Genomic DNA, 57,671 nt, shown 5'->3' with positions numbered 1-57,671 from the left:
GCTCCCCCGCAAACGCAAGTACTGACTGCGTTAAGGTGGGAGCATGAACGAGCAACAGCGAGCCCGGCGGCCCGGCGGGCGCAGTGCCCGTGTCGGCGCGCAGGTACACCAGGCCGTCACCGATCTGATCAGTGAGCGCGGCTACGGCAGGTTCACCGTCGGCGACGTCGCGGACCGCGCGGGCGTGGCCGACAGCAGCATCTACCGCCGGTGGGGCAGCCTCGAGACCCTGCTCACCGACGTGGCGCTCACCCGCCTCAACGCGCGGTCCCCGATGCCCGACACCGGGAGCCTCGCCGGCGACCTGCGTACGTACGCGGCCCAAGTGGCCCGCGAGATCACCGGGCCCGACGGTCCGGCGGTGCTGCACCTGGCGGTCGCGCTGTCGAGCAGCGGCCTGCAGGGCCGGCGGGCGGGGACCGACCTGCGGGCCGAACGCACCCGGCAACTTCAGTCCATGCTCGATCACGCCCGTGACCGCGGCGAGCCCGTACCCGACGCGCTCGACGTGCTGGACCACGTCCTGGCCCCGATGTACATCCGCGTCCTGTTCGGCTTGGTGCCGCTCACCCCCGACTACATCGACGGGCTGGTCGACCGACTGCTGGGGGACACGGAAGCTTAGCCCCGCACCCCCGGGCGACGGTCTGCGGCAGGGGCGGAACAGGCCCCTCCGTGATCATTTGTGGCTAGTTCGGGCCTCACACCACCACCCCGTGCGGCGGCTACATTCACCCCGACCGAACCCACTCGACCAGGGGGGAACAGGCAACGATGCGCTCCACAGGACCCGTCAGCCGCATCGGCAGATCACTCGCGGCGGTGACCGCCACGGCGGCCGCAGGGGCGGTTGCCGCCCTCGGACTCGCCGCCTCACCGGCCGGCGCGGCACCCACCGGCACGACGGCGCCCCGGCCCGGCGACACCTGTACGGCGGCCGACCTCGGCACCCGCCACCCGTACATCAAGACCACCGAAGTGTCGCCGGCGATCACCCACTTCAAGGGCTGGTACGTCACCGAGGGCACCACCGGCGAGCAGACCGTCAGCACCGACACCACGACGGTCATCGCGGTCTCCGTCGGCCTCAACGACACGATCGAGACCAGTTTCGCGGTCGAGGCGCTCAGCAACGTCAAGGCCACCGTCGGTCTGGACGTGAAGCTCGAGTACACCTCCACCAGCAAGGAGTCGAACTCGGTCACCTGGAACCTTACCCAGCCGGGCTACTACGGCTTCTACAAGGGCACCAAGAAGGTCACCGGTACGTACGGAAGCCTCAACTGCAACCGCACCCAGCAGGACGACGGAAGCTGGGCGTTGGAGTGGACCGAGGGGCCCGGCAGCGGCAGCTTCACCACCTTCACCACCCTTGAGGAAGGCGCGGTGCGCTGCCAGGACAGCGTGCCCGCCGACAGCATCATGGCCAAGGCACAAGCCCTTCTCGACTGCGGCTCGGCCGCCGCGAAGACCGACGACCGGGCGGGTGCGGCGGCCCCGACCGCGCAGCAGAAGCCGGGCCGCCTCGGGCAGCGCCCGGCTCCCACGAGCGGCGCCTCCGCCGAACAGCCCAGGTCCACCGGCCACAGCGCGCGGGCCGCTCTCGACTGCTCGGCCGAGGCCTACAAGATCGCCGTGCCCGGCAAGCCCCTGTCCTGGGGCGCACCGCTCCTGGCGGACGACGGTGTCCGGCTGCGGCCCTCCTCGATCTTCAGCGCTCACCTGGACAACTGGCGCCTGTGCAACGTGACGGAGCAGAACGGCGTCCTCGAGGCATCCCTGTGGAACTGGGGCAACGGTGGCTGCGCGACCGTCGCCGAGGAGAACGCGGCCACCGATCGGGCGGTCCTGAGGACGGTCCCCTGCGCGGAGGACGACCTCCAGCGGTTCTACATCTACCGCGACGTCCCCGGCAGTCCGAAGATCGGTGTGCAGAACAAGTACACCGGTTCCATGATGGGCTACGACCGGTACGCGGACGGGGAGTTCATACGTCAGTACTCCAGCGGCAGGCAGGACGGTTCGGGGACGTTCGACCTGATCGGCGTCTGAAGTTCGGGGATGCGGCTGCGGCGGCTCCCGGCTCGGGCGGTCCCGGCCGCCCGAGCCGGGCGGTCACAGCCGAGTGGCCGTGCGGACGAGCCCGGCGAGGGCGGGGGAACTGCTGTGCGCGGGCCAGGCGATGTGGGTGACGACGGGGGCCGCGTCGGTCAGCGGGACGGCGGCGTGCTCGGCCCACAGCCAGGCGCGGGCCGAGTCGGGGTAGACGGCCACGGTGCGTCCGAGGGCGATCAGCTGGGCCAGCTGCGTCTGGTCGTGAATCTCCGGGCCCGGGCCGGGTGGATACGTGCCGTGGCGGGACCAACGGGCGAGCGGGAGATCGGGGATGTCGCTGACGTCCGCCAGTGACAGGGTCCTCCGCGCGGCGAGAGGGTGCCCGGCGGGCAGCACGGCGATCTGCCCCTCGGTCATCAGCTCCTCGCTGTCGAACCCGGCGAGGGAGTTGAACGGCGCGTGCATGAGCGCCACATCGGCGCGGCCGTCGCGCAGCATCCCTTCCTGCTCACACGTGCCGCTCGGCAGCACCTCGATCTCGGCGGCGTCGGGCTCGGCCGCGTAGGCGTCGAGGAGCTTGTGCAGCAGCTCGTGGGACGCACCGGCCTTCACCGCCAGCACCAGGCGGTTGCGGGGGCCGCCAGGACTGTCGGCGCCACCGGCGCGACGGGTGCGGCGAGCGGCCGCGGTGGTCGCGTCGAGGGCCGCACGGCCCTCGTGCAGCAGCATTTCTCCGGCGCCGGTCAGGGCCACGCCGCGGCGGTTGCGTTTCAGCAGACGTACGCCAAGGCGCCGTTCGAGCTGCTGGATCGCCCGGGACAGCGGTGGCTGGGCCATGCCGAGGCGCTCGGCGGCGCGACCGAAGTGCAGTTCCTCCGCGACGGCCACGAAATACCGCAGCTCGCGGATCTCCAAGGCGTCCATGACCACAGCGTACCTCGGTGATACCTACCGGGTATGACAGAGCACCGCATCGGTATTGGATGCGCGGCCGGTCCGCGAGCGAGCATCTTCGGCATGAGCGAAACCGTGAACACACCCTCCGCATCACTGCCCGGTGGCACCTGGACCCTGGGCGACCTGACCGTCACCCGCTTCGGCTACGGCGCCATGCAGCTCGCCGGCCCCGGGGTCATGGGCCCGCCCGCCGACCGCGAGGGCGCGATCGCCGTGCTGCGCGAGGCCGCCGCCCTGGGGATCACCCACATCGACACGGCCGGCGCCTACGGACCGCGTGTCACCAACCGGCTGATCCGCGAAGCGCTGCGCCCCGGTCCCGCGTCGGCACACATCGTGACCAAGGTCGGCGCGGTCCGCGATCAGCAGGGTGGCTGGCCCCCTGCCCGTCGGCCCGAGGATCTGCGTCACGCCGTCCGCGAGAACCTCGAGGACCTCGGACTCGATGCGCTCGACGTGGTCAATCTCCGGCTCGGCGACGCTCGGGGCCCCCGGCCCGGCTCGCTCGCCGAGCCCTTCGAAACCCTCGTCGAACTCCAGGATCAGGGCCTGATCCGGCACCTCGGAGTGAGTAACGCCACCGCGGAACAGGTCGCCGAGGCACAGGCGATCGCGCCGATCGTGTGCGTCCAGAACATGTACAACCTCGCCCACCGCCAGGACGACGAGCTGATCGACGAACTCGCCGCCGAGGGCATCGCCTACGTGCCCTTCTTCCCGCTGGGCGGCTTCACCCCGCTGCAGTCCACGGCCCTGACCGCCGTGGCCACCCGGCTGGGCGCGACGCCGATGTCCGTCGCCCTGGCCTGGCTGCTGCGGCGGTCGCCGAACATCCTGCTCATTCCCGGCACCTCTTCGGTGGCGCATCTGCGCGAGAACGTGGCCGGCGCGGGACTCTCGCTCTCCGCCGGGGAACTCGCCGAGCTGGACAGGATCGGCCACTAGCACGCCTGCACACGCGTCCTCGGGGCCAGGAGCTCGTCCATGGACTCCTCGCGCCACCGCCGGAGGAGCTCGTGGAAGGCGGCGGCGCCATGAGGGTAGGCGGTGGGGCCGTTCGGCCTGCCGCGCCCCTCTGCGTTGTAGTAGCCGGGGGTGCATTCGGCGTGGAACCAGGCGTGGTCGGGGGCGTGTTCGGCGAGGGTGGCGATCCAGGCGTCCTCGGCTTCGCGGGACGGTTCGACGACGGCGCCCTTCGCCTCGGCGGCGGCGACGAGTGCCGCGCCGTGGACGGCATGCTCGTCCAGTACGTGGGTGTGGTTGACGCTGCTCGCGCTCTGCACCCCGCCCAGCTGGATCAGATTGGGGAAGCCGTTGCTGGTGAGTCCGTGCAGGGTGCGTGGCCCCCGCGCGGACCACGCGTCCCGCAGCCGGACGCCGCCGCGGCCCCGCACCGGGAGTCGGCCCGAGTGGACGCCGGAGACCCCGACGGAGAAGCCGGTGGCGAACACCAGGCAGTCGAGGGGGTACTCGGTGTCCCCGACCACGACGCCGCGCTCGTTCATCCGCTCGATGCCGTGGGTGTCCGCCGTGTCGACGAGGGTGACGTTGTCCCGGTTGAACGCCTGGAGGTACAGGTCGGAGAAGGTCGGGCGCTTGCACGCGTACCGGTACCAGGGCTTGAGCCTGTCGGCCGTGGCCGGGTCGGTGACGAGGTCGTCGACGCGGGCGCGGATGTCGTTCATCTTGGCGGCGTCCGCGACCTCGTAGGCGGCCTCGAACGCCGCCAGGTCGTCCGGCCGGCGGAAGCTCGGCAACAACTTCTCCAGGAGACCGGCCGTCGCGGTCCACCGGTCGGCGACGAGGTCTTCCTCCACGGCCTCGCCCGAGACCACACGCAGGAAGTTGTCCCGGCGTTCGCTCGCCCATCCGGCACGGTCGGCGCCGACGTCCCGAGCGGTGGTACGGCGGTTGGCGCGCACGTCCACGGACGACGGAGTCCGCTGGAAGACGTGGAGCTGCCCTGCGTCCTCGGCCAGTTTCGGGATGACCTGGACGCCGGTGGCGCCGGTGCCCACCACGCCCACACGCTTGTCCGCGAGGCCGGTCAGACCGCCGTCCGGGCCGCCGCCGGTGTAGGCGTAGTCCCAGCGCGAGGTGTGGAAGGTGTGCCCCTTGAACCGCTCGATGCCGGGGATGCCCGGCAGCTTCAGCTCCGACAGGACTCCGGTGGCCGTGATGACATAGGTCGCCCGGAACGCGTCGTGCCGGTCGGTCTCGACGATCCAATCGCCGGTCGTGTCGTCCCAGCTGAGCGAGGTGACCGCGGTGGAGAACAGGGCGTCCGCGTAGAGGTCGAACTTCTCCGCGATGCGCATCGCGTGCCGGCGGATCTCCTCGCCCGGGGCGTATTTCCATTCCGGTACGTAGCCGGTCTCGTCGAGCATCGGCAGGTACACGTGCGCCTCGATGTCGCAGTGGATGCCGGGGTAACGGTTCCAGTACCAGGTGCCTCCGAAGTCGCCGCCCTTCTCGACGACGCGGACGCGCGCGACCCCCTGCTGACGCAGCCGCGCCCCCGCGAGGACGCCGCCGAATCCGCCGCCGACGACCGCGACGTCCACCCGGTCGCGCACCGGTTCGCGCACGTCCGACTCCCCCGCCCAGGGGTCGGCGGCGTAGAAGCCGAACTCGGCGTCCGCGCCGAGGTACTGCCGGGTGCCGTCGGGGCGTACGCGTCGCTCCCGCTCGCGCCGGTACCGCTCCCTGAGTCCGGCGAGCGCCTCGGGTGTCAGCTCCTGTGCATGTGCCATGTGGGGGACCGTGTTCCTTCCGCTTCGCCGTCAGGAAGCCACTCGTCCGTGAATCGGACTGGAAACAACGGGACTTGAGCAGCCATGCACTACGGTAACAAGAACCGGACAAGATTGTCCGGTTGGCTGCGGGTTGCTTCCGCGTACTTTCGGACAGGAAGAGTGATGCACATGCGACGGCTCCCCCTCCGGCTCCTCGCCGCACTCGCCACGATCGGCGCGCTGGCCCTTGCGGGATGCAGCACGCAGACCGCCGGTGCGCCGCAGGACCCGGTCGTCCCCGGGGGTGACCGGACCATCCGCGCGACCGAGGTCATGCGCTTGACGGAGCCGCACGAGCAGACCGGGATGACCCTGCTCGAGGGCCCGGTCTTCGACGAGCACGGCGAACTGCTGGTCGTCGACGTCACCGCGCCGGCCGGCGAGCCGAAGCTGCTGCGCGTCAATGTCCGGAAGAAGACCTCGGAGCCCGTCCACACGGACGCTCGCGGCACCTACACCTCGGCCCAGTTCAGCCCGTACGACGGACGGATCTACCTGACCGACTTCTCCCACGGGGAGATCGTGAGCCTGGCCCCGGACGGCAGCGATCCGCGGATCTTCTTCTCCGGCGAGGTCGACGGAGCGCGGATGAACCCCGACGACCTCGCCTTCGACCCGGAGGGAAACCTGTACCTCAGCGACTCACGCGGCATGTCCGAGGGCGAGGCGAAGGGCCGCGTGGTGCGGATCGACCGCGCAGGCAAAGAGGCCACCGTCCTGGCGGACGGCCTGGCGGCACCGAACGGCATCTCCTTCGACGCGGACCACCGCGGGCTGTGGTTCAGCGAGTTGACGCAGAACCGCCTGTCCTACCTCCTCCTGGACGGCAGCGGCGGGGTGGCCTCGCGACACACCGCCATCCGGGTCGACGGCGGGATCGCGCAGACCGACTCGATCGCGGTGGACGCGGACGGCAACCTGTACCAGGGCCTGCACGGCCGTCCCGCGATGGCGGTCTACGACAAGTACGGTGAGCGCCTGGCCACCGTGGAGGTTCCGGCCCGCGCCGCCCGAAGGCTCGAGTCGGCGACCAACGTGGCCATCACGCCCGGCGGAACCAGGGCCTACATGACCGTGAGCGGGCCCGACGGAGGCTACCTCTACAGCTTCGCCGCGCTCGGCCGGGGCATCCGCCAGTCCAACGGCGGCTGACCGCCTCCGCTTCGCTCACTCCGCGAAGGGGCGCACCGGTCCCACCTCGACGCCGAGGAGCCGCCATGCCGCGCGCGCCCGGCGCTCCCGCTGCTCGCGGGCGGGGCCGGTGACGGCTCCGGAGACCATGGCTACGGCGATCATGAGGTCGTCGCCGGCCGCGGCCAGCCGGTGGCCGTCCGGCAGATGGGCCCGCAGGGCACGCTCGACCCGCTCGGACAGGTCGTGCGCGTAGGCGGGGACACCGGAAGAACCGCCCGCCCCTGCGGCGTGCAGAGCGCCGATGAAAGCCGCCGACTCCGTCAGATGCCAGGTCAGGACACCGAGCACGCCTGGCAGGTCCGTGTCCTGCGCCGCGGCTGTCCGCTCCACCTGCCGGACGTTCTCCTCCAGCACCGCGGTCGCCACGGCCTCCCGATCGGGAAAGTGCCGGTACAGAACCCCTTGGCCGACGCCGGCGCGACGCGCGACGGCCGAGAGCGGAGCGTTCAGGCCGTGCTCGGAGTAGATCGCCCGTGCGGCGTCGACCAGGGCCGCCCGGTTACGGGCAGCGGCCTTCCGCCCCTCGTTCGCGGGCCGCCGTTCCTCGGGAACACGGTGTTGCGTCACCCCGAGAGAGTACCGGGACGGACCGGCCGAACGAGGCTCGCCGTATCCGGGACCGCGACGTCCACGGCGACGTCGGCAACCCGCGGGTCCGCGACGGCTGCCACGGTCTTCAGGACTCCGTACGCACCGGAGCACAGGATCGCGGCGCTGCTGACGACGAGCGCCGCGGTCAGCCACGGATCGGTGCGGAAGCGTGCCGGCACTGCGGTGTGGCGCCCTTCCACGCGTGGGCCGCTGCCCAGCCCGGCCGGACCCCGGTCGCCGGAGCCCGGACGGGAGCGGCCCACTCCCCCAAGGCGGTCTGGGTCAACCACGAGCCGCTGGAGTGAGCGGCTACGCGCTCCGCTCGTCCTGGCACCTCACCGGGCCGGGACGGGCTGGGTGAGGTTCACCGGGTTGCCGTCGGGGTCCTGGATGTGAGCGACGCGCTGCCCCCACGGCATGTCGTTGGGCCCCCGACGGACCGTGCCGCCCAGCGCCGCCACCCGGCCGAGCGTCTCGTCGACGTCGTCGACATTGATGCTGAGCAGGATCCGCGGTGCCTCCCGATCCCCCGGGTCCGGCTTGGCCACCAGCCCGAGGTCGGTGTCGCCGATGCGCAGGCCGAGGTAGAAGACCGGACCCTTCTCCGGTACCCGGAAGATCTCCTCGGCGCCGAACAGTTTCGTGTAGAAGTCGACCAGGACGTCGTGGTCGGCGGTAAGGATCACTGGCTGGATGGTGGACATGGCACTCCTGTCGGGAACGGTCGGGTCGCTGGGTGAGACCGTTCGAGGAGGCTGAAATCATCGGCGAAACCGTCTGCCCGGCCCGGACAACGCCCGGACAACGCCGCACCCGCCGCGTACGGGTCGGTGGGCGAGGGAGACGGCGAAGGGCGTGAAGCCGTTCCGGCGGACGATGTGGCCTGCTCGTCGTCCCGAGAGAGGGGCGGTGGGCGGGGTGGTCAGCGTTCCCGGGGCGGTCGGCGACCGTCGGCGCGGTCGTGGTCGGGGTCGGGGCGCGGCGGTGCGGGTGAGCCTGTGGGGCACAACGGGCATGATAGGCAGTGGAGTTGGTGCCGCACGTCGGGGGCAACAGGTACATGCGGAGGGGGCACGGGGGACGCCATGAGCGATGCCGTGGAAGAGGCCGAGGCGCGAGCGGTGGAGCCGGTCGGTGCGAAGCAGCGCGACGCCTTCATCTCGTACAGCCAGAGCAAGAACGCGCCACTCGCGAAACAGCTCCAGCGCGGCCTGGAGCGGCTGGCCGTCTCGCGCTTCCGGCCCATGCGGATGAGCGTGTTCCGCGATGTCACCAGCCTGCCGGCCAATCACGACCTGTGGCAGTCGATCCAGCGCGAACTGGCACGCTCGCGCTATTTCATCCTGCTCGCCTCCCCGGAGGCCGCCGCCTCGCCCTGGGTGGCCAGGGAAGTCGACTACTGGCTGCGCGAGCGCGACACGGAGCACCTGCTCATCGCCGTCGCGAGCGGTGAGATCGTGTGGGACGACAGGGCCGGCGACTTCGACTGGCGGAAGACCACGTCCCTGCCACGCAATCTCGCGGGCCACTTCACGGCCGCACCGCTCTGGGTGGACCTCCGGGAGATCGGGGAACGGTCCCATCACTCCATGCGCTACCCACCGTTCCGCGCCGCAGTCGCCACCCTGGCGTCGCCGTTGCACGGCCGTCCCAAGGAAGAGCTGGAACACGACGACTTCCGGCAGCTCCGGTTCGTCAAACGACTGAGCTGGTCGGGCGTCGCCCTGCTCGTGGCGCTGCTCGTCCTTGCGGTCTACGGCTTCTTCGACGCCAGCAGACAGCGCGAAGCGGCCCTGTCCCAAGCCCGCACCTCCGCCTCGCAGGCGCTCGCCGCCCGCTCCGGGCAACTGCTCGGGACCAGTCCCAACCAGGCCGCGCAGTACGCCCTGTACGCCGAGGAGACCAGGTCCACCCCGGAGTCCCGACGCGCCCTGGCCCAGGCCGTGACCGCCGCGCCGTACGCCAGGCGGAGGCTGCGGGCGGACGCCGACTCCGTGACGGACATGCAGGGTGCGTCCCGCCCGGCCGCCACGGACGTCGTCCTCAGCGGGGACGGCACGACCGCGGCGTACCGCTCGGTGTTCGACGACGACCGGGCCGTACGCCTCTACGACGTGCCCTCTGTCCGGCAGTCGCGCGTGGTGCGCGCCGAGGGCACGCCCAGGGCGCTGAGCCGCGACGGCCGGGTCCTGGCCATGGAGGTCTACCTCAACCGGGTCCAACTGTGGGACACCCGGTCCGGCAGACTCCTGAGCACGATGGCCACCGGGCACACGGAGAACCTCCCCCACGTCGGTCACGGGCTCCATGCCCTGGCACTCTCACCCGACGGACGGTGGGTGGCGGCCTCGCACTACACCCCGGAGGGTGAGGCGTTCGCGGTCGTGTGGCGGGCGTCCGACGGGCGCGAGATCACCCGGGTTCCGGTGAGTGACGCCCGGGTGGGGCTCGGCTTCTCCGCGGACGGGTCCCGGCTGACCCTGGTCGACCAGGACCGTCGCGAGGTCCGGGAGTTCCGGACGGACTCGGCGCGCTGGGAGGCGGCCCGCTCCCTGCCCGGAATGCCGGGCAGCACGGCGGAAGCCTTGCGGTACAGCGAGGTTCTGCTGTTCGACGGGGCGCGCAAGGCCCTGACCCGGACGTCCGAACGTGCCGAGGTGTGGGACCTGGAACAGCGCCGCCGCATCGCCGTCCGGTCCTTGGGACCGTACGAGGACATGACGGTCGCCGACGACAAGGGGATCTTCCTGCTGGGCGGGCAGGACGGCACGGTCCGGCTCTACGACGCCGCGCTGCGGCCCGGTACGACACTGGGCCGGCTGACCCGGCCGGCCAGCACCATCGCCATGTCGGCCGACGGCACCCAGGTGGTCGTCGCTTCGTACGGCGGAGAGCTCAACCTCTTCACCACCGGGGTCCGACGGGGACAGCAGGTGGCGTTCGACGAGAAGGATTTCACCTTCGGGGATCTGACCCCCGACGGTCGGATGGCGGTGCACCGGTCCGAGGGGCGCACCGAGTTCTGGGATCCGGCCACGGGCCGCAGGCTCGGCGTGATTCCGTACGCCAACCTGTCGGTGAACCTGGAGGACACGGCCTACACGCTCAGCGGGGACAAGCGATACGTCGGCATGCAGAGCGTGGAGGGCTTCGAGGACGAAGGGCGGTTCGACGTCTGGGACCTGCGTACCGGAAGGCGCACGGACTGCGGGACGGCCGTCGGCGGATCCTCCTTCTCGCCGATCCGCCGCCCCGGCCTGTCCTTCCTCCCGGGCGACCGGTACGTGGTCGGCGAATGGAACGGCGCCGTGGAACTGCTCGACACCCGCACCTGCACCCGCAGCACGGTGACGGAGGACTCCGGCAGATTCGCCCTGAGCGGGGACCGCAGGACGCTGGTTCTCCTGAACGACGACGGGGTCGACACCTGGCGCTGGGACGGTGATCACGCCTTCGCGCGGGCGGCCCGCACCACCCTGCCGAGCGAGGCCCGTCCCGTGGACATGAGTGTCGACCACGAGGGCAGGCAGGCGGCCTTCTCTGACCGGGAGAGCCATGTGTACGTCGTACGGCTCGACTCCGGCGAGCGCGTACGCGCCACCGGGTACCTGCCCGACAAGACCGATGCCGTGGCGTTCAGCCGGGACGGCCGTCTGCTGTTCCAGGGGTTCATGACCGAGAGCACCCGGGGTGTACGCGTCCTGGACGCCGGCAGCGGCGATCAGCTCGACATCTGGCCCCCGACCGGTTCCGTGCAGCCCAACGAGGGCATGCAGGTCGTCCCCGGCCCCGCCGACGACATCCTCACGCTCGGCCCCGACCACAAGGTCGTGCGCCGCACGGTCGGTGTGGGCGCCTGGCACGACCTGTTGTGCGGCCTGGTGAGCCAGCCCCTGCCTGCCCGGGAACGGGACCGTTATCTGAAGGATTTGGACGTGGAGGATCCCTGTCGCTGAGGAACGCGCGGAGCGCCGTGCCGCAGGTGGGCGGTGAGGAAGGCGGTGACCTTGGCGACGGCCGGGGTGACGTGCTCGTCCCGGTCGTAGAGGGAGACGTGGGTGCCGCCGTCGATCACGAAGAGTTCCTTGGGCTCGGCTGCCTTCTCGATGGCATCGCGGCTGAAGTGCGCCGTGTCGGCCTCGGAGCCGACGATCATCAGGAGCGGGCGGGGCGAGATGAGGTGGATCAGGGCGTAGGAGTCGTACTGGATGATCTGGTCGAGACTGCGCACCGGCCAGGGCTGGACCGCGCGGGGGTGGTGGCCGCGTGCGGTGCGGTAGTACTCACGGGTCTCGGCGTCCACGGCCTCGGTGATCCACTCCTGCCGGGGGACGGGCTCGCCGCGTGCCTCCGCGGTGCGTGCGGCGCTCGCTCGTTCGAGCATGGAACGCAGGGCCTGCGGATCCCGGGCGGGGCCCGGGCCGTCGCGCATCACCGAACCCAGGTCCACCGCGCTGACCGTGGCGACCGCCTTGATGCGCACGTCGGTCTGGGCGGCGTAGGGGACGTAGCCGCCGGAGGCGCAGATGCCCACGGCGCCGATCCGGTCCGGGTCGATCCCGTCGCGGGTGACCAGGAAGCTCACGGCCGACTTGATGTCCTCCGCGCGCTGGAAGGGGTTCTCCAGGCCGCGCGGCTCCCCTTCGCTCTCGCCCTGGTGGGCGGCGTCGAAGACCAGTGCGGCGAAGCCCTCCCGGGCCAGGCGCTCCGCGTAGACGCTCGCGGTCTGCTCCTTGACGCCGCCGCCGGGATGGCCGATGACGACGGCCGGGAGCCGACCGGCGGTCGGTGCGCCGGGCAGGAAGAGGGTGCCGGCGAGCGTGAGACGACTGCTGCGGAAGGTGACGTCGGTCTTCATGCCCTCGACCCTGGCGGGTGCCGCCCGCCGGGACAATGGGCCAGGGCCGGCCCCCTCAGCGGGCCGGCCCGCGGTGCGAGACTCGATCACATGAGTAGCGAACTGGGTGACTTCCTCAAGGCACGGCGGAGGGAGCTGAGCCCTCCGACGGCCGGGCTCCCCGCCGACGGGCGCCGACGGGTCCCGGGCCTGCGCCGGGAGGAGGTCGCCGTGCTCGCGTCGATCAGCCCCGGTCACTACACCCGTCTGGAACAGGGGCGGCGCCGGGCCTCCGAACCGGTGCTGGACGCGCTTGCCCGTGCGCTGCGGCTCAGCGCGGACGAGCGTGCCTACCTCTTCGAGCTCTCGGGCAAGGACGCCGGCCGACCGCTGGGGCGGCCCGGCCGGCAGGTCCGTCCCCAGTTGCGGCGCCTGCTCGACGATCTCACCCACACTCCGGCCCTCGTCCTCGGCCGGTGCACCGACATCCTGGCGTGGAATCCGCCGGCCGCCGCGCTGTTCACCGACTTCGCGCTGCTGTCGCGGGACGAACGCAACTTCGTCCGTCTGGTCTTCCGCGACCCGGCGGTGCGGGCCCTGTACACCGACTGGCCCTACATGGCGCGGGCCTGCGTGGCGCAACTGCGCATGGAGGCGGCCCGGGATCCGCACGATCCGCGTCTGTCGGCGCTGGTGGCGGAGTTGTCCGCGCAGGACCCGGACTTCCGGACCTGGTGGAAGGACCATCGCGTGGCCGTCCGCGGCGCGGGGACCAAAGATCTGCGCCACCCGGTGATCGGCGAACTCACCCTCGACTGGTCCGCGCTCACCGACACGGCCGACCCGGACCAGCAGCTCATCGCCCTGACCGCCGCGCCCGGCACTCCCTCCCACGACGGCCTGCGCGCCCTGCGCGACCTGGGCGCCGTCACATCGGGGCGGACCGGCCCCGGCGTGCCCGGTGGCGGTGGCGAAATCGCCGGGGCCTCGGCGCAATGATCCGCGGCCCCCTAGGCTGCTGCCCCACACGAGTGTCAGCCGGAGGGGGGCCTTGTGCCACGGTCCGACGCAGCAGTCAGGGTTCGTACCCGCCTGCTTTTGATGTACCACCTCACGCCGCAGGTGCACGTGCCCGACGACAGGCTCCGTCCGCTGTCCGAGGCGCTCGGTCTCGGCCGGTTCACCGCCCACGTCGAAGCCGCCGGACTGCTGCTGCCCCGGCTGGTGCTGCACGAGCGCGTCCGCGAGATCACGCTGCCGCCGAACGCGGCCCGGGTCGACGGTGCGGACATCACCCTGGCTGTCACCCCTCGCCAGGACCCGCTGCTCTTCGTGGACGTCGAAGTCCCGGACGAGGCGGGCGACTCGGACACCATCGCCGAAACCCTCTACGCCACCTGGCAGGACCGCTCCGCCATCCGCGTCGGCGGGGTGCCGCTGACCGCGTGGCTCGACGAGCGCTTACGGGCGTACGGCCGCACCGACCGGACCGCGGACCGGCCACCGCTCGCATTCGGCCGGAACGTCCACCAGAGCGTCTTTCCCGGAGCGGCCCTCGCGGGAAGGCTGTTGGCCGCGCACGTGCCCGGCGACGCGGTCGGCCAGGACGTGGTGACCATCGTGCTGCGCGGCACGCTGGACAGCGGTACCGGCGCCACACTGGGCATTCGACGGCCCGAGACGCTGAACAACGCCGGCCAGACCATGGTCGCGCACGGCAGAGGCGTGTCGTTGATCGTCGGCTACGCACCGCCGGTGGAGAACGCGTTCGGGCTGGCCGCCGCCGGCATCCTCACCGCGGTCGCGGCCGTGCACCGCATCCGACGCCAGGCGTTCGCGGCGCTGGAACTGGACCGGGCTGCCGCGGTCGAGACGACGGACGCTGCCCGTGCGCTGGTCGCACAGCTCTCGCACCGGCTCAATGATCTCCAGCTCGATCTGAGCTTCAGCGTCGAGGTGTACGCCGACACGATCCTCGTACCGGAGCTGCTGGTCGAGAGCTTCCACGCGTCACTGCGCGACGTCTCGTCGCTGGCGGACGCGCTGGCCAACACCTCCCGCATCGTCGAGCGCGTGAACGCCGTCCTCGCGACGCGCCGCGTCGGCCTCGAGACGGCGGCCCAGCAGTACGCCGAGGACCGGGACCGGGTGCTGGCGGCGGTGATCGCCGCCGGCTCGCTCCTCGCGCTCCCGCCCGCGCTGCTCCTCGCGTACTTCGGCGTCAACAGCAGCGACGTGGACCCGAGCCGGTCGATCCTGGACTTCCAGCATTACGGTGTCGCCTACGCGATCGCCTGGTCCCCGTTCCTGCTGCTGATCCTGGTCGGTCTGCTCGCACGCCGCCGGATATCGCTGCGGTTGCCCGCCCCGGACGCCGCCACGTCCGAGCGACGAACCCGGCGTTTTCGGCGTTCCTTGCGTTCCTGGCTCGGCCGGTCGCGGCGGCCCGGGCGATGACGCCGGCCAAAAGCCGCCTGGTGCTCTCGCACGCCACGGGCGACTTCGCCGGTGGTGGCCGGACACACCGCCGACGGAGCGAACGGCGGCTGCCGGCCTGGCCTGCCTCACGCGTTGAGGTGCGCACCGATCGACAGGAAGGCCTGCACGAGGGGGACCTGAGGGACCGCCGGGGAGACCACCTGGGAGGCGTAGTGGACGACGACCAGGTCCAGAGCGGGTGAGACGAACAGACGCTGACCGTGGATGCCGCTGGCCATGAAGGATCCGTACGGGTCGTTCAGGATCCACCACAGGTCGTGGTACGAGAGGGTGGCCGGCGAGTCGGCCGGCGCCGCGGGGAAGCGAACGCGCCGCGGACAGCCGTCGGGGACGCTCCGCGCCGGGGCGGTCACCGCTTCCGGCAGGACCTGGCGGTCGCCCACGGCCCCGCCGCAGCGCACGAGTTCGCCGAGGCGGGCCACGTCGCGCGCGGTGGCGCTGAAGCCGCCGCAGGCTGCCTCGGCGCCGTCCGCGTCGACGAGGTAGTAGGCGTCCTCCTCGGCCCCGATCCGGGACCAGATCATCTCGGACATCAGTGCCGAGGTGCTGAGCCCGGTGATCCGTCGCAGCACCTCGGCGAGCGCTTCGACGTTGCCGTTCTCGTAGCGGAACTCCGTGCCGGGCTCGCCCGTGGCCCTGGCGGTGGCGAGATGTTCCCGGATGGTCGCGGGCCCCGAGTAGCCGTACGGGCGCAGCCGCGGCGCGAGGACGGCGAAGTAGCGCTGCGCCTCCAGGGCCTTGTCGTACGGGCGGCCGGCGTAGCTCATCCGCGTGCCCATGTGCATCAGGTGGTCGACCTGGGCGTCTCCGAAGGCGGTGCCGGAGAGTTCGGGCACGTACCGGGCGACCCGGGCGCCTCGGTCGAGGTGTCCTTCGTGGGCGAGGGTCGCGGCCAGGAGACCGAGGTAGGACTTGGCGGCCGAGGCGTTGAAGTGCGGGACGTGGGCTTCGTAGCCGTGCCGGTACTCCTCGTGGACGAGTCTGCCCCGGTGCAGGACGAGCAGGGCGTCGGTCTCGGCCTCGGCGAGAAGTTGGTCGAGGGTGAGAGTACGTCCGTACGAGCCGGTGACGCCGAGGTCGTCGAGGGCGCCCGGCGGCGACGCCGGCAGGTCACCGGGGCCGCCCCGGCCCCGCCAGACGCGACGGCTGGGCATGATCTCCCGGCCTGCCGTCGTGTGTCGTCGTGCCCAGGCCGAGTCCGTGAATCCTCGTGCCCAGACGAGGTCGGCCAGTGAGTCCGTGCCGGTCACCTGTCGCTCCGCTCGTTCGGAATCAGCTCATCGCGAGATCGATACCGTACACGCTGTTCGGAAACGGAGGAAGGGGTCGGCCGCCGGGGCGTGACTACACGGGTTCGGCGCCCCGCCCCCCGGGGAGGTCGACGGCTCCGGGTGCGTCCACCGGGGTCAGCCCGGTGGCCCAGACCCTGCCGTAGACGGAGAGATCCCGCAGGTGGGCGGTGATCTGCTCGGCGGTGTAACCCGTGTCGTTCTCGACCCACCAGCCCAGCACCGAGATGAGTTCTCCGGTCCACGCGCGGGCGACGATGCCGAGCGGGATCCTGGGCTCCACGCCGAGTTGCCGCGCCCGGTCCCGGAAGGCCATCTCGGCATGCGAGCGGATGAGTTCGGTGAACTCCCGCAGCGCCCGCCCGTCGCCCTCCCCACGCAGAATCACCTGGTAGACGCCCCGTTCCTGGGCGGCGTGTTCGAAGATGTACTTGACCGGCAGACCGGTGAAGCCCTGGGCGTGCGCCTGGCGCACGGCCGGCAGCAGACGCTCACGGTCCTGCGCGAGGTCGCGGACGATGCCGACCAGGAGATCCTCCTTGTCCCGGTAGTGCGCGTAGAAGGTGGCCCGGCCGATGTCGGCCCGCTCGGTGATCTCCTCGACGGTGACGGCCTGGAACCCCTTGTCCAGCACCAGTTCGACCAGGGCCTTGCGGAGCGCGGCGCGCGTCCGCCGGACGCGGCGGTCTTCGGGCTTCATGTCCACTTCGATTCCTTCTCGTCAGGACCGTTGACCTGACCCTAGCGCTGCCCGTACCTTGCCCGACAACCCGATCGATACTGAACACGACGTTCTGAAACTCTGGAGGCGGCGATGAATCTCGGGCGTTACGTACGCCGGACGGCGGAGCACCACCCGGACGCGGAGGCGGTGGTCTGCGGCCACGTCCGGTTGACGTATGCGGAACTCGACGACCACAGCGACCGGCTGGCGGCCGCGCTCACGGGGCTGGGCCTGAGCCACGGCGAGCGCGTGGCGACGCTCGCGGCCAACCGCGCGGAGCTGGTCGTCACGGAGGTCGCCCTCTACAAGGCGGGCCTGACCCGGGCGCCGGTCAACGCCCGCCTCGGCGACGGCGAAGTCGCCCATCTGCTGCGGGAGTCGGACGCCCGCGTCCTGCTCACCGACGCCGCCCACCTGGACACGGCGCGGCGGGCGGTGCCCGGTTCGGGCGTGAAGGCCGTCATCGGCTACGACGGCCCCGCCGACCTCGGCCCCGGCTACCAGGAACTCCTCGCGGCCACCCCCCGCGAGGCCGTCGACGTGGAGTGCGCCGAGGACGACATCGCCGTCCTGCACTTCACCTCCGGCTCCACCGGCAAGCTCAAGGCAGCCGTGCAGACGTACGGCAATCGGCTGGCCCTGCTGCGCAAGTCGGTGATGAACCAGGCCACTCGGGTCGGGACGGGCGACCGGCAGATCCTCGCCGGACCCGTCACCCACGCCTCCGGCATGCCGCTCATGGGCATCTTCTTCGCCGGCGGATGTGCCGTCGTGCTGCCCCGCTGGGACGCCGCGGAATTCCTCGCCACCGTGGAACGGGAGCGTGCCACCCACGCGTTCCTCGTCCCCACCATGGTCAACACGGTCCTCGCGCTGGAGAACGCCCGCGACCACGACCTCTCCAGCCTCCGCCACCTGCTCTACGGCGCCGCGCCCATGTCACCGGCCCGGGTCCGGGCGGCCTGGGATCTCTTCGGCCCCGTGCTCAGCCAGGGCTACGGATGCGGCGAGACGACCTCCGGGGTGCTGTTCCTCTCCACGGAGGACCACCGCCGCGCCATCGAGGGCGACGACGAGGAACTGCTGCTGTCCTGCGGCAGACCGCTGGCCGAGGCCGAGGTACGGATCGTCGACGACGGCGGCGAGCCGGTGGCGGACGGTGAGATCGGCGAGATCGCGGTCCGCGGGCCCGACGTCGTTCCCGGCTACCACAACGAGCCGGAACTGACCGCGCGGAGCTTTCGCGACGGCTGGTTCCTCACCGGCGACCTGGCGCGGCGGCGCCGCGACGGCTACGTCTTCATCGTCGACCGCAAGAAGGACATGATCATCTCCGGCGGCTTCAACATCTACGCCGTCGAGGTCGAGTCCGTCCTCCACCAGCATCCGGACGTCTTCGAGGCCGCGGTCGTGGGCGTACCCGACGAGCAATGGGGCGAGGCGGTCAAGGCCGTCGTCGTGCCGCGGGCGGGGGTCACGCTCGACGCGACGGAACTGATCGCCTTCTGCGCCGAGCACCTGGCGCGCATGAAGAAGCCCCGCTCCGTCGACGTCGTCGCCGCGCTTCCCCACAACCCCAACGGCAAGATCGACCGCCGCGCCATACGCGACACCTACTGGTCCGGCGCCGAGCGTCGCGTCCACTGAACAGGGAACCACTCCATGCCCTTCACCCTCACTCCCCGCTACGACGACAACCCCCGCCTGGAGGAGCTGGTCGGCCGGCTGCGCGCCTACCTGACCGACGAACTCCTCCCGTACGAGCGGGCACACGGCATCACCCCCGAGAGCAAACTGGACCGGGCCACGCTGGAGAGCGTCTGGAAACGCAGCGCCGAGCTCGGCTTCTACGGCATCAGCCTGCCGCCGGAACTCGGCGGCCAGGGCCTGAGCTTCACCGAACTGTGTGCCCTGAAGGAGGAACTCACCGCCTCCGGGGCGGCGTTGTCCCACTCGGTCCTGGGCGACATGGGCGGACCGCTGCGGGTGGGCGGGATCGTGAAGTACGCCACCGACGAGCAGCGGGAGCGCTACCTCCTCCCCGTGGTCCGGGGCGAGCGCGCCTGCTGCTTCTCCCTCACCGAACAGGACGCGGGTTCGGACGTGCGGCGGATGCGGACCACCGCGACGCCGGACGGCGACAGTTACGTACTGAACGGGCACAAGGTGTTCAGTTCCGCCGCCCCGTTCGCCGACTTCGCGGTCGTCGTCGCCCGGATGGCGGACAGCGAGGAGACGTACAGCGCCTTCCTCGTCGATCTGGACACCCCCGGCTGCCGTGTCCTGGACGGTGCCGTGCCCATGTCGGGCCAGCAGATGGAAGGCGACCTCGTCTTCGAGGACTGCCGGGTCCCGGTCGCGAACCTGCTCGGCGAGATCGGCCAGGGACTGCGCATCGGCATCGGCCGCATCACCCTCAACCGGCTGCTCCACTGCCCCTCCCTGATCGGTGCCGCGCGACGGGCGTGGGACCTGTCCGTCGACCACGCGAAGACCCGCGTCGCCTTCGGGCAGCCGCTGCTCGCGCTCCAGGCCATCCAGCACAAACTCGCCGACATGGCCACGGACCTCTACGCGGCGCGGTCGATGGTCCAGGCCACCGCCGCGAAGGCCGACCGCGGCGAGAACATCGCGGTGGAGGCGAACATGTGCAAGCTGTTCACCGCCGAAGCCTGCTTCCGCACGGCGGACCAGGCCGTGCAGATCCACGGCAAGGACGGCCTGACACGCGGTCACGAGGTGGAGCAGATCTTCCGGTCCCTGCGCATGTTCCGGATCGTCACCGGCACGACCGAGATCCACAAGAACGCCATCGTCAAGGCACTCGTCTGACCCCGGCGCCACCGGCGGTCCGCGCCCGCCGGTGCCCGCCCCGCATCCGCAGGAGTCACCCATGGCAGCCCGATCCTCCGCGCCCCCCGCCGACCGTTCCGCCCGCCGGCCCGCCGTCCGTCCCTACGACCGCCGTCGCGCCTGGCTGGTGACGGCCATGATCGTCACCTTCATGGTCATCAACTTCGCCGACAAGTCGGTCCTCGGCCTCGCCGCTGTCCCGATCATGGACGAGCTGAACATCAGCAACAGCACCTACGGGCTGATCTCGAGCTCCTTCTACCTGTTCTTCAGTCTCTCCGGACTCGTCGTCGGATTCTTCGCCTCGCGCATCTCCAGCAGGACCATGCTCTTCGTCATGGCGCTGCTGTGGGCGGTCGCCCAGCTGCCCGTGCTGGCGGTGGCGGCGGTCCCGACGCTGATCGCGGGCCGCGTCCTGCTGGGTGTCGCGGAAGGCCCGGCGGCCTCGATGTCCATGCACGCGCTGTACAAGTGGTTCCCGCCCGAGCGGCGCGGACTGCCCTCGGCCCTGCAGATCGGTGGCGCCGCGATCGGCACCCTGGTCTCCGCGCCGGTACTCACCTGGCTGATCACGGATTTCGGATGGCGATCGGCGTACGCCGTCCTCGCGGTGGTCAGCCTGCTGTGGGCGCTGGTGTGGCGGCAGACGGGCCACGACGGACCGTTCGACGAGTCCCGCCCGCCCCGGGCCGACGCCCCGCGGCCCGGGACACACCTGCCCTACCGCAGACTGCTGCTCACCGGAACCGTACTGGGCAGCATCGCCAGCGCCTTCGGAGCCGCCTGGGCGCTCGCTCTGGCCCATGCCTGGCTGCCCGCCTACCTCAGGACCCAGCTGGACATGAGTCCCCACGCGGTGGCGACCGCCATCAGCGCCATCTCCGCCCTCAGCCTCGTACTGCTGCTGACCGTCTCGCCGCTCGTGGACGCCCTCAAGGCGCGCGGGGTGTCCAGCCGCTGGTCCAGCGGTGCCGTACAGGGAGCGTCGGTATGTGTCGCCGGCTGTGCCATGGCCGCCTTTCCCTTCACCGACGGCGCCGTCGTCCGCCTGCTCCTGATCGCAGTGGCCTTCGGCACGGTCGCCGTCGCGATCCCCCTGCACTACGTGACCGCCGCCGAGGTCGTCCCCGGGGCCCGGCGCGGTGCCGTCTTCGGCATCGTCGCCGCGACGGGCACCCTCCCCGGACTGATCGCCCCCTTCGTCACCGGTCGCCTCATCGACACCGCGGCCGTCATCGCCATCCGGCCGGAACACGACGCGCGACGCCTCGGCCTGCTCCACCCCACGACCGACCCCGAGAAGGGTGCACACACATGAATCCGATGAACCGGCGCGGCTTCGTCGCCGCTGCCGCGGGCGCCGCCGCGGCGACCGTGCCCCTGAACGCGCAGGCGGCCGGGGCGTCACCCGGCCGAGGTCCCTCCGGGACACCGACTCCCACCCACACCGGCGATCTCCCCTACGACGACCGAACCGACTTCGCCGACGCCGACCGCGGATTCGTCGCCGCGTACACCGGTGGACTTATCACCACGCCCTCCGGCGGCACCGCCTGGGACCCCGACGCCTACCGCTTCCTCACGGACGCCGCCGAGACCGCGCCCACGACGGTCGATCCGAGCCTCTGGCGCCAGGCCAGGCTCCTGTCCCGCCAGGGGCTCTACGAGGTCACGCACCGGATCTACCAGGTCCGCGGCCTGGACCTGGCCAACATGACCGTCGTCGAGGGCGACACCGGCATCATCGTCATAGACCCTCTGACCTCCGCGGAGACCGCGGCCGCGGCGCTCCGGCTCTACCGTGCGCACCGCGGGAACCGCCCGGTCAGGGCCCTGATCTACACCCACCCCCACGTCGACCACTTCGGCGGCTGCCGGGGCGTCCTGCCCGACGGCGCCGAGGACGTTCCCGTACTCGCGCCGCGGGGCTTCATGGAGCACGCGGTCAGCGAGAACGTCTACGCCGGTCCCGCCATGTCCCGCCGTGCGGGCTACATGTACGGCACCAACCTGCCCACGGACGCCGCCGGCCAGGTCGGCTGCGGACTCGGGCTGGCGGTGTCCACCGGCACCATCGGCCTGATACCGCCCACCCGGTACATCGAGACCACCGGGCAGGAGGCCACCCTCGACGGGGTGAGGTTCCGTTTCCAGATGACTCCGGGTACGGAGTGCCAGGAGGAGATGAACGTCCTCCTTCCCGGCCTGCGAGCCGTGTGCATGGCCGAGAACGCCACCCACACGATGCACAACATCCTGACGCTGCGCGGCGCCCAGGTCCGCGACGCGCACGCCTGGGCGGGATACCTGACGGAGTCGATCGGTCTGTGCACGGGCACGGCCGACGTGGCGTTCGCCTCCCACCACTGGCCCACCTGGGGCAACGACGACATCGTCGCCCTGCTCACCCGGCAGCGGGACCTCTACGGCTATCTGCACGACCAGACCGTCCGCCTGATCAACAAGGGCCTCAACGGCACCGAGATCGCGGAAAGCCTGCGCCTTCCGCCGCAGTTGGAGCAGGTGTGGGCCAACCGCGGCTACTACGGCTCACTCAGCCACAACGTCAAGGCCGTCTACCAGCGTTACATGGGCTGGTTCGACGCCAATCCGGCGCACCTGTGGGAACATCCGCCGGCCGAGGAGGCACGGCGGTGGGTCGAGTCGCTCGGCGGACAGGCCGCCGTGCGTGCACGCGCCCGGCACTACAGCGAGCGGGGCGACCTGCGCTTCGCCGTGACGCTCCTCAACCACGCCGTCTTCAACGACCCGTCCGACACCAGGGCGAAGCAGCAGCTCGCCACGCTCTACATCCGCCTGGGCCGGGCCGCGGAGAACGCGGTGTGGCGCAACTTCTTCCTCACCGGTGCCCAGGAGCTCGTGCACGGAGCCGAGCCGGCTCCCAAGCCCACCTCGGGACCGGATCTGCACCGGGCACTGACGGTCGGACAGCTCATCGACGGCCTGGCCGTACGCGTCAACGGGCCCGACGCGTGGTCGCTGCGGCTGGCGCTCGACTGGCACATCGGCGACACCTACTGGCACCTTCGGCTCGCCAACGGCGTCCTCACCTGGACCAGCGACGCGAGCCCCGACCCCGACGCGGGGCTGACCATGACGATGACCAGGGCGCAGCTCCTCGCGGTGCTCGCCGGCAAGGGCACCGACGGCGTCACCATGACGGGCGACGGCACGCAGCTGGTGCGGCTCCTGTCGGTCCTGGACACTGCGGACCACCGCTTCCCGGTGGTCACTCCCTGAGGTGATGTCCGGGTACCAGTGGTGGACTACCGTTCCGCGCTCTGGTCCGTGCCCGGTGCCACCAGGGCGTCCGCCTGGGCGAGTCCGCTCTCCTCGACGACGGCGCGCACGCTCTGGGCCTCGCGCACGAGTGCGAAGGCGATCTGCCCGCGGGAATCCGTCCGGTACCCGTAGACAGCGGGACGTGGCAGGGAATTGTAGGAGAAGTGCGAAGAGAAGTAGTACGCCCCGGTGTCGTACAGGGCCACCACGTCGCCCGGTTCGACGGCCGGCAGCTCGCGCCCGGTCGCGGTCAGGTCACCGGCGAAACAGCACGGGCCCGCGATGTCGACGACCTCGGCCGGGCCCTGCTTCGGCCGGCCCGCGGCGTCGAACACCCCGACGCGCAGCGGCCAGGCGTCCGGCATGAAGACCGTGCGGGTGGCCACCTGCGCACCGGCGTGGGTGACCGCGATCCGGCGGCCGCCGGCCGACTTGGTGTACTCGACGACCGAGGCAATGGTGCCGCTCTTGGCGAGCAGGGAACGGCCGAACTCGGTGATCAGGGCGTAGCGGCCGTCGAACAGCCCGGGTGCGGCGGAACGTAGTTCGGCGACGTGGTCCGCGTACGTCGGGCGGTCGTCCTCGCCGTCGAAGTTGACGGGCAGGCCGCCGCCGATGTCGAGCCCGGTGATCTGGGCGCGGCCCAGCTCCTTGTTGATGCGCTCGGCCAGTTCGTACGCCGTCCGCACCCCCTGGGCGATGAGCGGCAGCGGGCAGCCCTGGGAGCCGACGTGGGCGTGCAGCCGGTTCAGCCAGGGCCGGCGCGCGAAGGCCTCGATCACGGCGTCGACGGCGCCCTCGTCGCGCAGCGCGACGCCGAACTTGGAGGTCGCGGTGGCGGTGCTCATCGCACCGATGGCTCCCGCACCGACCTGCGGGTTCACCCGCAGTCCGATGGGCCCGGCGGCCTCCCGGCCGGCCAGCAGGCCGTCGACGCGGGCCATCTCCTGGAAGTTGTCCAGGTTGATCGCGATGCCGTGGGCCAGGGCGAACTCCAGCTCCTCGACGGTCTTGGCGGGGCTGTCGAACACCAGCCGGTCGTAGGTGAATCCGGCCGCCAGCGCCTGTTCCAGCTCTCCGGGCGAGGCCACTTCGCAGCCCATGCCCGCCTCCGCGAGCAGCCGCAGCACCGGCACCAGCCCGCACGCCTTCGCCGCGAACGTGTGCTGCACCGGGGCGGGTCCCTCGAACGCCTCGTTCAGCGCGTCGACGGCGGCGAGCACACCGTCGACGTCGAGGAGACCGACCAGGGGCGTTCGCGGGCCCAGCAGGCCGTCCTCGACCGCCCGTGCGAGCGCGGCCTCCCGGGCGGTGCCGCGCTGGTGGAGGGAACCGGAAGTCACTGCACCACACTCCAGAGGTGTCGGTCGTGCACGGCGCTCGTGGGAGCGGCCGGCCGTTCTGCCTCGTACAGCTTCGCTCCGCCGAGCCCGGCGCGTCTCCGTGCCGCGCGACCACGGTCGGGGCAGTTGCCTGTGCGACAGGACAGCTGAACGATCAAGGTGATCGGGTGACCGCTCCGGCTCCGGTGAACCGGTGCCTCACTCCGTGCGCCGCGCCAGCCGCAGTCCGATGTCCGCCAGGAGCCGCAGGGTGGGGTCGGCCAGGTCGACGCCGAACAGCTTCCGAGCCCGCCGCAGCCGGTACCGCAGGGTGTTCGGATGCACGTTGAGGCGCTGAGCAGCCGTGCCCGTGTCGCCGAAGGCGTCGAGGTAGGCGCCGACGGACGCGCCGTACTCCGAGCCGTGCGCCCGGTCGTGCTCGACCATCGCGTGCACGGGGCCGGACAGGCTCTGCCACAACGGCACGATCAGGTCGAGCACGCGCAGCGCGGACACCTCGGGAACGACTTCGCCGAACGCGGCCACCGCGGAGACCACGTCCGCGGCCGGCCGCCGCGCGGCCCGTTCGCGCAGCACCCGCACCACCAGCTCCGCGGCCTCGCGCGACGCGGGGAGCCCCGACAGGTCCGCCGCGACCGGGCCGACGCCGGCGAACACCACACCGCGCGGCACCGACCGCGCCGTCGCCGTCAGGGCACGCGCCGGGTCCGTCTCGCCGTCCTCCGCCGGAATCAGGACGTACAGCCGCCGCCCCGACCGTGCGGTCACGCAGCCCGGCCGGTACGCCTCGGCCTGCAGCGCGAGCACGTCCAGCGTCCGCTGCCCGGCGGCGCCCCCCGTCGCCGGGGCGGGCACGGCCGTCAGGTCCCGGCTGTCGTACGCCTCCGCGACCAGCACCGTGTACGGCCGGTCCGGCGCGACCCCGGCGTCGTGCGCGACGCGGGCCGCCGGGCCGCTGCCGTCGAGAAGCGCGTGCACCGCGCTCTCCCGCGCCCGGGCCGCGGCCCGGCCCCACGTCTGGTGGTGGGCGAGGTGCGGCACGGCGGCCCGCGCCGCCGTGTGCAGCGCCGCCGCCGCGTCCTCGGCCAGCGGCCGGCCGTCGGCGGCGGCCCAGAGGGACCCGAGGATCTCCGAGCCGTGCCGCACCGCGACGGCCAGCCGTTCCGCGTACCGGTCGTCGGCGGGCAGGCGTACGACGCCGTCGGTGTTCCACAGGGCCTGGAAGAAGCCGCTCTCACGCAGTTCGTCCACCCGCCAGCGCGGCACCTCCTGCCCGAGGATCGTCAGCCTGCGCATCGGGTCGGGCTCGTGGTCCATCCGCGAGTAGGCGAGCACCCGCGACTGCGGGTCCTCGATCGTGATCGCGCCCCCGACCAGGGCCGCCACCGTGTTGGCGAGCTCCGGGAGGTCGCCGAGCCGCAGCCCCTCCACCCCGGTCCCTCCGGTCGGGGCGCTGTGGGCCAGAGCGGTGCGCAGCTGACCGAGCACCTCCGTCCACCCCTGCCCCGGCCGCCGGGTGAGCAGCGCGGTGCGCCCCGAGGCGGCCGCCTCCAGCAGCGCCGCCCGGGGCCCGCGGGCCCCCCGCCTCAGCACCACGGCCGCGGCTCCGGCCCGCTCCGCACCACGCAGCACGTCGATCGCCTCCGGCGCGGCGGCATCCACCCCGACCGCGAGCAGGATCAGTCCGGACGCCGCCCAGGTGCCGTCGTCCCGCTCCTCACCCGGGTCGTGCAGCACCGCGTCGGCCACCGGCACGCCGGTTCCGCGCGGCGCCACGACGACATCCAGCATGCCGGGGGCGATCAGACGGAGGATCTGCTCGAGCGACGGCCTGCCGTCGCGCCGGTCCGGTTCCCTTGCTGCCATGCCTCCATGATGGTCGTCCGGGCGGCTCGCCGGCGGCTCTCCCCCTCGGCTAAGGGGCAGGTCGCTACGGCAGCTTCCGGGGCCGGGCGGGTGAGCGACGGGTCCTGCTGCGGGTGCGCGGCCGGTCTCCCGCAGTACGCCAGGCCGGCCGCCCGGGGGTGAGGAGTACCGCCAGGACCACCGCTGCCATCACCGCGGACATGACGGCGAAACCGGTGGAGAAGGTGGCCGCCTGTGCCGCCAGGCCCAGCGCGAGGGATCCGAGCCCGGTACCGGCGTCGTAGCCGATGTTCCAGGCGACGGAGGTCATGTGCCGGTCCTCCGCGCCGGCGAGGTCGAAGGCCTGCACCAGCGTGAGGCTCTGGAGTCCTCCGTACGCGGTTCCCAGCAGGAGCAGTCCGGCGAGCAGGGGCAGGACGGTTTCGCCGTCCGGGCCGACGGCGAGGGCGATCAGTGCCAGTCCCGCGCACGCGGTCGAGGCGAGGAGGGCGGTGATCGGGCGCAGGGCGATCCTGTCGGCCAGTTCTCCGCAGCCCCAGCGGGCCAAGGCGGCCGTGGCGGTGAGGGCGAGCAGACCCGTGGCGGCGAGCGCGGGGGTGCTCGTGAACTGCGGGGCGAAGGTGAGCACAGCGCCGCCTGCCGCCGTGACCAGGAGCAGGACGGTGAGCGGGAGCAGGATGCGCCGGAGCACCGTGGCGGCGGGGGCGGGGTGCCCGGTACGGCCGTCCTGGGTGGGCGGACCGTCCGTGCGGGCCTCGACCGCGCGGCCGAGGGCCCGGGTCCAGGGCAGCGCGAGGACGGGGAGGACACCGCAGGCGACGATCGCGGGGAGGGCGAAGGTGCCCATCAGCCAGGGTGCCGCCGGGGTGAGGACGACCTGGGGCAGCGCTACGGCGAGGCCGTAGAGGCCGATGGCCGCCCCTTGGCGACCACGCGGGGCCAGGGCGGCCGCGGCGGTGGCGCCGCAGACGGTGACGATGCCGAAGCCCGCTCCGCGCAGGGCGGTCGTCACCAGGATGGGCACCAGGTGGTCGCTGAGGCTCTGCACGAGGGCGGGCAGGCCGAGTAGGAGAGCACCGAGGGCCAGCGTGCGGGGCCATCCGATGGTGCGCAGCGCCGTTCTGACACACAGCTGGGCCAGGACGGTGGCGGCCATCAGGACGGCCGTGACGAGTCCGGCACCGAACTCGTCGGCACCACCGGCGACGGCCCACGCCGGTGAGACGGGGAGCAGCAGGGCCAGTCCGGCGAAGCAGAAGGCGCCCACCGTGAGGAGGTGGGGTATGCCCGGGGACCGCAGGACGGATTCCGTCGCTCTTTCAGACATGGTTCCTGATTGTCCTTGATCTCCGAGCGGTCCTTCCAGTGTCCGGACGGGGTCGCCCCACGTGTCGGCTCCTTCGAGGAAGCGGGTCCGCCTACCGGAACCCGAGGTGCGGATCGGTGGTACCGGTCAGTTCCGCGCTGGCGGCCCACAGGTGAGCGGCGACCGCCGGGTCCGCCATGTGTGCGGGGACCGGCTCACGGCGCGGTTGGCCACGCAGACCGAAGACCCTCGGCCCCCACAGCTGCCCTCCTTGTACGTCGGAGTCCAGGACGGCACGGACGACCGGCCACGCCCCGGCGTCCTTGCCCTGCACCATCAGCGCCGCGGGCAGACCGCGCAGTCGCTCGCCGGGGGTCGGCGCGCCGACCGGCGGGCGGGGCGGGGTGAGGGAGTCTAGGGCGCCGCCGGGGTGGGCCACCGCACTGAGCACCGTGCTGCCGACGGCACGCAGCCGGCGGTCGAGTTCGAAGCCGAAGCACATCTGCGCGAGTTTCGACCGGCCGTAGGTGCGCTTGGGCCGGTAGTCCCGGGTGGACTGCAGGTCGTCGAGGTCCAGCCGTTCGGATCGCGCCGCGAAACTTCCCACCGTCACGACGCGGCCCGCCGGCGCCGCGGACAGCAGGGGGGCCAGCCACCGCGTGAGCGCGTAGTGGCCGAGGTGGTTGGTGCCGAACATCAGCTCGTGGCCGTCCTCGGTCTCCCGGCGGGGCGGGTCGTCGAGCGCGACCCCGGCGTTGTGGACCACCGCGTCGAGACGACCGAGGTCCAGCGCCAGACCGTCCACCGCGGATTTCAGGGTGGACAGGTCGGCGAGGTCCAGGTGCAGGTGCCGCACCCGCGCGCCCGGGACGCGCGAGCGGATCGAGGCAAGGGCGGCGTCGGCCTTCGCGGGGTTCCTGCTGCCGATGACGACGAGGGCGCCGGTGGCGGCGAGCTGTTCCGCGGTGAAGTAGCCGATCCCGGCGTTCCCCCCGGTGACGAGGAAGTTCCGTCCCTCGGCGGACGGCAGCCGGTGTACGTCCCACGGTCGGCTCTGGGGTGCGGAGGACACGATGACGGACTCCTTGTGCTCGGGCGGCGTGCTCGTGAGGAGCACCGACTCGCCCAAGGTCCCTCCCCCGGCCGACAGATCGCCGACAGATCACGTGCACCGCCGACAGACGACCGACACACCCCTCGGAAACCCGGAGCCGGGAGGAAGTCCGGCCACCACCGGGGGACGCCGCTGGGACAGTCGTAGGTGGTTCCGCCCCTCCATACGTCACCCCTTGCCGACCGGCCCGACTCCACCGCGGACGACGGACGAGCCTTGACCTCGACCGGACTTGAGGTTGGAGGCTGGGCGGGATGTCGCCTCCAGTGAAGGGTGCTGCTCATGCATGCGATCCACGTGGCCTCGTTCGGTGCTCCGGACGTGCTGAGCCTGGTCGACCTGCCCGATCCCGTGCCCGGCCCCGGCCAGGTCGTCGTCGGTATGGTCGCGGCCGACGTCATCTTCCTGGACACGCTGCTGCGCGGCGGCTGGGGTCAGGACTTCTTCCCGCGCACGCTGCCGTACGTGCCGGGTGGCGGCGGGGCGGGCGAGGTGCTGGCAGTCGGTGACGGAGTGGACCCGGGCTGGGTCGGCCGGAGTGTGGTCGTGAGAACCGGGACCGGATACGCCGAACAGGTCGTCGCGAGTGCGCAGGAGATCATGCCGGTTCCCGCTGGGCTGGCCGCGGTGACGGCCGCCGCACTGGTGCACGACGGCGTGACCGCTCTCGGCTTCCACCGGCTGGGGGCGCCGCAGAAGGGGGAATGGGTCCTGGTCTCGGCGGCGGCCGGCGGGGCGGGCACCCTGCTGGTGCAGTTGGCGGTCGACGCGGGGGCCCGGGTGGTGGCCGCCGCGTCCAGCGACGCCAAGCTGGCTCTGGCCCGCGATCTGGGCGCCGAGGTCGTCGTCGACTACACGCGGGCGGACTGGGTCGAGCGGGTGCGCGAGGCGACCGGTGGCGGCGCCGCGCTCGTCTACGACGGCGCGGGCGGGGCGCTCGGTGCGACCAGCGTCGACGCGCTCGCGGACGGCGGGCGCTTCGTCACCTACGGGACCGCCGACGGATTCGCCGCCCCGGACCGGGAATCCGCCGCGCGCCGGGGCATCCGGCTGCTCATGCCGCTCATGGACGGCCCTCCGGACCAGGAGACCGCCCGGGAACTGCTGGGCCTGGCGCTGGAGAGCGCCGCCGAGGGACGCCTGCGCCCGGCCATCGGCGCCACCTACCCGCTGGCGCGGGCCGCGGACGCCCACCGCGCTCTGGCGGCGCGTACGACGGTGGGCAAGTCACTGCTCCTGATGGGCGGCGAGTAGGCCCGCGCCGACCGGCGGCACCAAGGGATTGACAACACCGGAGCGTCAATCCTGATGATCTTGGTGTTGGTCCCGACCGGCCGGGCGATGCCATGCTGGGCCCCGCCCCACAGGCGTGCAGCGAGAGGCGGTCCCGGTGGTCGTGTTCAAGACCCGGCACGGTTCGGTCCGGGGGTTTCGGGCCTCCGGCGACGTCGTCGCCGTCCTCGGTGTTCCGTATGCCGCCGCGCCGTTCGGCGTCCACCGGTTCCGGGAGCCGGCTCCGGCGCCCGCCTGGACCGGGGTGCGGGACGGCAGGAGATTCGGTCCGGTCGCCCCGCAGTCCGCGCGGCTGCCCGGGGCGCCCGTGTGGTCCCCCGGTGACGAGGACATCCTCACCGTCAACCTGTGGACGCCGGCTCCGGACGGCGGCCCCCTGCCGGTGCTCGTCTGGATCCACGGCGGTGCCTACACCTTCGGCTCGTCGGCCCAGCCCGACTTCGACGGCACCGTACTGGCCCGTGCCGGACTGGTCGTGGTGACTCTCAACTACCGAATCGGTTTCGAGGGCTTCGGCCACGTCCCGCCGGACGGGCCGATCGCCCACCCCGACAACCGGGGGCTGCTCGACCAGGTCGCCGCCCTGCGTTGGGTGCGCGAGAACATCGCCGCCTTCGGTGGCGATCCCGGCAACGTCACCGTCGCCGGCCAGTCCTCGGGAGCCGCCTCGGTCGCCTGCCTCATGGTGATGGACCGCGCCCGCGGCCTGTTCCACCGCGCCATCGCGCACAGCCCCGCCAGCCCCTGTTACCCGCGCGACATCGCGGCCGCGACCACGCGCGAGGTCGCCGCCGCGGCGGGCTGCCCTGCCACGTCGGCGGGCCTCCGCTCCACGACTCCGCAGGCCCTGGTCGCCGCCGCCGACCAGGTGGCCGACGGCTACCGGCGCGACCCCGCCTCGGGGTCCCGCCACTACGACCCCTCGCTGTACGCCCCGGTCATCGACGACGACGTCCTGCCCACCGACCCCCTCACGGGGATGGCGGCCGGTGCGGCCAGGGACGTGGACCTGCTGGTCTGCCACACCACGGAGGAGTACTGGCTGCTCGACGCCGTCGGCAGCAGCGCGAAGGTCACCACCGACGCGCAACTCGCTCGTTTCGCCCAGGACTTCGGCCTCCCCGACGGCTTGGTGGCCCGGCTACCGCGCGGCGCTGCCCCGGGCCCCGGTGCTGGACGTCTACCTCGCCGTCTTCGGCGACCTGCTGTTCGGTGAGTACGCCAACCGACTCGCCGAAGTCCACGCCCGGGCCGGCGGCCGGGCTTTCCTGTCCCGCTTCGACCGGCGCCGCGCCGATCCGGGTGCGGTAGTACGCGCCTGGCACTGTGCGGACGTTCCCTTCGCCTTCGGCAACCTGGACGACGAACGTCTGGCCTTCCTCATCGGCGGCGCACCCACCGCCGCGGACCAGGGACTGGCACGCCGAATGGTGCGCGCCTGGGCCGACTTCGCCGCCACCGGAAGTCCGGGCTGGCCGCCTGTCCGGGACTCCTCCACCGAGGCCACCGAGGCCACCGAGGCCAAGGTGTGGACTGCCGACCCTCACGCCGCCCGCACCGGCGACCGGGCCGCCGCCGTCCGAGCCCTCTGGGCCGAGGCCGACTTTCCGGTCCTACGCCCCTGAGCCGGGGCGCGGCCGGTGTGCCACGGCCGCGGGCTGTCCCGTCCGGGCCCCCGGTGCCGCCGGCAGTGTCAGACGCCTGCCCCGGAACCGCCCGCGCAGCGCGCGATCGTGTGTGACCAGCACGATCGCCCCCGAAAACCCGGTCAGCGCCTCTTCCAGTTCCTCGACCAGCGCCGGTGACAGGTGGTTCGTCGGCTCGTCGAGCAGGAGGAGGTCGACGGGCTCCGAGACCAGACGGGCCAGCTCCACGCGGCGGCGCTGGCCGTAGGACAACTCCCCCATGCGCAAGCGCAGTTCCGCCGGGCGAAAGAGGCCGAGGGCGAGCAGGGTGTCGGCGTGCTCGTCGGCGGCACCCACTCGGCCCAGCCCGAACGCCTCGGCCACCGTCAGCTCCGGCGGCCACGGCGTCTCCTCCTGGCGCAGATGTCCTACCCGGCCCGGCACTCGCACCGAGCCCTCGTCCGGCCGCAGTTCACCGGCGAGCACCTTCAACAGGGTCGTCTTCCCCGCGCCGTTGGGGCCGGTGACGAGAAGCCGGCCGCGCCGGCCGAGGCCGAGGGAGCCCAGGTGCAGGCGGTCGCCCACGCGCACGTCCGACAGCTGTACGGCGGGGAGCGTCGCGGAAGCGGCCCCGGTGGCGCTCGCTTCCTCCGCTGCCGTTGCCATGCGCACGGTGAAGGCCAGCGCGTCCGGCGGCGGTGCCACCGGGTTCTCGGTCAGGCGCTCGACCCGCTCGCGGGCGTTGCGGATACGGGACATGGCACCGTGGGCCCGGCCGCGGGCCCGGAAGCCACCGTGGCCGAAGTTGGCCAGGGACGCCTTGCGCGGAATGGCGCCGAGGCGGGCGGCGTGGCCGGTGGCCAGCCGCTCGTTGCGGGCCAGCTCCGACCGCCACTCCTCGTGTTCCTGGAGCCGGCGGCGGCGCTCCGCGGCCTTCGCCGTACGGTAGCCGTTGTAGCCGTCGCCGTAGCGGGTGACCCTTCCTCCCTCCGCCTCCAGAATCGTGCTGGTGAGGCGCTCCAGGAAGACGCGGTCGTGGGTGACCGCGAGCACCGTGCCGCGGTGTGCCCGCAGCTGTGTCTCCAGCCATTCCACGGCCTGATCGTCCAGGTCGTTGGTCGGCTCGTCCAGCAGAAGGACCTCCGGACGGCCCGCGAGGACGCCGGCCAGGGCAAGTCGGGAGCGCTCGCCTCCGGACAGGGTGCCGAGCCGGCGCTCGCGGCGGAGCGCCGGCAGGCCGAGGTGGTGCAGCGCGACGTCCACCCGGCGGTCGGCGTCGTGGCCGTCCCGGGCCTCATAGCGCTCGACGAGCACGGTGTACGCGGCGAGTGCCTCCGGATCCTCGCCGGCACCGAGCGCCTGCTCGGCCCGGCGCAGTTCGGCCTCCAGGGCACGCAGGTCCGCGAGGGACAGGTCGACGGCGTCCTGGACGGTGGCGGTCGGGGGCAGGGGGACGGACTGCGGAAGACAGCCGATGCCGCCGGCGGCGGTCACGGTCGCTTCGCCGCTGTCCGGGCGCTCCTGGCCTGCGACGATCCTGAGGAGGGTGGACTTGCCCGCGCCGTTGTCACCTATCAGTCCGGCCTTCTCGCCCGGCTTCAGCGTGAGGGAGACCTGGTCGAGAACGGTGCGGCCGGCGTAGCGCTTGGTGACATGGGACAGGGTGAGTTGTGAGGTGCGCAAGATCGGGTCCCTCCTGGCCGCACGGGATCGGCCCGGGCCGGATCGGGGTGGGTGGACGGCACGGCGAGGCGCGGCGACGGCGGAGCGGTGCTCTACGCCGTCGGCGCCGGTGATCTCACAGGGAACCCATGCCAAGGACGGTACGCCACGCCGCACCCATTGGCAAGACGATACGTCTCGCCTTGTTCGTCGGTGCGCCCCCGAGCGCGGTGCATCGTGAACCGGTGGAGATCAACTGATCGGCGCAGCAGTGAATCGTTACGCCGGGTGAACGGCGCCGCCATTGCTCAGAGCGCCCGCGCCGATGCTGTGAGTCTGGGCGTCGCATCGACAACGGATCGGCAGACAGCGGCAGTCCCGCCTGGCGATCCCCCACCGTTTGGAGCTCCCCTTGCCCCTTCGTCGTATCGTGACCAGCGCCCTCGCCTCCCTCGCCCTGGCACTCGCCTCCGCCGGCGCCATCACCCTGAGCGCCGGTCCGGCCGCAGCGAATCCCTGCGGCTTCTACGAGACCGCCTCCGACGCCTACTACAACCACTGCACCTCGGACGGCTCGCACATCGTCATCGAGATCGACGACTGGGGGCCCAACAGCGAGCGGTGTGTGGTGCCCGGTGTGACCTGGATCGGATCCAGCTCCGACATCGACGGCGCCTGGTACACCGGCCGCACCTGCTGAGCCCCGCGGCGGGGACGGTCAGGACCGGTGCGGCCCAGCCCTCTCGGGGACGGTCGGGCTGCCCGGGGCCTCGGCAAGGCTGGGGTTTCGGGATGACGCCGGAGCTTGTGCGGGTGAACTTCAAGGCCCGGGACGACTCGGCGCTCGGCCGCTTCTGGGCGGAGGCGCTCGGCTGGCGCGCGTCGAGCGAGGGGCCGGGCGTCACGAACCTGGAACCCGTGGGCTTCGACCGGCCGGACCCGTCCACGGTCTGCATCGACCTCGTCCGCGTCCCGGACCCGGAGACGGTGAAGTACCGAGTCCACCTCGAGCTTGCCACCACCTCCGAGGACCGTCGGGCGGAGTTGGCCACCCGCCTCGAGGAACTGGGCGCCACGCACGCCGACGTGGGCCGGAGCGACGCACCGTGGACGGTACTGGCCGACCCGGAGGGCACGTGGAACGGCATCCACCTCGACGTGATGTCCGACCCGGTCGAGGATCAGGCCAGGGAGGCCGCTCGGCTCGAGGCTCTCGGCGCGACACGGACCGATGCCGGTCAGGGGGATGTCTCCTGGGTCGTCCTGAGCGACCTCGCGAACAACAAGTACTGCGTCCTCGGCCGGGGCTGACGCCTCGTCCGTCAGCCCCGGCGGCCGAAGACCTGTCGGGCCGTGCCGAGGTCCAGGAAGACGGTCTCCCCGGTGGCGTCGTCCAGGGCGTCGTTGTCGGTGACGGCGTAGACGCGGCCGTCACCGCCCACGGTCAGACCCTCGAGCTTCTCCTGCGTCCAGCCGTTGGTGGCCCGCAGGTCCGGCAGCACGTCGTGCGCGAGCCTCTTCGGCAGGATCCGCAGGGCTCCCGAGGGCGCCGCCGACTTCGGCAGGTCCACGGTGTAGATCCGCTTGACCCTGGCGGCGGGGCCGTTGAGCTTGTCGCGCTCGATCACCGCGAGGCGGTCTCCGACCACGGTGATCTCGGACAGCCCCATCCAGTCACCGGCCGTCCCGGTGGATTCGAGCCGGTAGCCGTACCAGCTCCAGGTGCCGGCCGTCACGTCGTAGCGTCCCAGCCGTACGACACCCGCCGGGTCGCCCGCGGCCTCGCGCTGGAGCGCGGCCCACACGACCTCGTGCCCGCGCCGGTCGGTGGTGGCGGTGACTCCCTCGAAGCCCTGCTTGCCGAGGCCCGCGGCGACGTCGGCCGGCAGCGGGACGACCTGCCGGGTCACGCCCCGCGCGTCGAGCCGGACGAGCTTGTTGCCCGCGCCCGTCCCGCCCTCGACGGCGAGCCAGAAGCCGCCCTGCGGCCGGGCGTGGATGCCCTCGGCGTCATACCCCGCGGGCCGCCCGTCGGCGTCCTTGACGGTCAGTTCCCGGGTGATGACGGCGGGGCGGCGGGCCGTGTCGACGGTGAGGATGCGGGTGGTGGAGTACGCCGCGTCGGTGACCGTGTAGAGCCGGTGCGGCTTGCCCGGTGCCGCGGACAGCGCGCCGAGCGCTCCCCAGCCGATCGGGGCGCCGCGGTCGTCGTCGGCCGAGACGATGCCCGGGAACGAGGGGGTCTGGCCGGTGCCCCGCCCCAGCCGGAACAGGCTCACGGACGCGCGCACGCCCGCCTCGGCGTCGTCCTCCTCGCTGGAGACCGCGAGCAGTCCGCGCGACGGGATCGGCAGCAGGCCCTCGGGGCCGTTGGTGGCGGGCAGCAACTGGCGGAAGACCGGCCGGGTGGGGCGGCTGACGTCGTAGACCGCGACGAAGTTGTCGCGCTCCGAGCCGACGAAGGCGTAGGGCACGCCGTCGTACTCGGCGATCGCGATGCCTTCCGGCTCGGCGCCCTTCTTGCCCGACCGGCCCTCGTCGTGCAGGCCGTGGCGCACGGCGAGCCGCTCGAAGCTGTTGCCCGCGTCCCACACCGGCTTGCCGGTGCGGCTGTCGAACACGGACCAGCCACGGGTACCGCCGCGCCAGTCGCCCTCGTTGGCGGTGGCGAGGTAGCGGTCGTCGATCCAGCCGACGGCGTCGGGTTCGCGAGGGAGGTCCTCGATGGACCCGCGCTGGTCGATCCTGCCGTCGGATTCGGTGTCGATGCCGCGCACCGAGGCAGTGCCGGCGCCGAACGCCTTGGCGATCCGGCCGGTCGGCAGGTCGATCAGGACGACACCGTTGTTCTCCTGGAGCGTCACCGCGAGCTGGTTGCGGCTGTTGATCGAGACGTACTCCGGCTCCGGGTCCGTCGGTTCGGCGATCCCGGCCTCGGCCAGCACGGGCAGCGCCCGGCCGTCGGCCCGGGTCAGCGGAACCGCCCGGGTCCGCCAGTGTGCGGGGGCGGCGCCCCGGCCCAGGTCGACGATCTGCACGAAGCCGGCCGGTGCCTGCGGCAGGTCGCCCTCGTCGCGGCCGGGCGGCGTCGCCTCCTCGTCGCGTTCGTTCTCGACCGCGACGGCGGCGTAGCGCTTGTCCTTGCTGACGGCGACGGAGTCGGGCTGCCCACCGAGGTCGAAGCTCGCCACCCGCTTGCGGTCGCGCAGCGAAACGACGTCGAGCCGTCCGGAGGGCCGCGCGTGGCTCGCGCTGGTGTTGACGACCACCAGCACGTACTGGCCGACCACGGTCACCGAGGTGGGCTCGTCCTCGGCGTCGCCGAGTCGGGCCAGTGACAGGGTGCCGAGGCCGCGCGGGTGGCCGGGGTCGGAGATGTCCAGGAAGCCGATCCGCCGGGCCACCGCGTCGGTGTGCACGAGGGTGCGGCCGTCCTCGCTGACCGAGGAGATCTCCGCGACGGTCCCGGCCGCCGCGTCCTCGCCGGCCGGACGGTTGTGGAAGACCGGGTAGGTGGCGGTGCGCTCGAACAGGCTCGACCGCCCCTGCTGGGCCTGGGCCTGGGCCTGCTGATCATCATGCCGCTGCCCGTGGTGCGGCTGCTCCGCCCGCGCGGCTCCCGCGGTCGCCAGGCTGCCGGCGGCCACCACCAGGGCGGCCAGCGCGGCGCGGGTTCTCTTGCTCTTGGGGGACATCTTTCCTCCGGTCCGGTCCACTCCGTCGCCGAACGTTCTCAGCCGAGGGCGAGTGCCGCGGGGACGACGGGTGAACGGCGGGCGAAGCCCGGATCGACGGCTCCGTAACGGGTGGCCGAGCGCTGCCGTACGCCGTAGGGAGCCGGCACAGTCGTCCCGGAGCGAGGCGGCCGATGTCGTACGCGAGGCAGCCAGGACGGTGGGCGAGCGGCTGTACGGCCGGCGTCCGCGCACGGCGGAGGAGAGCGGGCGGGCCGTTTCGCGGATGGACAGGTGGAGGTGATGCGGGTGACGGGCACCTCCGCACACGAAGGAGACGGTGTCGACGTGATCGTCCGCATGTCCGGCTCGGCGTACGACTCGTGGGCCGGTTTCGAGGAGATCACCGTGCGCAGCTGTTTCACGGTACGGGTGTCCCCCGCGTCGCGGTGGCGCGAGGACCCCGACGACGTGGACTGCCCGGAGGACCCCGCGCTGACCTTCGCCCCGCCGGTGAGGGGCAACCACTTCGACCCGCAGGACTGCCTGCTCGCCCGCGTCGTCCCCGGCGCGACCGAGGTCCGGGGTGCCGCCCCGCATCCACCGGATGCCCGGAGCGGGCGGCCGCAGGTGGCCTGCGCCCTGGACCCGGCAGCGGCGCCGCACTGACAGCGCTCCGCTCACCGCGCAGAATGGACTCCGTGGCCGTCGGCGGGAGGAGAAGCGTGAGCGGGATTCCTTCGCAGGGCGTCGCCTCCGGGATGCGGGAGGCGGCGCGTGCCCTTCTCGCCGTCCTGGAGCCGGAGCAGGTACGTGAGCTGCGTGCCGGGCCCGACCGTTTGGACACGCCCGAGCTGCGCGAGTGGACGTATCTGCCGGGCCCGCGCCCCGGCCTTTCCACCGAAGGTCTCGACGGCCGGCAGCGCGAGGTGGTCGACGCGCTCCTGACCACGGCGCACAGCGCGGCGGGAGCGGAGCTGGTGCGCGGGGCGATCGAGGTGGAGCGGCACCGTCGCGCCCGGGCGGGGCATCCGGGGCCGGACCGCTACTGGGTGCGGCTGCTCGGCGACCCGGGCGGTGACGAACCGTGGGGCTGGCGGCTGAACGGCCACCACCTGGCCGTCCACGTACTGGTCACCGCGGCCGGGGTCCGGGTGACCCCGCACTTCGTCGGCGCGGAACCGGCTCGCACCGGAAACGGCCCGCGGCCCGGTCTCCGGCCCCTGGGCCCGGAGGAGGATCTGGCCCGGGAGCTGATCACGAGCCTGGGCGGCACCACGCGGGCGTCGGCACTCTTCGCCGCCACACCACCGGACGACATCCTGACCCGGGCCGACCCGTTCGCCGATCCGGGTCTCCTTCCGGAGGGCCTGCGGTACGACCGCCTGGCGCCGGGGCAACAGCGCCTTCTGGAGCGTCTGGTGGGCCGCTATCTCGACCGTGCGCCCGAGGCGTACGCGCGCGAGTGCTGGTCCGACGCCGTGCGCCGCGGTCTGGGCTCCCTGTCCTTCGCCTGGGCCGGGGGCCTCGCTCCGGGAGACCGGCACTACTACTGCGTCCGCGCCCCGGACTTCCTGATCGAGTACGACAACACGCAGGACGACGGCAACCACGCCCACTCCGTCTGGCGGCACGTCCGCCACGACTGGGGAACCGACCTGCTCCGCGGGCACTACACGGAGCAGCACTTCTAGAGACCGCCACCGGTACGGGCCCGGACGGAGGAGGCGACACGTTGGGAAGTGAACCGGACGCCGTGCCGGGACCCTCGCTGCAGCAGAAGGTCCAGGGCGTGCTCGACGAACTCGTGGGTACGGGGGCCGAAAAGGGCTTGCAGGTCGCCGTGTACCACCACGGTGCTCTCGTCGTCGACGCCGTGGCCGGTGTCGCCGACAGCCGGACCGGGCGCAGGGTGACCCCTGAGACTCCGTTCTTCGGTTTCTCCGCCGGCAAGGTCATGACCTCGCTCGTCGCCCATCTGCTCGTCAAGAGCGGTCGGATCGGGTACGACACGCCGGTGGCCGAGCTGTGGCCCCGGTTCGGCGCCCACGGCAAGGGGACCACGACACTGCGGCACGTGCTCACCCACTCGGCGGGCGTTCCGGCCATGCCCCGTGACATCGGCCCCGGGGACCTGTCCGACTGGTCGCGGGTGTGCACGGCGCTCGCCGACGCCGCACCTCGGTGGCGCCCCGGAACCAGAACCGGATACCACTCGTACACCTACGGCTTCCTCGTCGGCGAGATCGCACGCCGGGCAACGGGCAGGCCGATGCGGCAGCTCCTGCGCGAGTGGGTCACCGAGCCGCTGGGCCTCGAAGGGAACCTCTACTTCTCGGTGCCCCGGACCGACCTGGCCCGGCTGGCCCACCTCGAGGACGCCCACCTCGAGGACGTGCGGCCGCCCGCGGCCGCCGCGACCGACGACGAAGCCGTCCTCGCCCCGTGGGAGCTGCGGCCGACCGCGGAGCTGGGCAACAACGCCGAGGTCCTCCGGGCTGACGTCCCGTCGGTCGGCACCTTCACCGCACGGGGAATCGCCGCCATGAACGCCGCGCTCCTCGACGGCCGACTCATCGACCCGGGGCAGCTCGCGGAGGTGACGGCGGTGGCCTTCGAGGGCACCGACCAGGTCTTCGGCCACCACGTCCGGCTGGGCCTGGGCTATCCGCTGGGCGGTGTCGGGTCCCGGACGGGCGAGGCGCTCGCCACGTTCGGCTGGATCGGTGGCGGCGGCAGCTACGTCTGTGCCGACACCGCGGCCGGCATCGCCCTTGCCGTGACCAAGACCCTCCTCACACCCCACTTCGACACCGCTAGACGCCTCACGGATCTGATCACGGCCGAGCTCGGCCCGCCGGTCTGAGCGACGGTCCGGTCCTCGTCCACACCGCCGCGGGCGACTCCAGCCCGGCCGATGGAATATATGGACAGTGCGTTCATTTCGTGGTTATATGAACGTGTCGTTCATTAGAGCGCACGCACCGACTTCCAGGAGATCCCCATGAGCACCCCCGAGAGCAACCGCGTCGCCCTGGTCACCGGAGGTTCCGGCGGCATCGGCCGAGTGGTGGCCGAGCGCCTGGCCCGGGACGGGTTCGCCGTCGCCGTCCAGTACGCCGGCAACCGGGCGAAGGCCGAGGAGACGGTCGCCGCGATCAACGCCGCCGGCGGCCGGGCACTCGCGGTCGGCGGCGACGTCGCCGACGAGGACGCGATGGGCACCGCCTTCGACACCGTACGGTCGGCCTTCGGCGGCATCGACGTGGTCGTCAACACCGCCGGCATCATGATCCTCGCGCCCGTCGAGACCCTGGACCTCGCCGACCTGGACCGGATGCACCGGACCAACATCCGCGGCACCTTCGTCGTCAACCAGCAGGCCGCCCGCACCGTGCGCCCCGGCGGAGCCGTCGTCAACTTCTCCACGTCCGTGGTCCGCACCCAGCTGCCCACCTACGGCGCCTACGTCGCCAGCAAGGCGGCGGTCGAGGCCATGACCCTCGTCCTCGCCCGGGAACTGCGCGGCCGGGACATCACGGTCAACGCCGTCGCCCCCGGCCCCACGGCCACTCCCCTCTTCCTCCAGGGCAAGGACGAGGAGACCGTCGACAAGTTCGCCAAGGCGACCCCCCTGGAGCGCCTCGGCCGCCCCGAGGACATCGCCGAGACCGTCGCCTTCCTCGCCGGGCCCGCCCGCTGGATCAACGGCCAGGTCCTCCACGCCAACGGCGGCCTCGCGTAACCGCGTCCCGCGGCAGATCCCTCCCCCTTTTCTCCCCCCAGCGAAAGGACCCGCTCATGTCCCCCACCGGCACCGTCGTCGTCATCACCGGCGCCTCCAGTGGCTTCGGCGCGCTCACCGCCCGTGCGCTGGCCGACGCCGGCCACACCGTCCACGCCGGGATGCGCCACACCGCCGGCCGCAACGCCCCGCAGGTGCAGGCGGCCCTCGACTACTCGCGCGAGCACGGGGTCGACCTGCGTCCGGTCGAACTCGACGTGAACTCACAGGCCTCCGTCGACGCCGCCATCGCGGGCATCGAGGCGGAGTACGGCCACATCGACGTCCTCGTCCACAATGCCGGGCACATGTCGACCGGCCCCGCGGAGGCGTTCACGCCCGACCAGCTCGCCGCGCTCTACGACGTGAACGTGCTGTCCACGCAGCGCGTCAACCGCGCCGCCCTGCCCGGTATGCGCCGGCGCGGGCAGGGGCTGGTGCTCTGGGTGTCCAGCAGCAGCGTCAAGGGCGGCACCCCGCCCTACCTGGCCCCGTACTTCGCCGCGAAGGCCGCGATGGACTCGCTCGCCGTGTCCTACGCCGCCGAGCTCGCCCGCTGGGGCGTGGAGACCTCGATCGTCGTACCCGGCTCGTTCACCAGCGGCACCAACCACTTCGCCCACTCCGGCCGCCCCGACGACGCCGCCGTCGAGGCCGAGTACGAGACCCGGTACGCCGGGCTCATGGAGCAGGTGGCGGACAAGCTCGCCGCGCTCGCGCCCGAGGGGGCGAGCGCGACGCTGGTCTCCGAAGAGATCGCCCGCATCGTCGCCCTGCCCGCCGGCCGGCGCCCCTTCCGCGTCCACATCGACCCCGCCGACGACGGTTCCCAGGAGGTCTCGGACACGGCCGACCGCGTCCGCAGCGCCTTCCTCGACCGGATCGGACTCGCCGACCTGCTCGGCGTCGAGCGCTGACACCACCGAGGAGATCACCGTGACCACCGCCGAGATCCCCTCCGCCGTCCGCGCTTTCGTCGACGCCATCGACCGGGGTGACTCCGAGGCGTTCACCGCGGCGTTCACCGAGGCCGCCCGCCTCAACGACTGGGGCCAGGAGCTCCGCGGTCGGGACGGGCACCGGTCCCATGACCTTCCGCCTGCGCGACGGGCTGCTCGCCGCTCTGTCGACCACACCGTGACACCGCGCGCCGTCGCGGACTCCGGCGGTTGGACCGTGCCCGGCGCCCACGGCGAGACTGTCACCCGACCCGCCCCATCGATCAGGAGTTCAACGTGGCGAACGACGCGAACGGCCGGCCGGCCCCGGGGAGCAGGGGCCGCGGACGACGCCCCGCCGAGGAGGTACGGGCCGAGGTCCTGCACGCGGTGGGCGAGCTGCTGCTGACCGAGGGGACGGCACAGCTCACCTTCGAACGGGTCGCCAGGGTTTCGGGGGTCAGCAAGACCACCCTGTACAAATGGTGGCCCTCGAAGGGAGCCCTGGCCCTGGACGGCTACTTCCACGCAGTCGAGGACACGCTCGCCTTCCCCGACACCGGGGACGTCCGCGCCGACCTGCTCGCCCAACTGCGCGCCTTCACCCACGTGATGACCCGGACCCCGGGCGGACGCATCCTCACCGAGCTGATCGGCGCCGCACAGACCGACGCCGACCTGGCCACCGCCTACCGGCAGCTGTACTCCGCGCAGCGTCGCGCCCTGGCCGCCGAACGGCTGCGCCACGCCCGGGAACTCGGCCAGATCCGCCCCGAGGTCGACGTGCAGGTCCTCGTCGACCAGCTCTGGGGCGCGGTCTACCACCGGCTCCTGATCCCCGACGAACCCGTCGACGACGCCTTCGTCACCGCCCTCGTCACCAACCTCCTGGACGGTGTGTGCCCCCGGCCCGCCTGAACGGGGCGGCCGCCGGGTCCCTCCGCACCACCGGCCGGAACGCTGCCGGCCGGCGGGACCGCGGGCACCGGTCTCAGGCGTCCGGGACCCAGCTGCCGTGGAATCCCAGGGGTACCCGGCCGGGCAGCCGGACGCGGGCCCGCGGACGGCCGCCGAAGTCCTGGGCGGAGAGGATCACCAGGTCGGTCGCGCCGCGGTCGGGGTCGTTCACGTACGACAGGACGTAACCGTCGTCCTCGTCCCGAGCCCCGCGCCGCGGGACGAACACCGGCTCGCCGACCACCGCGCCCCGGGGGAAGCGGTGGAGCTGCCTGCTGCCCCGCAGCATGTCGTGCTTCACCAGGTAGTTGGTGAACTTCTCGTCCGGGCACACTCCGTCGACGGTCTCGTAGGCACGCCACATCTCGGCCGCGCACGCGGTGTAGGCGTAGCGGTGCCGCCGGGAGACCAGGGACTCGTTGATGCGGGGGAACTCCTGCGGGCGGTCGTCCAGACGGGTGCTGCGGACCCGGGCCGCGCCGAGGTCGACGGTCCACCGGTCGAGCGTCGGTGACCCGGTGGCGGAGGGCCCGCCCGCGCCGCGCCCCGCGGCGTAGAACGGCGCGGGGAAGCCGATGTATTCCAGCACGACCGTGTCGCCTTGGTCGTAGGCGTTGAGCGTGTGCGAGTAGTACACGGGGTCGATCTCGAACCAGCGGGTGGTGCCGCCGGTGCGCGGCAGCAGCCCGAGGCGCATGGGGTGCCGGTCGTTCCACACGTACGGGACGATCGCCCCGGCCTCCGCCGCGGCGCCGTCGAAGGTGATCGGCACGTCCACGATCACCACGTACTTCTCGGTGAGCGCGAAGTCGTGCATCATCGGCGCGTCCGCGACGGGGATCCGCGTGGCCGGCCGGGCCCTGCCGGTCCGGTCGACGACGATGTGCCGCACGTGGTCCCAGGTGGGGTAGTACGCGATCGCGTGCAGCTCGTCGGCCACCGCGTCGTACTTGGTGTGTGCGGCGAACGCTCCCTTCTGCGTGGCGCGGAAGTCGTACGGGCGCAGGGTGTTGAGTTCGCCGTCCAGTTCGTACGGCAGGGGCCCGCCTTCCTGCAGGGCGAGAATGCGGCCGTGGTACGGGATCACGTGCGTGTTGCACGGGAAGTCGTCCGGCGGCGCCTGGCCGGGGTAGGTCTCGCCCAGTTTCGCCGTCACCTGCGAGGAGCGCACCCAGCGGTTGCGGTACCACTCCGCGCGTCCGCCCCGCAGCCGGACCCCGTGCACCATTCCGTCGCCGATCATCCAGTGGTGGGCCCGGACGTCCTCGATGCCCAGCGCGTTCGGGCCGTTGCGCAGGTAGCGGCCGTCCAGATCAGCCGGGATGCGGCCGACGACGTCGAGGTCGAAGGCGGTCAGCTCCTCGGTGACCGGCGCGAAGGCGCCTTCCAGGAACGGGGTCGCGGGCGCGCTGCCGCCCTTCGGGGCCGCGGGGGTCGCCTGCGCCGCGGCCGAGAAGAAGCCGGGTCCGAGGCCGCTGCCGACCACACTGCCGGCCGCCGCGACCGCGGCGCCCCTGAGGATTCTCCGCCGTGAGTGACTGCCCATCGTGATCCCTCGTTCCCTCGTCGGTGTCCGGCCGCGCGGGCCGGATGCGCGATGACGGGACCAACCCTCCTCCGCGGCGGCCGCCGAGGCAGGTGGCCCAGCCTCCGAATCGTGCGGGGTGCTGGCACCACCCCCCGCGGTCCCCGGCGCCGGCTGTCCCGCCACGGCGAACGCAGAGGTGGTTCCAGGTCCGCTCCCCTCGGCCGAAGGCGCATGCTCCAGCTCGCCGCGACGACCACCGTCGGTCCGCTCGCCGGCGGCTCCCCCGCCCACGGAGCGGCCCTCCCTCCGGCCCGGGCCGGCATCGGAGCGCCGGCGTTCCCCTTCGGCCTCGGCCGGGTCAGGCCGACCGCGACGCTCCTCGACCAGGGCGACGGCACCTGCACGATCCGCGACGCCCGCAGCGGGAAACTACTCCCCGTGCAGAACGACTCCCCCGCGGCCGGCGCCTTCGTCGCGCAGGAGGCGGACGACGGTGCGGCCGACAACCGCTGGCGCATCCTGCGCCGAACGGCCATTGACACGCGTGTGCGGGTCGTTCCAGGATGACCTTCGTTGACAACGTTGTCGCCTGGCGAAGAGGACCATCATGGGCCCCGTTTCCCTCCCTGTAGGCCGCAGGCTCCTCCTGCAACTCCTCGGCGCGACCGGCGCCGCGGCCGCCCTCCAGCCGGCCCTGGGGTCCCCTTCGGCCGCCGCGGCCGCGTCCGGAGCCGCCCCGAGCGTCGACCCGCCGGACGACGTCGCCGCCACGTACCACCGCGTGCTGCTGCGGCACACCCGCTGGTCCGAGACGCAGTGGGACGAGGCCAAGGGGGCCTACAGCGACCGGAACTTCGGGTTCGCCGTCGTCCTCGGCCATGCCGTGCTGCTGACCCACGGGACCTTCGACGAGGACGCGGCCGGCGTCGACCGGGAGACGCTCAGGCGCCGCACCCTGGCGACGCTGCGCCACTACGCCGCCTCCAACCGGCTGACCGGCGGCACCCAGTGGGGCCGGACCCTGTTCTTCGACACCACCTTCCAGTCGTACTTCGTCCTCGCCGCGCACCTGCTGTGGGACGAGCTCGACGCCGCCACCCGCTCCGCGGTCGACACCATCACCCGCGAACAGGCGGCGTACACGCACTCCTTGGGCACGGGCGACGACCCGTACTCCGGCTCCTGGACCCCGAACGGGCTCGCGGGCGGGTACGTCGGCGACACCAAGCTCGAGGAGATGGGGCTCTACGCGCAGACCCTCGCGCCGGCGCTGGCCTGGGCCCCGGACGACCGGCGCCGCTCCGAGTGGGCGGCCGACTACGGCACCTGGTCGCGCAACGAGGGCGGCCTGCCGCCCGCCGACCTGGCCAACCCCGCGCGGGTGGACGGGGTGCCGGTCTCGCACAACACCGCGCACAACGCGTACGACACCTTCATCGTGGAGAACCACGGCTCCTTCGGTCCGCACTACCAGGAGGAGATGTGGCGCACCTCCGGGCGCAACGCGGCACACTTCCTCGCCGCGGGGCAGCCGCTGCCCGAGGTGCTGACCAGGCAGCCCAACGCGGAGCCGCTGTGGCGGACCCTGCTGGGCGTCATGTCGGACGCGGGCGAGCCGCTGATGCCGATGGTGGACGACCGCGAGCACCTGTACGGCAGGGACGTCATACCGCTGGCCTTCCTGTCGCGGGTCGCGGGAGACCGGGCGGCGGCGCGCGCGGAGACGGAGCTGGCCGCACGCCTGGAGGCGTACCAGGCGTATCCGCCCGAGTACCGGCTGGCGAAGTTCTCGGGCGAGCCCAAGTACGAGCCGGAGGCGCGCGCGGAGCTGGCCATCAGCTATCTGCTGCACGTGTGGCCGCAGGCGGGGCCGCGGGTACGTCCCCTGTCGCGCGAGGAGTTGTTCGCGTTCGCGTCGGGGGTCACCGACTTCGGGACCGGCCCCGGTCTGGTGTCCCACCAGTCGCCCGCGGCCTGGGCGGGCACGGTGACGAAGCCCGGGTTCGTGAAGTTCGCCTGGCAGCCGGCGCACGACGACTGGCTGTTCCGGCTCGGCGGCGCCACCCCGATGTTCCTGCCCTCGACCGCCGCGGAGGTCACCGGCAGGACGGTGCGCGTGCACACGGCGCTGCGGGACGGCTTCGACGGCAGTGCCACGGTACTGCGCCTCGGCGAGGGCTTCGCCGGGTACGCCACGCTCCCCACGGGCGCCGTGGTCTACGCCTGCGAGGGGCCGGGCGCGGCCGCTTCGCGGCTGGAGGTGCACAACCTCACCATGCCCGGGGTGGCGGGCCTCGACGGCAGCCGCACCTACCGGTTCGCGGAGGGCTCGGCCACGGTCCGCGCGCAGGACACCACACCCTCGGCCGCGGGGCGCGTCGACGAACTGGCCTTCCCCGGCACGACGGTGCGGCACCTGCGCATGCTGGGCGTCCAGCCCGACCCGGCGTACGGGTACTCGCTGTACGCGGTCGAGGCGCGGGACGGGGCCGAGGGGCCCGACCTCGCGCGGGGCGGCACGGCGACGGCCTCCTCGCAGTCGGCCGGCATGGGCCCGGAGCTGGCCGTGGACGGCAACGGCGCAAGCCGCTGGGCGGTCTCGCGCGAGGACCGCAGGCGGGCGGACAGCTGGTGGGCCGTCGACCTCGGCGCCGAGCGCGCGCTGGACCGGGTCACGCTGCGCTGGGAGGCGGCCGCCGGCCGCTCCTACCGGGTGCAGGGTTCGCCGGACGGCGAGCGGTGGACCGATCTGGCGACCGGCCCGGCCCCCTCGTTGCGCAGCGGTGGCGGCTGGCTCGACGTCGACGGCCGTGCCGGGCTCGTCGTCCGCGGCGGGAGCGAGCACAGGCTGGCGGTGTACGGCGACACGATCGTCCCGGCCGAGGGGGCCCGGGAGCCGCTGGTGATCGAGGGGCACTGCGGTGTGTCCGCCGGGGACCTGAGCGCGCTGGCCCGTCGGGCCGCGCCCACCGCCGGGGACGGCCGGGTCCGCGCGGCGCGGGTGGATGGGTACCTGAGCCTGTTCAACCTGTCGGCGCAGGAGGTGGAGACCCGGGTCGCGGTGCCGCAGCAGGGCGGAAGCCGGGAGGTCTACGAGGGTGACCAGACGGTGACCCGGGAGGGCATCGACTACGGTGCGCGGCTGGACGCGGCGTCGGCCTCGCTGCTCGCGCCGCGCTTCACCCTCAGCGCGCTGTCCGGCCGCTCGCTGCCCTCCGGGCTGCGGGTCCGGGTGGCCGACGGGGCGACCCTGATCCTGTCCGGCGCCCACTGCCGGCTGCGGATCGAGGCCCAGGGCCGTGGCACCGAGGCGACCGTGCGGGGCGGACGCGAGACACGGGTGACGCTGCGCGGGGCACAGGCCTTCCCGCATCACGACCACGCCCTGGGCCGGAACACCTTCCCGACCAACCCCCTGCCGCCGGGGATGTCCGGTCCCGGCGCCGCCGTGGACGGCGACCCGGACACGGCCTGGCACCCGGGTCGGGACGGCCGCATGGTGGTCGACCTGGGGACGCGCACCGGGGTGCGGTGGGTGGAGGCGCGGTGGAGGACCGGCGCGGCGCCGGCGGCCCGCGTGGAGTTCAGCACCGACGGGGTGCGCTACCAGCAGGCCGGCACCCTGGACGGCCGCGGACGCGTCCGCCGGCTCACCCGGGCGGGCTCGGCCCGGTACGTCGCGGTGACGGTGCAGGGTGCGCCGCACGCACACGAGGGGCTGGTCCGGCTCTCCGTGGGCTGAGGCGGTCCCGCAGGGGCCTGCCCGATCGGCCCGGGGCAGGGGCCCGGTGGGCGTCAGTCCAGTACGAAGGTGCCGCCGGCGCTGGTCGCCACGTCGGGCCCCAGGGCGCCGGCCGGCGTCCATGCCCCGGGCCGGCCGGCGCCGCGGGCCAGCAGTTCGGTGACGGTGGCGGTGACGTCGGCCGTGAAGTCCATGCCCTCGTCGGCCCGGAGCCATCCCTCGCGCCGGGTGCCGTCGGCCCATTCCACTACGGCGTGTCCCCAGGAGTGTTCGCGCGGTCGGGGGGCGGCCTTGACGGTGACGCGTCCGAGCCGGGCGACGGCGAGGCGTCGCAGCGCCGGGACGGACAGCAGGCGGCCCAGCGCGGGGACCACGGCACGCAGTAGCGGCGTGCTCGGTGCGAGGGAGGACGTCGCGGTGACGAACGGTGCCCCGCTGGCCGCCCGGGCCGCGACCAGCTCGCCGGAGGCGACACCCGCGGACCTGGCCGACGTCCCGTCGGGGAAGGTGAGGCGCTGCGGGTCGGCACCGAGGCGCGAGGCCACCAGCCGCCCGTCGGCGTAGCGGCGCCCGCCGGCGGTGAGGGTGTCCACGATGCTGGTCGCCAGGGCGGCGCCGACGGCACCGGCCTCGACGGCCACCGAGGCCACGGAGTCGATCCGCACCCGGTGCGGCGCGGGCCGTTCCTCGCACAGTTTCGCCACGACCGCCTCCGTCGCGAGCACGCCGAATCCGGCGCCGGTGACCAGGGTGCTGCCGGCCCGCGTCGCGTCCTCGTGCAGGGCGAGGAGTCCCTCCACGGCGACCACGTCGTTGGCCTGGTCGACGTAGTGGCCGCCGACCGACATGCAGGCGCGGGCGATCACCGGCGCCGTGGTGGCGTAGGCGCCCATCGTGTTCACCACGGCCCGCGGGCGCTGCCGCAGGACCTCCTCCGCGATCCGCTCGGCCGAGTCGGCGACGACGGTCTTCGCGTCCGCGGGGAGGCCGGCTGCGGCGCCGGCGGCGGCCATCCGCTCCCGGCTGCGCCCGACCGGCACGACCGTCAGGCCCCGCGCGGCCAGTCGCCCGGTCACGCCCCGGCCCACGCGGCCGGTGGCTCCGACGATCCACACCTCGTCGTTCGTCCTGTTCCCGCTTGTCGTCCCGCTGGTCTCGGTCATGTCCGTGTCCCTGTCTGCTCCGGACGGCACCGGGGACGGCCGCCCCAGTGATGACACACAGTGCCATGACTACAGGCTAGCACTGACGACACAGCGAGACATCACCTGTTAGAGTCGGCCCATGGCAAGGTGGGACCCGGGCGCGGAGCAGCGCCTGAAACGGGCGGCTCTGGAGCTCTACTCGGAGCACGGCTACGACAACGTGACCGTGACCGACATCGCCGAGCGGGCCGGACTCACCCGGCGCTCGTACTTCCGCTACTTCCCCGACAAGCGCGAGGTCCTGTTCGGCGGCTCGGAACTGCTGCCGCCGGCAGTGGCGCAAGCCGTCCTGGCGGCAGACCCCGACGCGGCTCCGCTCACCGCCGTCCTCGACGCGATGTCCCAGGTCGGCGCCCAGCTCGTCGCACAGGTGGAGGGTGCGGCGCAGCGCCGGGCGGTCATCGACGCCAGCCCGGAACTGCAGGAGCGTGAGCGGACCAAGTCGGCCGCGATCAGCCGGGCGGTCCAGGACGCCCTGGTCCGACGCCAGGTGGACGCCGACACCGCCGAACTCGTCGCACAGCTCGCCACAGTGGCGTTCGGCAGCGCCTTCCGGCGCTGGATCGACGCCGAGGGGCACGCCGATTTCGGCAGCTGCCTGGACACCGTGACCGACCGGCTGCGGGCCGTCCTCACCGGAACGTGACGATCCTTCAACCGCCCGGGACGACACGCCGGCGTCGTCGTGGGCGGGCGTTCACTCGGCCCGCATGACCGACTCCTCGTGCAGCAGGTCGTCCCGCCGCTCGGGCGTGGCGTGGCGCGGCGGCGGCCCGTCCGAGCCGGCCGGGTACTCCTCCAGCGGCACCAGTCCTCGCTCCCAGGCGGACAGGACCGGCTCGACGACCCGCCACGCCTCCTCGGCCTCGTCGCCCCGGATGGACAGGGCGGGGTCGCCGCGCAGGACGTCCAGCAGCAGCCGCCCGTAGGCCGGCAGGTCGGGGGTGTCCATGCGGGCGGTCAGCGAGAGCTGGGTGAGGGTTTCGGGACGGGAGCCGGTCGCGGTCAGGTCCACGCTCAGGCTCTCCGGCTCCAGTCCGAAGCGCAGCACGTTGGGACGGACGTCCTGGTCCTGCCCGAAGGGCAGGTGGGGGACGGAGCGGAAGCGCACGGCGACCTCCTTGCGGTCCGTGCCGAGGGCCTTGCCGCTGCGCAGCCGGAACCGGGTGCCCGCCCAAGCGCCAGCTGTCGAGTTCCAGCACGCTCTCGTCGCGCTCTGGCTCGCGGCGGCCCGCAAGATCTGCCGCTACGACGGGGCCACGCGACGGGGCGAATGGCACTGGAAGACGGGCAGGCCCGTCCACCGGCTCAGGGGGCAGGTGCTGGGGCTGCTGTCCTTCGGCGCCATCGCGCGGCTCGTCGCCGAGCGGGCCCGGGCGTTCGGCGTCGAGGTGTGGGCGCACGACCCGTTCGTCGACGAGTCCGAGATCCGTGCCGCCCGGGTCCGGCCGGTCTCCTTCGACGACCTGGTGGAGGGTGCGGACCATCTGGTGGTCCAGGCGCCGCTCACTCCGCAGACGCACCACACCTTCGACCGCGCGACGCTCCGCCGGATGAAGCCCACCGCTGTCCTCGTCAACACCGCACGCGGGCCGATCGTGGAGGACGCGGCGCTGTACGAGGCGCTGACCGGAGGGTGGATCGCCGGTGCGGCGCTGGACGACATCGAGGAGGAACCCGCCAAGCAACGCGACTGGCGGCCGAACAACCCCCTCTTCGAACTGCCCAACGTCGTCGTCACCCCGCACGCCGCCTACTACTCCGAGGAAGCCATCGGCACGGTACGCACCATCGCGGCGGAAGAGGCCGTACGGGTCCTGACCGGGGAACCCGCGCGGTACCCCGTCAACGAACCCGCCGCCGGCTCCCACCGCGCGGAAGGCGCGTGAGCGGGCCCGCTCCCGGTCAGGAGCGCAGGCGGGTGAGTTCGTCCGCGCGGCGGTGGTCCTTCGGCCGCCCGAGGGCACGGCGCATGCGGATCAGGTCGTCGAGTGCGGCGTAGCGGACGGTGAATCCCGACGGGTCGTGGGTGGTCTCGGCCCGGGCCAGGCAGGGCGACACGTCCATGTCGCCCCAGGGGAGCGCGGGGGTGCACAGGTCGCCACCGGCCCCGGTGACCTCGTACGCCGCCTGTGCGCGGTCCAGGTCCGGTGGTTCGGCGCAGCCGCACGCCGCCAGGGCGGAACGCAGGGCGCGCGCCTCGGCGGGGGTACCGTCCCACAACAGGTCCAGGTCTCCGGTCAGTTCGGTGGAGCCGTGCATGATGCCGGCGACCTGGCCGATGACCACCGCGTGGGAGCCGGCGTCGTGGAGGGCCCGGAGGAACGGGAAGGGGTCGAAGCCGAGCGCCCCGTCCGTGGCGAAGGTGCCCCGGACGTCGTCGGCCTCCTCCGGGCGGCGCCCGACGGGGGCCCGTTCTCTCGTCGCGTCCCGGGTCCGGGTGATCGCCCGCCGCAGGCGCAGGGCAGCTGTTGTCCGGCTCATGGCACCCATCCAACACCGCCCTGCCGCGGTCGCCCCGTTCGGGTGGGCGGTCGCGGCGGCGGCATGACGGGGCGCCGTTACGGGGTGACCGGGGCGAGCCGGTACCGGCCGCCCCGGTGGGTGGCGAAGGACACCACTGCCTCCTCGGAGCGGTCGGCGTCGGCGCCCTCGACGCGCACCGGGTGCGGGGTGCGGATCCGTACGGGGTTGCCGAGCAGCGAACGCACCTCCGCGCGCGTGACGCCGGCGCCGGTCCACTCCAGGTCGACCTCGAACCCGCCGCGCGCCCGCAGGCCCCGGAAGGATCCGGTGGGCCATGCCTCGGGCAGGGCGGGCAGCAGCTCGATCTCGCCCGCGTGGCTCTGCAGGAGCATCTCGGTGATGCCGGAGACGCCGCCGAAGTTGCCGTCGATCTGGAAGGGCGGGTGGAGGTCGAAGAGGTTCGGCGCGGTGCGCGCCGGGGTGAGCAGGTCCGCCAGGTGCTGGTAGGCCCGCGCCGGTTCCAGCAGCCGGGCCCACATGTTGATCTTCCAGGCGAGGGACCAGCCCTGTCCCGCCGTGCCGCGCAGCTCCAGGCTCTTCTTGGCGGCCGCGGCAAGTTCCGGGGTGCCCCTCGGGGTGATCTGGGCGCTGGGGAACACGCCGTACAGGTGGGACACGTGGCGGCTCCTGACCAGGGCCGCCTCCTCCCAGTCCACCAGCCACTCCTGGATCTGGCCCAGGTGGCCGACGCGGGTGGGCGCGAGCCGGTCGCGGACCTCGGTGACCCGGCCGACGAGTCGGCTGTCGCGGTCCAGCACCTCCGCGGCCTGGCGGTAGGCGTCGAAGAGGTCCCGCAGCAGCTGCATGTCCATGGTGGGGCCGGCGCAGATGCTGACGCTCTCGCCCTCGTCCTGGTGGTGGGTCACCTCGGGCGACTGGGAGGGGTTGGTGACGAGCCAGCCGGTCTCCGCGTCCACCTGGAGGGTGTCGAGGAAGAATTCCACCGCCCCCTTCATCACCGGGTAGTTGCGGCTCAGCGCGCCCGTGTCCCCGGTGAACCGGTAGTGGTCCCACAGCATCACGCACAGCCAGGCACCGCCGGTCGGCCACATGCCGTACTGGGCGGCGTCCACCGGCGCGGTGCCGCGCCAGCCGTCGGTGTTGTGGTGGAGCACCCAGCCGGGGGCGTCGTAGAGGGCCTTGGCGGTGCGGGTGCCGGACTCGGCCAGTTCGTGCACCATGCGCACGGCCGGGTCCCAGCACTCGGCGAGGTTGCCGGGTCCGGCGGGCCAGTAGTTCATCTCGAAGTTGATGTTGACGGTGTACTTGGACTCCCAGGCCGGGTTCAGGCTGTCGTTCCACAGTCCCTGGAGATTGGCGGGCTGTCCGGGTGACCGGGAGCAGGAGGCGAGCAGGTAGCGGCCGTACTGGAAGTAGAGCGCGGCCAGTTGGGGGTCCTTGCCGTCGGCGAACAGCGGGATGCGTTCGTCGGTGGGCAGCTCGGCACGTTCCGAGGGACCCAGGTCGAGGGCGACCCGGCCGAACAGGCGCCGGTGGTCGGCGACGTGCCGGGTGCGCAGGTGTGCGTACGGCTTCCTCGCGGCCGGCGCCAGGTGGTTGCGGGCCCGGGAGGCGGGGTCGGCGCCGACGTCGAGGTAGTTGCGGTAGCTGGTCGCCAGGGAGATGACGAGGGTGGCGGCGTCGGCGCCCTCGACGGTGAGTGTTCCGCCGTCGGTGGAGACCCGGCCGCCCTCGGACTCGGCGCGGGCCAGGCCCCGGAAGCGCACCGAGCCGGGCCGGCCGTACCAGTCGCCGCCGACACCGTCGAGGGCGATGGTGTGCGCGTCCACGGCCGAGCCGCCGGAGCGCTGCGGGCTGGTGAAGCGGGCGGTGAAGCCGACGGCACCCGGGGTGTCCGCGCTCAGCCGGACGACGAGGACCTGGTCGGGGGCGCTGGCGAAGACCTCGCGGACGTGGCGTACCCCGCCCCGGGTGTAGGTGGTGCGGGCGACGGCGGTCTCCAGGTCCAGCTCGCGTTCGTAGTCGGCGGCCTCGCCCTCACCGGCGAGGGTGAGTTCGAGGTCGCCGAGCACCTGGTAGGCGGCCTGCTCCGAGGGGCTGCCCAGGAACTCGGCGTCGATGAGGCGCTGTGCCCGGTTCCACTTCTCCTCGACCACCAGCCGGCGGATCTCCGCCAGGTGCCGAACGGCGTCGGGACGGGCGTAGTCGCCCGGGCCGCCGGCCCACAGGCTGTCCTCGTTGAGCTGGAGCCGTTCGGTGTCGGTGCCGCCGAAGACCATGGCGCCGAGCCGGCCGTTGCCGACCGGCAGGGCCTCGAGCCACTCCTGCGCCGGGGCGCGGTACCACAGCCGCATCGGTGCGGCGGCGTGGTCCTCGCCCGGCGCCGCCGACGCGGCGGTGTCCGCCGTCTGCGGTGCGGCCGGCGCGGGAGCGGCGCTCAGCGCGGTCGCCGCCGCGGAGGCTCCGGCCGCGGCCAGGACGTTTCGTCGGGAGAACTCGGGCATGGCAAAGCCTCCAGGCATGTGTCGAGGGCGGTGCGAATGCTCTGTGCCGGGCGCGGGCGGGTCCGGGAGCCCGCGCCCACCGCACCCCGGGCAGCGGCTCGTGCGGCACGCTGCCCGGGGGTGTTCGCCGGGGGGCGACCGGTCAGCGACCGCTCACTGGGTGTCCCCGTCGGGCAGCGGGTAGGGGAAGCCGGCGGTGACGCCGATCTTGTCGTACTCCATCCTGGAGGCGTCGTACCCGTCCTCCCAGTTGGTGTTCTTCACGTCGTTGCACTGGTAGCTCTGGTACGACTGGTCGGTGGTCCTGCCCACCTCGATGTCCTCGAAGGTGAAGCCGCAGCCGCCGGCGTCCATGTGAATGCCCCGGGTGCCGCTGTCGGGCATCGACTCGTCCGGGATCACGTCGCCGACGACCATCTGGCGCACGTGGTTGTCCATCGGGTACGGCTCGACGTTGTTGACGCCGTAGGTGTAGAAGGCGCCCATGTCGCCGCTGTCCAGGCCGGCTTCGTCGATGCGCAGGTACTCGAAGGTGTTGCCGCGGGCGTAGTTGTCCTTGAGGGCCACTTCCGGCCGGACCTCGAGGCTGATGCCGTAGCGGGCGCTGTGCTTGACGTGGCTGTGGCTGACCGTGTTGTGCCCGGTGTTCATCAGCTCGATGCCGGAGGCGTCGCCGGGGTTCAGTTCACCGTAGTGGGTGATGTAGTTGTTGGTGAGCAGATGGCCGTTGGAGGTGTTCCCCTCGCCCGGGTAGGGGCCCTCCACCTTGATTCCGTCGGCGCCGATGTTCTCCAGCAGGCTGTCGCGGACGGTCAGGTGGTCGTTGGCGGCGAGCGCGTAGACGGCGTGGTAGCCGGTGTCCGAGATCTTCAGCCGGGACAGGGTGACGTCCTTGCTGTTGGTGACGGAGACGGCGCCGAAGCGGTTGCGCGGCATCTCGATCTGCCGGTCGTACTCCGGGTACTTGTGCACCTCGCCGGAGTCGCCGTCGCTGATCCACCCGTTGCGGTACCAGTCGACGAAGTCGGTGTACTGCAGGGCGAGTCCGTCCAGCGTGACGTTCTGGACCCGCCGGTCCGGGGCGGTGCCGGCCAGGTCGAACAGGGTCTTGACCGTGGGCCGCAGCACGGTGACGTCGTCGATGTCGCCGCGGGGCTTGTAGTAGAGCTGCCCCTTCTTGAAGTCCAGGTAGTACTCGCCGGCCTGGTCCAGGAAGTCGAGGGAGTTCTGGAGGAAGTAGCGCGAGCCCCCGCCGGAGTTGTTGAGCGCGTACCGGGTCCAGTACTTGAGCGTCATCTGGTTCTTGGCCGGGTTCCAGTCCCGGATCGGGACGGTGTCGGTGAACCAGCTCCAGCTGCCGCCGGACCAGACCACCGCCTGGGCGTTGCCGAGGTCCCACGTGGCGTCCCAGTCACCGGGGTTGGAGTACAGCCACTGGTGGACGGCCTCCTTCTCCGGCTCCGGGAGGGTGGAGGTGAGGTATGGGGCCCACTCCTCCTCGGACTTGCGGTTGGGGTAGCGGGCGGTGGTGGCGCGGGTGCCGTCCTCGAAGAGGGTGTAGAAGGGGTTGTCCGTGCCGACGTCGGCACGGTAGATGCCGTCCTTGTACTCCTCCCAGCCGGTCACCGGCTCGGCGCCCGTCACGCGGGCCTTGCCGGGGCCGTCGTAGGAGCGGTAGACGACCTGGTGGCCACCGGCGCCCGAGTCGCGGTCGTCGAGTTCGACGGTCCGGTTCACCGGGTAGTCGCCGGCCCTCAGGTTGACGTGGATGTCGCAGCGCATCCTGCCGGGCCGGTTGAGACCCTTGTCGCGGATGTGGTCGCGGGCCTTTTCGATGGTCTTGAAGGGCTTGTCCTTCGTGCCCTTGGCCTTGTCGTTCCCGTCGGGGGACACGAACAGCTCGGTGGCCCTGCAGCCCGCCGGCTGGGCGCTCGCGTCGGGTGTGCCCACAGTGGCGCCGCCGACCAGCAGGGCGCCGGCCGCGAGCAGCAGGGGGAGTCTTGCGGTCCTTCGTCGTACGGGGCGTACCTGGGTGGTTGGCACGAGGTCTCCTTGTCGTACGGAGTGCGTGAGGGTGCGTGGTGTCGTCGTCCGGATCCACGTGGGCCGGACGGGGCGGGTGTGCCGTACCGTCACGGGCGCCGGAGCCGGTGCGGAAACCGGAGCTGGAGCCGGAGCCGGACGGAAGCCGGAACCGGAGCCGGTGCGGAAGCCGGAACCGCCGGCACGGAAGCCGGTGTCGCGCGGGCCCGTGCTCCGGGTGCGGGGGCTTCGTGCCCTCCTCCGGCGGCGTCGCGCCGGTCGCGGACGCCGTCCGGAGCGGCATGGGGCGGGGACCGCCCCTGCGGACACCCGCTCCGGTGGAGCACCCGCACGGCATCGCGTACACGATTAGTGGGTCACTGATCGAGCAACGATAGTTAATATGTTCGTGCCGTGGTGTCGTCAATACGCTTGGCTGAACCTGAAATTGATGACCAAAGGGGCGACGAACTCGCGGCCCGTGAGTCATAAGTTCACGCATCCCAGGAAGCGCGGTGCCATGACCGATCCCGTCCTGCCGGAGTTTCCCCAGCTCAGTGCGGAGGACCGGGCGGCCCTCGCGGAGCTCGCCCGGCGGCAGCAGGCCGGCCTCCGGCTGCGCGGCCGGATCGTCCTGGCCTGTGCCGAGGGACTGACCAACGCGGAGGTCGCGCAGCGGCTCACGGTCAGTCCCACCACGGTGGCCAAGTGGCGGGAGCGCTATCTCCGGCGGGGCCTCGCCGGTCTGCACGACGCACCTCGCTCGGGGCGGCCCCGCAGCAGCAACCGGCAGGAGGCGGAGGCCCGGATCGCGGCCGTGGTCGAACAGGCCCGCGCCGGTGCCCCGGTGCCCTCGACCCGCTCGCTGTCCGACACGCTCGGACTGTCGCAGTCCACCGTCGCCCGGATCTGGCGGGAGCAGGAGGCCAGGCTGCCCGAACGGCCGGACGGACGTCCGAGCCGGCCGCGCGGGGCGGCGGACGGGCAGGAGGGCGGGGAAGCGAGCCGCACCCGGGGCGGTCCGGTGCCGGGCACGCCGCGCATGCCGCGGCAGTTGCTCTCCGACCACGTGTACGCGCTGCTGCGCGACTGGATCGTCAGCGGCCGGCTGGCACCGGGTCAGCGCCTGGTCGAGTCGGAGATCGCACGCGGTTTCGGCACCAGTCAGGCCCCGCCCCGCGAGGCGATCAAACGCCTCGCCTACGAGGGCCTGGTCATCTCCCAACCGCACCGCGGCACTTATGTCGCGCAGGTCTCCGAACGGCAGGCGCAGGACATCCGGGACATCCGGGTGATGTTCGAGGAGTACGCGGCCCGCCGGGTGGCCGGACGGCTGGACGCCGAGCACACGCGGCTGCTCGCCGAGGACGTGACCCGACTGCGCCGGGCCGCAGCCGAGGACGACATCGGCGCCTTCCGCGACGCCGACATGTCATTTCACCGGCATGTGTGCGAAGCCGCCCGCAACGCGGCCCTGATCCGCCTGTGGCGCATGATCGAGTCCAGCCTGTGGGACCTGCACGT

44 protein-coding genes and 1 pseudogene (1 of these 45 only partly in view) are annotated in these 57,671 nt (G+C 72.6%); 26 read left to right on the top strand and 19 right to left on the bottom strand.

The genetic code is table 11. The features are described 5' to 3' along the window. Positions 1-43: 43 nt before the first annotated feature. Positions 44-625: a TetR/AcrR family transcriptional regulator gene (locus tag R2E43_RS37625; RefSeq protein ID WP_003978570.1), complete on the top strand. Its 582-nt coding sequence runs from the start codon at positions 44-46 to the stop codon at positions 623-625. A gap of 149 nt (positions 626-774) precedes the next feature. After that, the gene (locus R2E43_RS37620; protein WP_319126787.1) at positions 775-2,052 is read left to right on the top strand and encodes a hypothetical protein; all 1,278 of its coding nucleotides are present in this window, start codon (positions 775-777) and stop codon (positions 2,050-2,052) included. A 63-nt stretch (positions 2,053-2,115) separates the two neighbouring features. Here R2E43_RS37620 and R2E43_RS37615 read toward each other — a convergent pair whose 3' ends face one another. Continuing rightward, complete coding sequence (locus R2E43_RS37615) at positions 2,116-2,979, bottom strand: LysR family transcriptional regulator (RefSeq protein WP_011026999.1); 864 nt, start codon at positions 2,977-2,979, stop codon at positions 2,116-2,118. 93 nt (positions 2,980-3,072) lie between these two features. On the opposite strand from R2E43_RS37615, the gene R2E43_RS37610 reads away from it, so the two are divergent. Continuing rightward, on the top strand, positions 3,073-3,957 hold the full coding sequence (locus R2E43_RS37610) for an aldo/keto reductase family oxidoreductase (RefSeq protein WP_003978567.1): 885 nt from the start codon (positions 3,073-3,075) through the stop codon (positions 3,955-3,957). On the opposite strand, the gene R2E43_RS37605 is transcribed toward R2E43_RS37610, so the two are convergent. After that, entirely contained in the window at positions 3,954-5,765 is a 1,812-nt protein-coding gene (locus R2E43_RS37605) for a flavin-containing monooxygenase (protein WP_319214514.1), read from the bottom strand. The genes R2E43_RS37610 and R2E43_RS37605 overlap by 4 nt on opposite strands. Positions 5,766-5,936: 171 nt before the next feature. Between R2E43_RS37605 and R2E43_RS37600 the strand changes: the two genes are divergently transcribed. Beyond that, the gene (locus R2E43_RS37600; RefSeq protein WP_332057051.1) at positions 5,937-6,959 is read left to right on the top strand and encodes an SMP-30/gluconolactonase/LRE family protein; all 1,023 of its coding nucleotides are present in this window, start codon (positions 5,937-5,939) and stop codon (positions 6,957-6,959) included. A 15-nt stretch (positions 6,960-6,974) separates the two neighbouring features. Here R2E43_RS37600 and R2E43_RS37595 read toward each other — a convergent pair whose 3' ends face one another. Then, entirely contained in the window at positions 6,975-7,568 is a 594-nt protein-coding gene (locus R2E43_RS37595) for a TetR/AcrR family transcriptional regulator (RefSeq protein WP_136207277.1), read from the bottom strand. Positions 7,569-7,927: 359 nt separating this feature from the next. Next, positions 7,928-8,296, bottom strand: coding sequence for a VOC family protein (locus R2E43_RS37590; RefSeq protein WP_011027002.1), 369 nt, complete (start codon positions 8,294-8,296; stop codon positions 7,928-7,930). Between the two features lie 381 nt (positions 8,297-8,677). On the opposite strand from R2E43_RS37590, the gene R2E43_RS37585 reads away from it, so the two are divergent. After that, positions 8,678-11,548 (top strand): toll/interleukin-1 receptor domain-containing protein, encoded by a 2,871-nt coding sequence (locus R2E43_RS37585; RefSeq protein ID WP_332057050.1) that lies wholly within the window; start codon positions 8,678-8,680, stop codon positions 11,546-11,548. On the opposite strand, the gene R2E43_RS37580 is transcribed toward R2E43_RS37585, so the two are convergent. Next, positions 11,509-12,450 carry an alpha/beta hydrolase gene (locus R2E43_RS37580; RefSeq protein ID WP_030862319.1) on the bottom strand — a complete coding sequence of 314 codons (942 nt, stop codon included), beginning with the start codon at positions 12,448-12,450 and terminating at the stop codon, positions 11,509-11,511. The two genes, R2E43_RS37585 and R2E43_RS37580, sit on opposite strands and share 40 nt — an antisense overlap. Before the next feature lie 90 nt (positions 12,451-12,540). Between R2E43_RS37580 and R2E43_RS37575 the strand changes: the two genes are divergently transcribed. Further along, positions 12,541-13,428, top strand: a complete 888-nt coding sequence (locus R2E43_RS37575; protein ID WP_011027004.1) for a helix-turn-helix domain-containing protein — start codon at positions 12,541-12,543, stop codon at positions 13,426-13,428. A 102-nt stretch (positions 13,429-13,530) separates the two neighbouring features. Further along, a complete protein-coding gene (locus tag R2E43_RS37570; protein WP_319126779.1) occupies positions 13,531-14,886 on the top strand; it encodes a hypothetical protein in 1,356 nt (451 codons plus the stop codon). A gap of 107 nt (positions 14,887-14,993) precedes the next feature. Here R2E43_RS37570 and R2E43_RS37565 read toward each other — a convergent pair whose 3' ends face one another. After that, on the bottom strand, positions 14,994-16,178 hold the full coding sequence (locus R2E43_RS37565; RefSeq protein WP_162495075.1) for a serine hydrolase domain-containing protein: 1,185 nt from the start codon (positions 16,176-16,178) through the stop codon (positions 14,994-14,996). Between the two features lie 94 nt (positions 16,179-16,272). Continuing rightward, a complete protein-coding gene (locus R2E43_RS37560; RefSeq protein WP_037667554.1) occupies positions 16,273-16,917 on the bottom strand; it encodes a TetR/AcrR family transcriptional regulator in 645 nt (214 codons plus the stop codon). Between the two features lie 114 nt (positions 16,918-17,031). Between R2E43_RS37560 and R2E43_RS37555 the strand changes: the two genes are divergently transcribed. The 4 genes from R2E43_RS37555 (at position 17,032) to R2E43_RS37540 (ending at position 23,055) form a co-directional block, all read left to right on the top strand. Further along, positions 17,032-18,588 carry an acyl-CoA synthetase gene (locus tag R2E43_RS37555; protein ID WP_319126775.1) on the top strand — a complete coding sequence of 519 codons (1,557 nt, stop codon included), beginning with the start codon at positions 17,032-17,034 and terminating at the stop codon, positions 18,586-18,588. A 15-nt stretch (positions 18,589-18,603) separates the two neighbouring features. After that, positions 18,604-19,773 (top strand): acyl-CoA dehydrogenase family protein, encoded by a 1,170-nt coding sequence (locus tag R2E43_RS37550; protein WP_319126772.1) that lies wholly within the window; start codon positions 18,604-18,606, stop codon positions 19,771-19,773. A 61-nt stretch (positions 19,774-19,834) separates the two neighbouring features. Then, positions 19,835-21,112: an MFS transporter gene (locus R2E43_RS37545; protein ID WP_332057049.1), complete on the top strand. Its 1,278-nt coding sequence runs from the start codon at positions 19,835-19,837 to the stop codon at positions 21,110-21,112. Then, positions 21,109-23,055: an alkyl/aryl-sulfatase gene (locus R2E43_RS37540; RefSeq protein ID WP_189284201.1), complete on the top strand. Its 1,947-nt coding sequence runs from the start codon at positions 21,109-21,111 to the stop codon at positions 23,053-23,055. Before R2E43_RS37545 ends, R2E43_RS37540 begins: the two co-directional genes overlap by 4 nt. 26 nt (positions 23,056-23,081) lie before the next feature. Here R2E43_RS37540 and R2E43_RS37535 read toward each other — a convergent pair whose 3' ends face one another. From R2E43_RS37535 to R2E43_RS37520, 4 genes are all read right to left on the bottom strand, one after another. Continuing rightward, positions 23,082-24,440, bottom strand: a complete 1,359-nt coding sequence (locus tag R2E43_RS37535; RefSeq protein WP_136207281.1) for a type III PLP-dependent enzyme domain-containing protein — start codon at positions 24,438-24,440, stop codon at positions 23,082-23,084. A 198-nt stretch (positions 24,441-24,638) separates the two neighbouring features. Then, entirely contained in the window at positions 24,639-26,306 is a 1,668-nt protein-coding gene (locus R2E43_RS37530) for a PucR family transcriptional regulator (protein WP_189284199.1), read from the bottom strand. A 64-nt stretch (positions 26,307-26,370) separates the two neighbouring features. Continuing rightward, positions 26,371-27,633, bottom strand: a complete 1,263-nt coding sequence (locus R2E43_RS37525; protein ID WP_003978547.1) for an MFS transporter — start codon at positions 27,631-27,633, stop codon at positions 26,371-26,373. A 91-nt stretch (positions 27,634-27,724) separates the two neighbouring features. Next, positions 27,725-28,684, bottom strand: coding sequence for an SDR family NAD(P)-dependent oxidoreductase (locus R2E43_RS37520; RefSeq protein ID WP_037667553.1), 960 nt, complete (start codon positions 28,682-28,684; stop codon positions 27,725-27,727). 324 nt (positions 28,685-29,008) lie between these two features. Here R2E43_RS37520 and R2E43_RS37515 point away from each other — a divergent pair, with 324 nt between their 5' ends. Together R2E43_RS37515 and R2E43_RS37510 are read left to right on the top strand one after the other, a co-directional pair. Beyond that, positions 29,009-29,980 carry a zinc-binding dehydrogenase gene (locus R2E43_RS37515; protein WP_162495076.1) on the top strand — a complete coding sequence of 324 codons (972 nt, stop codon included), beginning with the start codon at positions 29,009-29,011 and terminating at the stop codon, positions 29,978-29,980. A 136-nt stretch (positions 29,981-30,116) separates the two neighbouring features. After that, a pseudogene (locus R2E43_RS37510) lies at positions 30,117-31,644 on the top strand (carboxylesterase/lipase family protein). Here R2E43_RS37510 and R2E43_RS37505 read toward each other — a convergent pair. Further along, positions 31,633-33,327: a TlrC/CarA/OleB/SrmB family ABC-F type ribosomal protection protein gene (locus R2E43_RS37505; RefSeq protein WP_332057048.1), complete on the bottom strand. Its 1,695-nt coding sequence runs from the start codon at positions 33,325-33,327 to the stop codon at positions 31,633-31,635. The pseudogene R2E43_RS37510 and the gene R2E43_RS37505 overlap by 12 nt on opposite strands. Before the next feature lie 391 nt (positions 33,328-33,718). Here R2E43_RS37505 and R2E43_RS37500 point away from each other — a divergent pair, with 391 nt between their 5' ends. Together R2E43_RS37500 and R2E43_RS37495 are read left to right on the top strand one after the other, a co-directional pair. Continuing rightward, complete coding sequence (locus R2E43_RS37500) at positions 33,719-34,006, top strand: DUF6355 family natural product biosynthesis protein (protein WP_003978542.1); 288 nt, start codon at positions 33,719-33,721, stop codon at positions 34,004-34,006. 92 nt (positions 34,007-34,098) lie between these two features. Beyond that, positions 34,099-34,617 carry a VOC family protein gene (locus tag R2E43_RS37495; protein ID WP_003978541.1) on the top strand — a complete coding sequence of 173 codons (519 nt, stop codon included), beginning with the start codon at positions 34,099-34,101 and terminating at the stop codon, positions 34,615-34,617. An 11-nt stretch (positions 34,618-34,628) separates the two neighbouring features. On the opposite strand, the gene R2E43_RS37490 is transcribed toward R2E43_RS37495, so the two are convergent. After that, entirely contained in the window at positions 34,629-37,001 is a 2,373-nt protein-coding gene (locus tag R2E43_RS37490; protein WP_332057047.1) for an esterase-like activity of phytase family protein, read from the bottom strand. Between the two features lie 288 nt (positions 37,002-37,289). Between R2E43_RS37490 and R2E43_RS37485 the strand changes: the two genes are divergently transcribed. From R2E43_RS37485 to R2E43_RS37460, 6 genes are all read left to right on the top strand, one after another. Next, a complete protein-coding gene (locus R2E43_RS37485) occupies positions 37,290-37,649 on the top strand; it encodes a hypothetical protein (RefSeq protein WP_181924131.1) in 360 nt (119 codons plus the stop codon). A 56-nt stretch (positions 37,650-37,705) separates the two neighbouring features. Then, the gene (locus R2E43_RS37480) at positions 37,706-38,674 is read left to right on the top strand and encodes a DUF3500 domain-containing protein (protein WP_093455350.1); all 969 of its coding nucleotides are present in this window, start codon (positions 37,706-37,708) and stop codon (positions 38,672-38,674) included. Positions 38,675-38,715: 41 nt separating this feature from the next. Further along, positions 38,716-39,846 carry a serine hydrolase domain-containing protein gene (locus tag R2E43_RS37475; RefSeq protein ID WP_332057046.1) on the top strand — a complete coding sequence of 377 codons (1,131 nt, stop codon included), beginning with the start codon at positions 38,716-38,718 and terminating at the stop codon, positions 39,844-39,846. 138 nt (positions 39,847-39,984) lie between these two features. After that, on the top strand, positions 39,985-40,725 hold the full coding sequence (locus R2E43_RS37470) for an SDR family oxidoreductase (protein ID WP_332057045.1): 741 nt from the start codon (positions 39,985-39,987) through the stop codon (positions 40,723-40,725). A gap of 56 nt (positions 40,726-40,781) precedes the next feature. Continuing rightward, a complete protein-coding gene (locus R2E43_RS37465; RefSeq protein WP_319126748.1) occupies positions 40,782-41,681 on the top strand; it encodes an SDR family oxidoreductase in 900 nt (299 codons plus the stop codon). A gap of 318 nt (positions 41,682-41,999) precedes the next feature. After that, positions 42,000-42,620 (top strand): TetR/AcrR family transcriptional regulator, encoded by a 621-nt coding sequence (locus tag R2E43_RS37460; protein WP_093455353.1) that lies wholly within the window; start codon positions 42,000-42,002, stop codon positions 42,618-42,620. A 73-nt stretch (positions 42,621-42,693) separates the two neighbouring features. Here R2E43_RS37460 and R2E43_RS37455 read toward each other — a convergent pair whose 3' ends face one another. Then, positions 42,694-44,205 carry a carotenoid oxygenase family protein gene (locus R2E43_RS37455; protein WP_332057044.1) on the bottom strand — a complete coding sequence of 504 codons (1,512 nt, stop codon included), beginning with the start codon at positions 44,203-44,205 and terminating at the stop codon, positions 42,694-42,696. A 213-nt stretch (positions 44,206-44,418) separates the two neighbouring features. On the opposite strand from R2E43_RS37455, the gene R2E43_RS39060 reads away from it, so the two are divergent. Both R2E43_RS39060 and R2E43_RS37445 read left to right on the top strand, forming a co-directional pair. Continuing rightward, positions 44,419-44,754 (top strand): RICIN domain-containing protein, encoded by a 336-nt coding sequence (locus R2E43_RS39060; protein WP_404780729.1) that lies wholly within the window; start codon positions 44,419-44,421, stop codon positions 44,752-44,754. Between the two features lie 40 nt (positions 44,755-44,794). Next, on the top strand, positions 44,795-47,929 hold the full coding sequence (locus R2E43_RS37445) for a discoidin domain-containing protein (protein ID WP_011027028.1): 3,135 nt from the start codon (positions 44,795-44,797) through the stop codon (positions 47,927-47,929). 53 nt (positions 47,930-47,982) lie between these two features. Here the strand turns inward: R2E43_RS37445 and R2E43_RS37440 are convergent, their stop codons facing one another. Beyond that, the gene (locus R2E43_RS37440) at positions 47,983-49,092 is read right to left on the bottom strand and encodes a saccharopine dehydrogenase NADP-binding domain-containing protein (RefSeq protein ID WP_011027029.1); all 1,110 of its coding nucleotides are present in this window, start codon (positions 49,090-49,092) and stop codon (positions 47,983-47,985) included. Between the two features lie 121 nt (positions 49,093-49,213). Here R2E43_RS37440 and R2E43_RS37435 point away from each other — a divergent pair, with 121 nt between their 5' ends. Then, positions 49,214-49,780: a TetR/AcrR family transcriptional regulator gene (locus R2E43_RS37435; protein ID WP_136208636.1), complete on the top strand. Its 567-nt coding sequence runs from the start codon at positions 49,214-49,216 to the stop codon at positions 49,778-49,780. Positions 49,781-49,831: 51 nt separating this feature from the next. On the opposite strand, the gene R2E43_RS37430 is transcribed toward R2E43_RS37435, so the two are convergent. After that, positions 49,832-50,371, bottom strand: a complete 540-nt coding sequence (locus tag R2E43_RS37430; protein WP_011027031.1) for a dehydrogenase — start codon at positions 50,369-50,371, stop codon at positions 49,832-49,834. Between R2E43_RS37430 and R2E43_RS37425 the strand changes: the two genes are divergently transcribed. Beyond that, positions 50,265-51,023 (top strand): NAD(P)-dependent oxidoreductase, encoded by a 759-nt coding sequence (locus R2E43_RS37425; RefSeq protein WP_238363717.1) that lies wholly within the window; start codon positions 50,265-50,267, stop codon positions 51,021-51,023. The genes R2E43_RS37430 and R2E43_RS37425 overlap by 107 nt on opposite strands. 16 nt (positions 51,024-51,039) lie before the next feature. Here the strand turns inward: R2E43_RS37425 and R2E43_RS37420 are convergent, their stop codons facing one another. The 3 genes from R2E43_RS37420 to R2E43_RS37410 form a co-directional block, all read right to left on the bottom strand. Beyond that, positions 51,040-51,618 (bottom strand): hypothetical protein, encoded by a 579-nt coding sequence (locus R2E43_RS37420; RefSeq protein WP_231909095.1) that lies wholly within the window; start codon positions 51,616-51,618, stop codon positions 51,040-51,042. A gap of 77 nt (positions 51,619-51,695) precedes the next feature. Next, a complete protein-coding gene (locus tag R2E43_RS37415) occupies positions 51,696-54,125 on the bottom strand; it encodes a glycoside hydrolase family 95 protein (protein ID WP_332057043.1) in 2,430 nt (809 codons plus the stop codon). Between the two features lie 153 nt (positions 54,126-54,278). Then, positions 54,279-56,168 (bottom strand): right-handed parallel beta-helix repeat-containing protein, encoded by a 1,890-nt coding sequence (locus R2E43_RS37410; protein WP_011027034.1) that lies wholly within the window; start codon positions 56,166-56,168, stop codon positions 54,279-54,281. A 499-nt stretch (positions 56,169-56,667) separates the two neighbouring features. Between R2E43_RS37410 and R2E43_RS37405 the strand changes: the two genes are divergently transcribed. After that, positions 56,668-57,671, top strand: partial view of a GntR family transcriptional regulator gene (locus R2E43_RS37405; protein ID WP_161269943.1) — the 5' portion only. Its footprint extends 172 nt past the window's final position; the window shows 1,004 of its 1,176 coding nt (coding positions 1-1,004); it begins with the start codon at positions 56,668-56,670; its stop codon lies beyond the right edge, outside the window.

This window comes from Streptomyces violaceoruber (assembly GCF_033406955.1).
Lineage (GTDB): Bacteria > Actinomycetota > Actinomycetes > Streptomycetales > Streptomycetaceae > Streptomyces > Streptomyces violaceoruber.
Note: the sequence above shows the minus strand (reverse complement) of the source record. Positions and strands in the feature narration are given on the sequence as shown.

Coding starts and splice junctions, on each gene's coding strand:
- R2E43_RS37600 (WP_332057051.1), top strand. CDS start 5,937: ATGCGACGGCTCCCCCTCCGGCTCCTCGCCGCACTCGCCACGATCGGC.
- R2E43_RS37605 (WP_319214514.1), bottom strand. CDS start 5,765: ATGGCACATGCACAGGAGCTGACACCCGAGGCGCTCGCCGGACTCAGG.
- R2E43_RS37560 (WP_037667554.1), bottom strand. CDS start 16,917: ATGAAGCCCGAAGACCGCCGCGTCCGGCGGACGCGCGCCGCGCTCCGC.
- R2E43_RS37420 (WP_231909095.1), bottom strand. CDS start 51,618: ATGAGCCGGACAACAGCTGCCCTGCGCCTGCGGCGGGCGATCACCCGG.
- R2E43_RS37615 (WP_011026999.1), bottom strand. CDS start 2,979: ATGGACGCCTTGGAGATCCGCGAGCTGCGGTATTTCGTGGCCGTCGCG.
- R2E43_RS37550 (WP_319126772.1), top strand. CDS start 18,604: ATGCCCTTCACCCTCACTCCCCGCTACGACGACAACCCCCGCCTGGAG.
- R2E43_RS37495 (WP_003978541.1), top strand. CDS start 34,099: ATGACGCCGGAGCTTGTGCGGGTGAACTTCAAGGCCCGGGACGACTCG.
- R2E43_RS37575 (WP_011027004.1), top strand. CDS start 12,541: ATGAGTAGCGAACTGGGTGACTTCCTCAAGGCACGGCGGAGGGAGCTG.
- R2E43_RS37445 (WP_011027028.1), top strand. CDS start 44,795: ATGGGCCCCGTTTCCCTCCCTGTAGGCCGCAGGCTCCTCCTGCAACTC.
- R2E43_RS37610 (WP_003978567.1), top strand. CDS start 3,073: ATGAGCGAAACCGTGAACACACCCTCCGCATCACTGCCCGGTGGCACC.
- R2E43_RS37465 (WP_319126748.1), top strand. CDS start 40,782: ATGTCCCCCACCGGCACCGTCGTCGTCATCACCGGCGCCTCCAGTGGC.
- R2E43_RS37555 (WP_319126775.1), top strand. CDS start 17,032: ATGAATCTCGGGCGTTACGTACGCCGGACGGCGGAGCACCACCCGGAC.
- R2E43_RS37590 (WP_011027002.1), bottom strand. CDS start 8,296: ATGTCCACCATCCAGCCAGTGATCCTTACCGCCGACCACGACGTCCTG.
- R2E43_RS37440 (WP_011027029.1), bottom strand. CDS start 49,092: ATGACCGAGACCAGCGGGACGACAAGCGGGAACAGGACGAACGACGAG.
- R2E43_RS37620 (WP_319126787.1), top strand. CDS start 775: ATGCGCTCCACAGGACCCGTCAGCCGCATCGGCAGATCACTCGCGGCG.
- R2E43_RS37580 (WP_030862319.1), bottom strand. CDS start 12,450: ATGAAGACCGACGTCACCTTCCGCAGCAGTCGTCTCACGCTCGCCGGC.
- R2E43_RS37435 (WP_136208636.1), top strand. CDS start 49,214: ATGGCAAGGTGGGACCCGGGCGCGGAGCAGCGCCTGAAACGGGCGGCT.
- R2E43_RS37515 (WP_162495076.1), top strand. CDS start 29,009: ATGCATGCGATCCACGTGGCCTCGTTCGGTGCTCCGGACGTGCTGAGC.
- R2E43_RS37545 (WP_332057049.1), top strand. CDS start 19,835: ATGGCAGCCCGATCCTCCGCGCCCCCCGCCGACCGTTCCGCCCGCCGG.
- R2E43_RS37525 (WP_003978547.1), bottom strand. CDS start 27,633: ATGTCTGAAAGAGCGACGGAATCCGTCCTGCGGTCCCCGGGCATACCC.
- R2E43_RS37570 (WP_319126779.1), top strand. CDS start 13,531: ATGTACCACCTCACGCCGCAGGTGCACGTGCCCGACGACAGGCTCCGT.
- R2E43_RS37490 (WP_332057047.1), bottom strand. CDS start 37,001: ATGTCCCCCAAGAGCAAGAGAACCCGCGCCGCGCTGGCCGCCCTGGTG.
- R2E43_RS37470 (WP_332057045.1), top strand. CDS start 39,985: ATGAGCACCCCCGAGAGCAACCGCGTCGCCCTGGTCACCGGAGGTTCC.
- R2E43_RS37540 (WP_189284201.1), top strand. CDS start 21,109: ATGAATCCGATGAACCGGCGCGGCTTCGTCGCCGCTGCCGCGGGCGCC.
- R2E43_RS37455 (WP_332057044.1), bottom strand. CDS start 44,205: ATGGGCAGTCACTCACGGCGGAGAATCCTCAGGGGCGCCGCGGTCGCG.
- R2E43_RS37625 (WP_003978570.1), top strand. CDS start 44: ATGAACGAGCAACAGCGAGCCCGGCGGCCCGGCGGGCGCAGTGCCCGT.
- R2E43_RS37415 (WP_332057043.1), bottom strand. CDS start 54,125: ATGCCCGAGTTCTCCCGACGAAACGTCCTGGCCGCGGCCGGAGCCTCC.
- R2E43_RS39060 (WP_404780729.1), top strand. CDS start 44,419: ATGCTCCAGCTCGCCGCGACGACCACCGTCGGTCCGCTCGCCGGCGGC.
- R2E43_RS37585 (WP_332057050.1), top strand. CDS start 8,678: ATGAGCGATGCCGTGGAAGAGGCCGAGGCGCGAGCGGTGGAGCCGGTC.
- R2E43_RS37530 (WP_189284199.1), bottom strand. CDS start 26,306: ATGGCAGCAAGGGAACCGGACCGGCGCGACGGCAGGCCGTCGCTCGAG.